We start from the raw sequence: 56,093 nt of genomic DNA, 5'->3' as shown, positions 1-56,093 counted from the left end.
GGACTTGGCCTGGTAGATGTCGCCGGAATAGCCGATCGCCACGCAGATGTTGCCGTTGGCCAGGTCGCCGATGTACTTCGAGGAATGGAAGTAGGTCACGCTCGGGCGGATCTTCAGGAACAGCGCTTCGGCCTTGTTCAGCTCATCGCTCTTGTCGCTGTCGCTCTTGAAGCCCAGGTAGTGCAGGCCGGCGGGGATGATCTCGGTGGGCGAGTCGAGGAAGGCCACGCCGCAGGACTTCAGCTTCTCGATGTTTTCCGGCTTGAACACCAGGTCCCAGGAGTCCACCGGGGCGTCGGCGCCAAGGGCGGCCTTGACCTTCTCCGGGTTGTAGCCGATGCCGATGGTGCCCCACATGTAGGGGAAGGCGTACTGGTTGCCCGGGTCGCTGACCTCCAGGGTCTTCAGCAGGTCCTTGTTCAGGTTGCTCCAGTTCGGCAGCTTGGACTTGTCCAGCGGCTGATAGACGCCGGCCTTGATCTGCTTGGCGAGGAAGGAGTTGGAAGGCACCACCACGTCGTACCCGGACTTGCCGGCGAGCAGCTTGGCCTCGAGCACTTCGTTGCTGTCGTAGACGTCGTAGACCACCTTGATGCCGGTCTCTTTCTGGAATTTCTCCAGGGTGTCCGGGGCGATGTAATCGGACCAGTTGTAGACGTGCAGCACGTTGTCGTCGGCCTGGGCCAGGCCGACGAGGGTACTCGCCAGTGTCGCGGCGAGCAGGGTCTTGCCGAAGGTCTTGATCATGCGGGTAGCTCCGTTGTTGTCGATGTATCCGGGGTGGCGTCGTGCCGGGGAAGGCCGCGGGCGGACCCGCGGACATTCCGGGCGGCCGGCACGGACGAGCCGTTCCGGTTCCCGCCGAAGGGCGGACTCCCATCCGTCCCTCGCGAGCGGCGCGCTCCCGCGCCGCGGGCCTTTCGATTCCCTCGCGTCACCGCCGGGTGAGCCTGGCCAACGCACTGGCGCAGTCTGGCAAGGACCGGGGCGTATTTACAACCGTCCGGCGGTGCCGGACGGGTCGCGCCGTCCCGGCCGAGGGCCCTAGCCCAGGATATCGCGGGCGGTGAGGTCGAGGCAGAGACGCGCCTTGGTCACCAACTCGTCGATCTCTTCCTTGCTGATCACCAGCGCCGGCGAAATGATCATGGTGTCGCCCACGGCGCGCATGATCAGGCCGTTCTCGAAGCAGTGCCCGCGGCAGACCATGCCCGCCGACACCTCGCCGGGGAAACGCGCGCGAGTGGCCTTGTCCTTCACCAATTCGATGGCACCGAGCATGCCCACGCCACGCACTTCGCCCACCAGCGGGTGGTCGGCCAGCTCGCGCAGACGCTTTTGCAAATAGGGTGCCGTTTCCTCCCGGACCTTCTCGAGGATCTTCTCCTCGCGCAGGATGCGGATGTTCTCCAAGCCCACCGCCGCCGCCACCGGGTGCCCGGAGTAGGTGAAGCCGTGGTTGAAGTCGCCGCCGGCGTTGACCGTCTCGAAGACTTCGTCGCTGACGATCAGGCCCCCCATGGGGATGTAGCCGGAAGTGAGCCCCTTGGCGATGGTCATCAAGTCGGGCTTGTTGCCGTAGTAGTCGCTGCCGAACCATTCGCCGGTGCGCCCGAAGCCGCAGATCACCTCGTCGGCGACGAACAGGATCTCGTACTTGGCGAGGATTTCGCGAACCTTCGGCCAGTAGCTGTCCGGCGGCACGATCACCCCGCCAGCACCCTGGATCGGTTCGGCGATGAAGGCCGCGACCTTGTCCTGGCCGACCTCGAGGATTTTCTTCTCCAGCTCCTCGGCGGCCCAGATGCCGAAGGCTTCCGGGGTCATGTCGCCGCCCTCGCCGAACCAGTAGGGCTGGGCAATGTGCACGATGCCCGGGATCGGCAGGTCGCCCTGCTCATGCATGGCCTTCATGCCGCCGAGGCTGGCGCCGGCCACGGTGGAGCCGTGGTAGCCATTGAGGCGACCGATGATGACCTTCTTCTCCGGCTTGCCCTTGAGTGCCCAGTAATGGCGCACCAGGCGCAGCATGGTGTCGTTGCCCTCGGAGCCGGAACCGGTGAAGAACACGTGGTTCATGCCCTCCGGGGCCAGCTCGGAAATCGCCTGGGCCAGTTCCAGCACCGGCGGGTGGGCGGTCTGGAAGAAGGTGTTGTAGAAGGGCAGCTCGCGCATCTGCTTGCTGGCCGCCTGGACCAGTTCCTCGCGACCGTAGCCGACCGCGACGCACCAGAGGCCGGCCATGCCGTCGAGGATCTTGTGGCCCTCGCTGTCCCACAGGTAGACGCCTTCGGCCTTGGTGATGATCCGCGGGCCGTTCTCCCCCAACTGCTTGTAGTCGCTGAAGGGCGCCAGGTGATGGTCGCGGCTGAGGGCCTGCCATTTCAGGGTCTGCGCGCTTTTCGATGGGGCATTCATATCCATATCTCCTGCAAACGGGCTCGGCGGAGCGAGCCGGAACTGTAGGTGGGGCGGGTCCCGCCGGGCCGTGCAGGCCGGCGGCGGGTCCCGCTGTCCGGGGTTCGGGTCAGACAGAGAACAACAGGAACTCGCGCTCCCAGGAACTGATGACCCGGTTGTAGTTTTCATGCTCGGCGCGCTTCACCGCGACATAGCCGCTGATGAACTTGGCGCCGAGGTATTTCTCCAGCGGCTTGCAGTTCTCCAGCCGCTCCAGGGCGTCCTCGATGGTAAGAGGCAGGCGCAGGTTGCGTCGTTCATAACCGCGACCTTTTACCGGGGCGCTGGGCTTGATGCCTTCGGTCATGCCGATGTAGCCGCAGAGCAGGCTGGCGGCGATCGCCAGGTAAGGGTTGGCGTCGGCGCCGGCGAGGCGGTTCTCCACGCGCCGGTTCTGCGGCGTCGCGTCCGGCACCCGCAGGCCGACGGTACGGTTCTCCTCGCCCCACTCGACGTTGACCGGGGCCGAGGTGTCCGGCAGGAAGCGGCGGAACGAGTTGACGTTGGGCGCGAACAGCGGCAGCAACTCGGGGATGAATTTCTGCAGGCCGCCGATGTGGTGCAGGAACAGCTCGCTCATGGAGCCATCTTCGTTGGAGAAGATGTTCTTGCCGCTCTTGATGTCGATCACGCTCTGGTGCAGGTGCATGGCGCTGCCCGGCTCGTCGGTGATCGGCTTGGCCATGAAGGTGGCCGCCACGTTGTGCTTGAGCGCCGCCTCGCGCATGGTGCGCTTGAACACGGTGATCTGGTCGGCCAGGTGCAGGGCGTCGCCGTGACGGAAGTTGATCTCCATCTGCGCCGGGCCTTCCTCGTGGATCAGCGTATCCAGGTCCAGCTCCTGGGCCTCGCACCAGTCGTACATGTCCTCGAACAGCGGGTCGAATTCGTTGGCCGCGTCGATGGAGAAGGACTGGCGCCCGGTTTCCGGACGTCCCGAGCGGCCCAGCGGCACCTGCAAGGGCAGGTCGGGATCTTCGCAGCGTTTGGTCAGGTAGAACTCCATCTCCGGCGCGACGATGGGCTGCCAGCCGCGCTCGGCGTACAGCTTCAGCACCTTCTTGAGGATGTTGCGCGGGGACAGTTCGATGGGGTTGCCCATCTTGTCGAAGGTGTCATGGATGACCAGGGCGGTGGGCTCGATGGCCCAGGGCACCAGGTACACGGCGCTCTCGTCCGGGCGGCAGAACATGTCGATGTCCGCCGGGTCCAGCAGCTCGTAATAGATGTCGTCCTCGACGTAGTCGCCGGTGACCGTCTGCAACAGCACGCTCTCGGGAAGGCGCATGCCCTTCTCGTCGAGGAACTTGTTGGTCGGCGAGATCTTGCCGCGGGCGATACCGGTAAGATCGGTGATCAAGCATTCAACTTCGGTGATTTTGCGTTCTTTCAGCCAGCTGGTCAGCCGGTCGAGCTTGGTAGTCATAAAGACCTCGGGATTGAGAACCGGCCGGGCCGGTTCAACGTTGCCCCGCCCTCTTCCTGCAAGCCTCACCAAAGGCCTGGAAGAGCGCGAGATAATTCGGGTTGGCGCTCACTTGCCACTCGGGGTGCCACTGCACGCCCACGGCGAAGCTCTGTGCCCCTTCGACGGAGAAGGCCTCGATCAGCCCGTCGGGCGCCAGGGCCTCCACCCGCAGGCCCGGGGCCAGCCGCTCGATGCCCTGGCCATGGATGGAGTTGACTTCGAAGGTTTCCGGCAGGCCGAGGCGGGCGAACACTCCGCCGGGCTGCACCCGCAGCCGATGGCGCGGCCCGTATTGTACGTCCAGGGGCTGCTCGGCCGGCTCGCGATGATCCATCAGCCCCGCGACCTCATGCACCTTCTGATGCAGGCTGCCGCCGAGGGCCACGTTCATTTCCTGGAAACCGCGGCAGATGCCCAACAGCGGCACGCCCGCCGCCAGCGCCGCCCGCAGCAGCGGCAGGCTGGTGGCGTCGCGGGCGGGATCGTGGAGCGTGTCCGGTGCGCTGGCCGGCCCTTGGTAATGATGGGGTTCCACGTTGGAGGGCGAGCCGGGGAAGAGCAGGCCGTCGAAGACCTCGAGAAGCGCGGCGGGGTCGATGTCCGCACCCAGTGCCGGTACGATCAGGGGCAGCCCGCCAGCGGCTTCGGCCACCGCGCGGACATACTTGTCGCCGGCGATATGGTAAGGATGCAGACCGATCCGCTTGGTGCAGGCGATCACGCCGATCAACGGCAGGCGAGACATGGGACACCCGTATTATTGCTGTTATGGGTGAAGCGGCAGCAAAGCGACTGCGCTCGGCCGACGGTATCGAATGACCGGTCCGCCTGGCGCGCTCGTGACGTTTCGCAACTGCCCACAAGGTGCGACCGAGCTTAGCCTTGTTCATTTTTTTACACAATAGGGCTGTAAAAAATCGAACACACCCCACTGAGCACCCCGTCGCCAGCGGTTTGGCGAGGGATACAAAGGCTCGAAAACGCCCCAAAAACGGCCTCCAGGCCTCTTTTTAGGGCAAAAGGGAGCGCTATTGACATCCATAAACGATTAAGATTGACTCATACCTCAATCAGCGCGTGATTGATATTTTTAACAAAATAGGTGTTGCATCATGTCGGTACCCCTGCGTGCCGTTCAGCTCAATGAAGCTAACGAGTTCCTCAAGAAACATCCTGAGGTCCAGTTCATAGACCTCCTGATCGCGGATATGAACGGAGTCGTGAGGGGCAAGCGCATCGAACGCGCCAGCCTCCACAAAGTGTACGAACGAGGCATCAACCTCCCCGCCTCCTTATTCGCCCTCGACATCAACGGTTCCACGGTAGAAAGCACCGGCCTCGGCCTGGACATCGGCGACGCCGATCGCATCTGCTACCCCATTCCCAATACCCTCTGCGACGAGCCCTGGCAGAAGCGCCCCACCGCGCAACTGCTGATGACCATGCACGAGCTGGAAGGCGAGCCGTTCTTCGCCGATCCCCGGGAAGTGCTGCGGCAAGTGGTGAGCAAGTTCGACGAGCTGGGCCTGACCATCTGCGCCGCCTTCGAGCTGGAGTTCTACCTGATCGACCAGGAGAACGTGAATGGCCGCCCGCAACCGCCGCGGTCGCCGATCTCCGGCAAGCGCCCGCAGTCGACCCAGGTCTACCTGATCGACGACCTCGACGAGTACTCCGATTGCCTGCAGGACATCCTCGAAGGGGCCAAGGTCCAGGGCATCCCAGCCGACGCCATCGTCAAGGAAAGCGCCCCGGCACAGTTCGAGGTGAACCTGCACCACGTCGCCGACCCGCTCAAGGCCTGCGACTACGCGGTGCTGCTCAAGCGTCTGGTGAAGAACATCGCCTACGACCACGAGATGGACACCACCTTCATGGCCAAGCCCTACCCGGGCCAGGCCGGCAATGGCTTGCACGTGCACATCTCGCTGCTCGACAAGCACGGCAAGAACATCTTCGCTTGCGAGGACCCCGAGCAGAACGCCGCATTGCGTCACGCGATCGGCGGTGTGCTGGAGACCCTTCCCGCGTCGATGGCCTTCCTCTGCCCCAACGTCAACTCGTACCGACGTTTCGGCGCCCAGTTCTACGTGCCGAACTCGCCCTGCTGGGGCCTGGATAACCGCACCGTGGCGCTGCGCGTGCCGACCGGCTCGTCCGACGCGGTGCGCATCGAGCACCGCGTCGCCGGGGCCGACGCCAATCCCTACCTGCTGCTCGCGGCGGTGCTGGCGGGTGTGCACCACGGCCTGACCAACCAGGTCGAGCCGAACGAGCCGGTGGAAGGCAACTCCTACGAGCAGAACGAGCAGAGCCTGCCGAACAACCTGCGCGATGCCCTGCGCGAGCTGGACGACAGCGAGATCCTCGCCCGCTACATCGACCCCAAGTACATCGACATCTTCGTCGCCTGCAAGGAAAGCGAGCTGGAGGAGTTCGAGCACTCGATCTCCGACCTCGAGTACAACTGGTACTTGCACACCGTCTGACGCTTTCGCCACCGGCCTTCGCGGGCCGGTGGCGGCCGCATCGCGACCCCGGCCCTGCGCCCGCCATTCGCCTCGACGCCTGCGCGAAACGCCTTCTTCGCTGAATCGCCACGCCCTCCGCCACGACGGCCTGCGGACAACGTGCCCGTGGTCTCCTTGGGTGCCCGGCGCGCCTGTCGGCCCATGCACGCGCACCCCGAGTCCGTGTTCCACCTCACAAGCCCTGCGACCGAAGGCTTGCAGCGGGCGAGCCGGCTGGCGTCCAATAGCGTGCGATGCCCAGGAGATCTACATGTCGCGTGCCGCCACCGTTCGCAAACCCCGCCCGAGCAGCCAGACACGGATCGCCGCGATCCTCGATGCGGCCCGCCTGCTGCTCGCCCGGCACGGCATGTCCGGCCTGTCGATCTACGCCATGGCCGATCTCGCCGGCATGCCGCCGTCGTCGGTCTATCACTTCTTCGCCAACGTCGGCGCGGTACTCCAGGCGCTCACCGCCGAGGTGCACGCGGCCTTCCGCGGCTGCCTCGAGGAGCCTGTGGAACACGACGCCCTCGAGGACTGGCGCGACCTGGCGCGGATCGTCGAGGAACGCATGCTGGCGGTCTACGCCGCCGACAGCGCCGCGCGGCAACTGATCCTCGCCCAGCACGGGCTCGCCGAGGTGACCCAGGCCGACCGCCAGCACGACCTCGAACTGGGTCGCCTGATGCGCGACCTGTTCGCCCGCCACTTCCCGCTGCCGCCGCTGCCCGACGACCTCGACGTGTTCGCCCTGGCCATGGAGCTGGGCGACCGGGTCTACGCCCGTTCGGTGCAGCAGTACGGCGACATCGTCCCGCGCTTCGCCGAGGAGGGTATGCGGGTGTTCGATGCCTACCTCGCGCTGTACCTGCCGCCCTACCTGCCCAAGCGCGAGCGGCCGGAGGACTAGACCTCTGGCGGGATCGCTGCAAGGCGCTTACAGACGGATATTTATCCGTATTTCAATCAGAATTCATCCCGCGATAGAAAATGTCCGCTGTCTAACCGGATTTATATCGACTATAAAGACCGGCAATGCACGGCGTCCCGATCGTGCTTCATGCCTGGCCCCGCGCGCTTCGCCCCCGCCTTCGCTCATTCGTCGGAGTCTTGGCGAGCGCCGCGCCCGTTTCGGGGTCGGATGCTTGGTCGCTTTCCATCACGAGGTATGCCCATGTCCCGTATCGTTTCCGTCGCCGTCACCCAGATGGCCTGTTCCTGGGATCGCGAGGCGAACATCGCCACCGCCGAGAAACTGGTCCGCCAGGCGGCCGCCCAGGGCGCGCAGATCATCCTGATCCAGGAACTCTTCGAAACCCCCTACTTCTGCCAGAAGCCCAACCCGGACTACCTGCAACTGGCCACCGCGGTGCAGGACAACCCGGCCATCCGCCATTTCCAGGCGCTGGCCAAGGAACTGCAGGTGGTGCTGCCGATCAGCTTCTTCGAACTGGCCGGGCGCGCGCGCTTCAACAGCATCGCGATCATCGACGCCGACGGCAGCAACCTGGGCGTCTACCGCAAGAGCCACATCCCGGATGGCCCCGGCTACCACGAGAAGTACTACTTCAACCCGGGCGACACCGGCTTCAAGGTGTGGAACACCCGCTACGCGAAGATCGGCGTGGGCATCTGCTGGGACCAGTGGTTCCCCGAATGCGCCCGCAGCATGGCGCTGCTCGGCGCGGAAATCCTCTTCTATCCGACCGCCATCGGCAGCGAGCCGCACGATTCGAGCATCAGCTCCCGAGACCACTGGCAGCGCGTGCAGCAGGGCCATGCCGGCGCCAACCTGATGCCCCTGGTGGCCTCCAACCGCATCGGCAAGGAAGAGCAGGACGGCTACGACATCACCTTCTACGGCTCGTCGTTCATCGCCAACCAGTTCGGCGAGAAGGTCGAGGAGCTCAACGAGACCGAGGAAGGCGTGCGGGTGCATGCTTTCGACCTGGACCAGCTGGAGCACATCCGCAGCGCCTGGGGCAGCTTCCGCGATCGCCGGCCGAACCTCTACGGCCCGCTGAAGACCCTCGACGGCCAGCTCGAGTCCTGAGCCCGCCGAAAACTCCGATCCCCGCCGGTACGCGCTCGCGCCCGGCGGCCCGGGGCGCAGCGCGCCCCCGACGACACAGGCGATAGGACATGAAGACCCTGAACAGCACCCCGCGCGCCGACGGCTTCCGCATGCCGGCGGAATGGGAACCCCATGCGCAGACCTGGATGGTCTGGCCCGAGCGGCCGGACAACTGGCGCAACGGCGGCAAGCCGGCCCAGGCCGCCTTCACCGCGGTGGCCGAAGCCATCGCGCGTTTCGAGCCGGTGACCCTTTGCGTATCCGCGGCGCAGTACGAGAACGCCTGCGCGCGGCTCGCCCACACCTCGATCCGGGTGGTGGAAATCAGCAACGACGACGCCTGGGTGCGCGACACCGGGCCGACCTTCGTCACCGATGCGCGCGGCGAAGTGCGTGGCGTCGACTGGGCCTTCAACGCCTGGGGCGGACTGCTCGGCGGCCTGTACTTCCCCTGGCTGCGCGACGACCAGGTGGCCGGCAAAATCCTCGGCCTGGAAGGCTGCGCCCGTTATCGCACCGAGGGCTTCGTCCTCGAGGGCGGCTCCATCCACGTGGATGGCGAAGGCACCCTGATCACCACCGAGGAATGCCTGCTCAACCCCAACCGCAACCCGCACCTGGGCCGCGAGGCCATAGAAGCGCTGCTGGGCGACCATCTCGCGGTGGACAAGGTGATCTGGCTGCCGGAAGGCCTGTACAACGACGAAACCGACGGCCACGTGGATAACTTCTGCTGCTTCGTGCGCCCCGGCGAAGTGCTGCTGGCCTGGACCGACGACCCGCAGGACCCTAACCATCCACGCTGCCAGGCGGCGCTGAGGGTGCTGGAGCAGGCCCGCGACGCCCGCGGACGCCCGCTGAAGGTGCACAAGATGCCGATCCCCGGGCCGCTGTACGCCACCGAGGAGGAATGCGCCGGCGTCGATGCCTTGAGCGGCAGCCAGGCCCGCGAGGCGACCTCGCGCCTGGCCGGCTCCTACGTCAACTTTCTTATCGTCAACGGCGGCATCGTCGCGCCGAGCTTCGACGACCCCCACGACGAGGACGCCAGGGCCCTGCTCCAGCGTCTCTTCCCCGACCGCGAAGTGGTGCTGGTGCCCGGCCGCGAGATCCTGCTCGGCGGCGGCAACATCCACTGTATCACCCAGCAGCAGCCCGCCGCGCAACGCGGCTGAGGCGCGCGCCCGCCCTCGCGGCGGGCGTGTTCCACCACCATATCAACGCGTTTTCCACCCTCGGCGAACCTCGCCACCACCTTATACAAATGTTGTACAAGATAATAAAATCGTATAGATTTTATTCAGCTTAACTATTCGCCGGGCGGTCCGTGCCCATGGCGCCTAACGCGCAGCGACGAGCATCGAGCGCTGAACGGACAAATCGGAGTCGATCCTGCGGATCACTCATTCCGCCGTAGATCCTTGTCCCGAGGTCGAGATGTTCAATGCCCGTTTGAAGCACCAGTTGGCCGACTGCCAGGCCGCCCTGCAGACATTGCGCGCCGAACAGGACGCCATCGGCCGCTCGCTGGCGTTCATCGAATTCGCACCGGACGGCACCATCCTCACTGCCAACCCGAAGTTCCTCGCGATCCTGGGCTACCGCCTGGAAGACATCCAGGGTCAGCACCACCGGATGCTTTGCCCGCCGGATCAGCATGCCAGTGCCGACGAGCAGCGCCTCTGGAGCCGCCTGAACGGCGGGGAGACGGTCTCCGGCAAGTTCCTCCGCCTGGCCAAGGGCGGCCGGCCGGTCTGGCTGGAAGCCAGCTACAACCCGGTACGCGGCACGGACGGTCGCATCCTGAAGGTGATCGAGCAGGCGGCCGACGTCACTGCCACGGTCGCGCAGGGCCAGGAGCACGCCAGCATCATCGACGCGCTGAACCGCTCCACCGCGGTCATCGAATTCAACCTCGCCGGCGAGGTCCTCACCGCCAACGGCAATTTCCTGCACACCCTCGGCTACTCCCTGGACGCCATCAAGGGCAAGCATCACAGCCTGTTCTGCGAACGCGGCGAAACCGAGTCCGCCGAGTACCAGCAGTTCTGGCAACGCCTCAACCGCGGCGAATTCATCGCCGGCCGCTTCAAGCGCATCGACCGCAACGGCCGGGTGATCTGGCTCAACGCCACCTACAACCCGGTGCTGGGGGAGGACAAGCGGCCCTACAAGGTGATCAAGTTCGCCCACGACATTACCGACCAGGTCAACCGCCACGACGCGGAGTCCCAGGCCGCGCACATTGCCTATACCACCTCGCTACAGACCGACACCATCGCCCACCGGGGCGGCACGGTGGTGCAGGAAGCCGTGGAGGTGATGCGCAAGGTGGCCGACGAGGTGCAGCAGGCCTCGGAGGGCATCGAGGCGCTGAGCCAGCAGTCGCAGATGATCAGCACCATCGTCGGCACCATCAGCGGGATCGCCGAACAAACCAACCTGCTGGCGCTGAATGCCGCGATCGAGGCGGCCCGCGCCGGCGAGCAGGGCCGCGGCTTCGCAGTGGTGGCCGACGAGGTCCGCCACCTCGCCGCCCGCACCAGTCAGGCCACGGTGGAAATCGTCGAGGTGGTGCGCAAGAACCACGACCTCGCCGAAGCGGCCGTGGCGCGCATGGTGGTCAGCCGTAACCAGGCGGAACAAGGGGTGAGTCTGGCGAACCAGGCGGGAAAGGTGATCCAGGAAATCCAGGACGGCGCGCAGCATGTGGTGGAAGCCATCAGCCAGTTCGCCTCCACCCTGAAACAGGCCGACTGAGCGCCGCTCGCCCGCCGGGCTCAGAGCTTGGCGATGGACACCTCGGTGGATTTGACGAAGGCGATCACCTCGGAGCCGACGCCCAGCTCCAGCTCCTTCACCGAGCGCGTGGTGATCACCGAAGTGACGATGCCGGCGGCAGTCTGCACGTCGATTTCCGAAAGCACGTCGCCCTCGACGATTTCCTTGATGGTGCCGCGGAACTGGTTGCGGACGTTGATGGCTTTGATGGTCATGGTGTCTCTCCTCGGTTTTCGGTTTGAAGCCACCGGCGCGTTCGCCGGCGGCCCTTGCTTGCTACAGGGCCCAGCGCAATTGCGTGGGCAGGGGTGAGAGGGGTTCCGGCTCGGGCGGCGAGCCGGGCTGCGCCAGTACCCGGTCGAGCACCTGCGCCTCCAGCGCGGCCAAGGCCGCCGAGCCGCGCCGGCGGGGACGCGGCAGGCCGACGCGCAAGTCCAGGCCGATTTCGCCTTCCTCGATCAGGATCACCCGATCGGCGATGGCCACCGCTTCGTTCACGTCGTGGGTCACCAGTAGCACGGTGAAACCGTGACGCTGCCATAGACCCTCGATCAGTTGCTGCATCTCGATGCGGGTCAGTGCGTCGAGGGCACCCAGGGGTTCGTCGAGCAGCAGCAGGCGCGGCTCGTGGATCAACGCCCGCGCCAGGGCGACCCGCTGCTTCTGCCCGCCAGACAACGCCGCCGGCCATTCCCGGGCGCGGTCCGCCAGGCCCACGGCTTCCAGCGCCTGCAGGGCACGCGGGCGCCAGTCGCCGCTCAGCCCCAGGCCGACGTTGTCGATGACCCGTTTCCACGGCAGCAGGCGCGCGTCCTGGAACATCAGCCGGGTGTCCTCGCGGGAATCCGCCAAGGGCGCCTTGCCGGCGAGCAATTGCCCGCTGCTGGGACGGTCGAGCCCCGCCAGCAAACGCAGCAGCGTGCTCTTGCCGCAGCCGCTGCGCCCGACCACCGCGACGAATTCGCCGGCCGGCACGTTCAGGTCGATGTCGCGAAGCACTTGCCGTTCGCCGAACGCCTTGCCCAGGCCGCGCGCTTCCAGGGGAATGCCGCGGCGCAAATCCACCGGGGACAGGCTGCTCATAGCCCACCCGCCTTGGCCTGGTAGGCCGGGTGCCAGCGCAGCCAGATGCGTTCCAGGCCGCGCGCGGCGAGGTCGGCCAGCTTGCCGAGCACCGCGTAGAGCAGGATCGCCAGGACCACCACGTCGGTCTGCAGGAATTCCCGGGCGTTCATCGCCAGGTAGCCGATGCCGGAGCTGGCGGAAATGGTCTCGGCGACGATCAGCGTCAGCCACATGAAGCCGAGGGCGAAGCGCACGCCCACCAGGATCGACGGCAGCGCGCCCGGCAGGATCACCTGGCGGAACAGGCCGAAGCCGGACAGGCCGTAGCTGCGCGCCATTTCCACCAGGGCCGGGTCGACGTTGCGGATGCCGTGGTAGGTATTCAGGTAGATCGGGAACAGGGTGCCGAGGGCGACCAGGAAAATCTTCGCCGACTCGTCGATGCCGAACCAGAGGATGACCAGCGGGATCAGCGCCAGGTGGGGCACGTTGCGCACCATCTGGATGGAGCTGTCCAGCAGGCGCTCGCCCCAGGTCGACAGCCCGGTGATGAAACCCAGCAGCAGGCCGAGGCCGCCGCCGATGGCGAAGCCGATGCCGGCGCGCCAGCCGCTGATCGCCAGGTGCTGCCAGATTTCGCCGGTTTTCAGCAGGCTCCAGCCGGCCGTGAGCACCGCGCTCGGCGCCGGCAGGATGCGCGTCGACAGCAGCCCGGAGACCACCGCCAATTGCCAGGCCGCCAGCAGCCCCAGGGGCAATGCCCAGGGCGCCAGGCGCCGGGCCAAGGTATCGAAAGGTGTCGCCATGATGGTTATCCGAATTGAGCTATGACGTCGGTCCCGTGAGGGGTAGTCGGCCATGCCGGTCGCCGGCGCCCCGTGGGGCGCGCGCGGTCCGGCGTACCGCCGGGTTCAACTGGCCGCTGCCGCCTTCGGCAGGATGTCGTTGGCCACCATTTCGCCGAACGGGCTGACGTAGCCGCGCGCCTCGGGCTGGCGCGGCCGCGCCACGTCCAGGTGCGGGAACAGCAGCTCGGCGACCCGGTAGGACTCTTCCAGGTGCGGGTAGCCGGAGAAGACGAAGGTGTCGATCCCCAGGTCGGCGTATTCCCTGACCCGCGCGGCCACGGTCGGGCCATCGCCGACCAGCGCGGTGCCGGCGCCGCCGCGCACCAGGCCGACCCCGGCCCAGAGCTTCGGGCTGACTTCCAGGCGGTCGCGACGGCCGCCGTGCAGCGCGGACATGCGTTGCTGACCCACCGAATCGAAACGCGCCAGGGACGCCTGGGCACGGGCGATGGTGTCGTCGTCCAGGTGGGCGATCAGCCGGTCGGCGGCGCGCCAAGCTTCCTCGTTGGTCTCGCGGACGATCACGTGCAGGCGGATGCCGAAGCGCACGCTGCGCCCTTGCGCCGCGGCCTTCGCGCGTACTTGGGCGATTTTCTCGGCCACCGCCGCCGGCGGTTCGCCCCAGGTCAGGTACAGCTCGACCTGCTCGGCGGCCAGGTCCTGGGCGGCCTCGGAAGAACCGCCGAAGTACAGCGGCGGACGCGGTTGCTGAATCGGCGGATAGAGCAGCTTGGCGCCACGCACCTGGTAATGCTTGCCTTCGAAATCCACCGACTCGCCTTCCAGCACGCGGCGCCAGATGCGGGTGAATTCCACCGAGGCCTCGTAGCGCTCGGCGTGGCTCAGGTGCAGGCCGTCGCCGGCCAGTTCGTCGGGATCGCCGCCGGTGACCAGGTTGAACAGCGCGCGGCCGTTGGACAGCCGGTCCAGGGTCGCCGCCTGGCGCGCGGCCACGGTGGGGGAAATGATCCCCGGGCGCAGGGCGACGAGGAACTTCAGGCGTTGGGTCACCGGGATCAGCGACGCCGCCACCAGCCAGGAATCCTCGCAGGACCGCCCGGTGGGGATGAGCACGCCGCCGAAGCCCAGGCGGTCGGCGGCCTGGGCGATCTGTTGCAGGTAGCCGTGGTCCACCGCGCGGGCGCCCTCGGCAGTGCCCAGGTAGCGGCCGTCGCCGTGGGTCGGCAAGAACCAGAAGATGTTCAGGCTCATGGAAAATCAGTCCTCGTGGGCTGGGGCCGGCGCCGTGGCGCGGCCCTCGGTCAGGGGGCGGTGGCTACGGGCGCCGGCGGCGTCCAGATCACGTCGCGAATGTTCAGGGGTTTCGGAATCAGCTTCAGGGCCGTGAAAGCGTCGGCGATGCGCTGCTGCGCGGCGGTGACCTCAGGCGTGATGAACTGGGCGCCGAAGCCCTGGCGCTGCACCGAAAGCCGGGTGATCGCCGGCGACAGGCCGAGCAGCGGCCCCACTTGTTCGGTGACCTTGTCGGGGTCGGCCTTGGCTTCTTCGCCGGCGGCGCGGATCTCCTCCACCAGGCTGGTCAGCACCTGCGGGTGCTTCTCGGCGAAGCTGCGCGCCGCCAGGTAGAACTGCAGGTTGTCCACCAGACCGGTGCCGTCACGCAGCGTGCGCGCCTGCAATTGCTGTTCGGCGGCCGCCTCGAAGGGGTCCCAGATCGCCCAGGCGTCGACGCTGCCGCGCTCGAAGGCGGCGCGGGCATCGGCCGGCGGCAGGTAGACCGGCTGGATGTCGCTGTATTTCAGGCCGGCGTCTTCCAGCGCGCGCACCAGCAGGTAATGGACGTTGGAGCCTTTGTTCAGCGCGACTTTCTTGCCCTTCAGCTCGGCGACCGAGCGGATCGGCGAGTCCTTGCTCACCAGGATCGCCTCGCCAGTGGGCGCGGGCGGTTCGTTGGCCACGTAGAGCAGTTCGGCACCGGCCGCCTGGGCGAACACCGGCGGCGTCTCGCCGGTCACGCCGAAATCGATGGAGCCGACGTTGAGGCCTTCGAGCAATTGGGGACCGCCGGGAAACTCGGTCCACTTCACGTCGATGCCCTGCTCCGCCAGGCGTTTCTCCAGCGTGCCCTTGGCCTTGAGCAGGATCAGGGTGCCGTACTTCTGATAGCCGATCCGCAAGGTATCGGCCTGGGCCGGGCTCAACAGGCCGAGCGTCAGGGCCCCGGTGAACAGGGCAGCCAGGCTCAGGCGCAGGCTGTGATGGCGCATTCGCGCGCTCCTTCGATAAGTGTGGCGGTTCGCCGCCGCATGGGCGGCGAAGGCCGGATCAGTGTTGGACGGGCTCCAGCGGAGCCCGTCGGGGTGGAAGGCGACCGGTGCCGGTTACCGGCGCGGCCGGGCGATCAGCGATTGGGTTGCGGGGTCAGCCGCAGGTACGGCCTGACCGCCTTGTAGCCGCGCGGGAAGCGTCGCTTGATCTCTTCCTCGTCCTTCAGCGAAGGCACGATCACCACGTCGTCACCGTCCTCCCAGTTGGCCGGGGTGGCCACCTTGTGGGTGTCGGTGAGCTGCAGGGAATCGATCACCCGCAGGATCTCGTTGAAGTTGCGCCCGGTGCTCGCCGGGTAGGTGATGATCAGGCGCACTTTCTTGTTCGGATCGATGATGAACAGCGAACGCACCGTGAGGGTGTCGCTGGCGTTGGGGTGGATCAGGTCGTAGAGGTCGGATACGCGGCGGTCGGCGTCGGCGAGGATCGGGAAATTCACCAGGGTGTTCTGGGTCTCGTTGATGTCCTCGATCCACTTCACGTGGGAGTCCACCGGGTCCACCGAGAGGGCGATGGCCTTCACCCCGCGCGCGGCGAAGGCATCCTTCAGCTTGGCGGTGAAACCCAGCTCGGTGGTGCACACCGGGGTGAAATCGGCCGGATGGGAGAACAGCACGCCCCAGTTGTTGCCAAGCCACTCGTGGAAGCGGATACGGCCTTCGCTGGAGTCTTGTTCGAAATCGGGGGCGATGTCGCCGAGGCGGATGGTCATGACGATGCTCCTGAAAGGGTTCCTTGGGCTGGGGACCACTATGCTCAGGCGCGGATCAAATTAAAAAGAATAAATATAAATTTATTTATAACTTATAAGGATAAGCAGAGGACACGGCGTCATCGGTTCGATACCGAGCTTCATCACGGAGGGCTCCGGGCGCGCGCCCGCGGAAACTCCAAGCGAACGCCACGACACGGCGCTCCGGAATACGCGTCCAGGCGCTGAATCGATCGACGCTCGGAAAAGGCAGCGGACCCGCCCTCGAGCACGATGGGCGGGTCGGCCGATCACCCCACGCGCGGCAGCGGCGAAGGCTGCCCGCGCGGGTGCGAGGGACCTCAGAGCAGAGGCAGGGTGTAGCTGAGGATCAGGCGGTTCTCGTCCTGGTCGCGCTGGCTGGCGACTTCGCTGCGCAGCGAGGCGTTGCGCCAGGACAGGCCGACGCCCTTGAAGGTGCCTTCCGGTACCACGTAGTTGACGACCAGGTCGCGCTCCCATTCCTGCGCGTCGCCGGTGGCGGTGTCGATGTTGTCGCCCTTCAGGTAGACCACCGAGGCGTTCAGGCCGGCCACGCCGAGGGTGGCGAAGTCATAGCCGTACTGGGCCAGCCAGGTACGCTCGCCGGCGCGCTGGAACTTGCCGATCTGGCGGTCGGTGATCAGGTAGGCGGTGGAACCGTCGCCCTGGTTGAGGAAGGGGAAATCGCTGTCGCCGGAAACCTGCTGGTAGCCGCCGCTCAACGCATGGCCACCCAGGGTGTAGGTGAACAGCGCGCTCCAGGTGCGGTTGTCGACTTCGCCACGATCGCTGTCGCCGGCCTTCCAATAACCGGCGCTGCGGTAGCCGTCGGCGCGGCCCGAGGTGCTGCCGTTCTTGCCGTCGGAGCTGCTGAGGAAGTACCGCAGGTCGCTCTTCAGGGCGCCCACCGGCAGAGCCAGGTTGTGGGTCAGGCCGAGGAAATGCTGTTTGTAGAAGTCGTCCAGGTTGCCGTAGTAGTACTGCGCCAACAGGTCCTTGTTGATCTTGTAGTCGCCGCCGGCGAAGTAGAAGGCATTGCTGCGCTGGCCGCTCGCGCCGCCCGCGCCGGCGATCGCCAGTGCCTCGTCGTCGCTGGAGTTACGGCCCTTGGCATGCTCCAGCTTGCCGCCGGTGAGGGTCAGCCCGTCGATCTCGTTGGAGGTGATCTGCCCGCCTTCGAAGGTCTGCGGCAGCAGGCGGCCGTCGTTGTAGGTCACCACCGGCAGCTTCGGTTGCAGGGTGCCCAGGCGCGCCTCGGTCTTGGAGATCTTCACCTTGCCGGTCAGGCCCAGGCTGCTGAACTCGTCCACCGCCTCGCCATGGCTGTCGGTGGGGAACACCAGGCCGCCGCGGTTGGCGCTGGTGGGGTTGTAGTGGGTGCCTTTACCCGAATCCAGGCGCAGGCCGACCAGGCCGAGAGCATCGACGCCCACGCCGACGGTGCCGGCGGTATAGCCGGAGGTGAAGTTGAAAATGAACCCCTGGCCCCACTCTTCCTGCTTGGAGGGCGCCGCCGCGCCGTCGCGGTTGTCCTGGTTGATGTAGAAGTTGCGCAGGGTCAGACCCGCCTTGCTGTCCTCGATGAAGCCCGCCGCGAGGGCCGACTGCGCGAGGATGCCGGAACTGGCGGCGACCGCCATGGCCAGAAAGGATCTTTTCATTTGTGACTTTCTCTTGTGGAAGGTGATTTGGCGATTCACCGCGCGCGGAACCGGCAGGCCCGTGGGAATCACACGAAAATCGCGCTCGACAGGCATCGATGCAACTGATGACCCCCCTGTCGAGCACGACGGGTAGTTCAAGGACGCTCGGGACAGCCTGGCGGATACACGGCGATCCGGCCGGAAGGCCTGGACCGCGGGATCGACGAAATGCGGCATCTGAATTCCCCGAGCACTCTTGTTATAGACCGGAATCGCGACAGCTGGCCCGGTCGTCACGCTAAGGCAGAGAACATGCCAAGCGCCGCTGCCGCCTCGAATTGCCGGAAGGAATGCCCCGTGCCACCGGGCGGCGATTCGCGCAACCTAATAAAACGGGCGCAAAACCGCCATAATTCTTTCGTCCATGAGCGGGTTTCCGCCTAGGCGCCGAATTTAAAAGGTATTTTTAATAATTAAAAAGAATTTTTGAACTTAATTTAATGATTGGAACGCATAACGAAGCGCCTGGATCGACGCTTCGCGACGTCTTCCGGATTGCCCGGAGGATGCGGATCAGATGCGCTGGCCGGCGTTGCGCAGCGAAACCTGGCTATTCAGGGTCCAGAAATCGTAGAGCACGCCGACGCCCAGCAGGCCGAAGGTCACCAGATAGAGCAGCCCGGTGATCCACTTGCCCTGATACATGCGATGCACCCCGAAGGCGCCGAGAAAGGTCAGTAGGATCCAGGCGACGTTGTAATCCAGCCCACCCGCGTTGAAACGCAGGTCCGCCTCGCGATCCATCGCCGGGATCAGGAACAGGTCGATGAACCAGCCGACGAACAGCAGGCCGAAGGTGAAGAACCACAAGGTGCCGGTGATCGGCTTGCCGTAGTAGAAGCGGTGGGCGCCGAGAAAACCGAATATCCACAGTAGATAGCCGATGACCTTGCTGTGGGTGTCCTGATTCGCCTGCATGGAAAACTCCTGGGGTTTGGATTCTGCTGGATATCGACCGCCCGCGCGCGCGACGGTTGCCGGAGAAAACCGCCGAACGGCGTCCGCCGCCCTTGCCGATCCTAAACGACCGCTCGATACTGTATGCACATACAGCCAAGCGATCTCCCCATGCAGCTCATCGACAAGCTTACCGTTCTCGCCGACGCGGCCAAGTACGACGTGTCCTGCGCCAGCAGCGGCGCGCCCAAGCGCGGCTCGCGGGGCAAATCCGGGCTGGGCGCCACCGACGGCATGGGCATCTGCCACAGCTTCACCCCGGACGGTCGTTGCGTCGCCCTGTTGAAGATCCTGCTGACCAACTTCTGCCTGTACGACTGCCAGTATTGCGTCAACCGTCGCTCCAGCGACGTGCCCCGCGCCCGGTTCACCCCGGAGGAAGTGGTCAGCCTGACCCTGGACTTCTACCGGCGCAACTGCATCAGCGGCCTGTTCCTCAGCTCCGGGATCATCCGCTCGGCGGACTACACCATGGAACAACTGGTGCGGGTCGCCCGGCTGCTGCGCGAGGAGCACGAGTTCCGCGGCTACATCCACCTGAAGACCATTCCCGACGCCTCCGCCGAACTGATCGCCGCCGCCGGGCGCTACGCCGACCGGCTCTCGGTCAACATCGAGCTGCCCAGCGAAAGCAGCCTGATCCGCCTGGCGCCGGAAAAGAAAGTCGCCACCATCAAGCAGGCCATGGGCACCATCCGCCTCGGCGAGGAGGAGGCCCGCGGCGAACCCAAGGCCCCGCGCTTCGCCCCCGCCGGGCAGAGCACCCAGATGATCGTCGGCGCCGACGCGACCGACGACCGCACCATCCTGCAGACCGCCCAGACCCTGTATGGCGCCTACCGCCTGAAACGGGTCTATTACTCGGCCTTCAGCCCGATTCCCCAGAGCCCCGCCAGCGTGCCCTTCGAGGCCCCGCCGCTGTTGCGCGAGCATCGCCTGTACCAGGCCGACTTCCTCCTGCGCGGCTACGGCTACCGCGTCGAGGAACTGCTCGGCGAGCCGGGCAACCTGCCCCTGGACATCGACCCCAAGCTGGCCTGGGCGCTGGCCAACCGCGCGCACTTCCCGGTGGACCTCAACCGTGCCGAGCCGACCCTGATCGCCCGGGTGCCGGGCATCGGCGTGCTCACCGCCAAGCGCCTGGTGGAATTGCGTCGCCAGCGGCGCATCCGCTACGCCGACCTGACACGCATGCGCTGCGCCATGGAAAAGGCCAAGCCGTTCATCGTCACCCAGGACTACCGTCCGTTGCAGGCGGGACACGAGTCCTGGGTGTTGCGCCAGCGCCTGAGCGAAGCCCCGGCGCAGATGGCCCTGTGGTGATGCGTCCGGTGCGCTTTTCCGGCGAGTTCGGCGATTGGCGGCGGCTCAGCCGGCGCCTGCTGGCCGCCGGCGTGGCGCCGGAGAGCCTGACCTGGCAGGTGGAGGGCGCGGGCGAGGACCTGTTCGCGGACAGCCCCGCCGGAGCCGACGAGGTGCCGGAGAAGAATCCGCTGCGGGTGCCGCGGGAGCTGCCGGCACTGCTGGAACAGGCCGCGCGCTTTCGCGCCGACGACCGTTGGGCGCTGCTCTACCGGATTCTCTGGCGCGTCTGCAACGGCGACCGCAGCGCCATGCTCGCTGGCGATGTGGATGGCGGCACGCTGCACCGGCGGATCAAGGCGGTGCGCCGCGAGGCCCACCACATGCACGCATTCCTGCGTTTCCGCGAACGGGACGCCGCCCTGGGCGCACCGCAATTCGTCGCCTGGCACGAGACCGCCCACGATGTGCTGGACCTGGGCGCCGAGCATTTCGCCGAGCGCATGGGCCGGCATACCTGGTTGGTGGCGACGCCCGAGGGCGCCGCGCACTTCGACGGCCAGCGGCTGCGCTACCAGCGGCCCTGCCCGACGGACATCCGCGCCTTCGCCGAAGGCTTGCACGACGGCGGCGAACGCCTCTGGCAGGCGTACTACACCAGCACCTTCAACCCGGCGCGGCTCAACCCCAGGGTCATGCTCAACCACATGCCCGCACGCTTCTGGAAACACCTGCCGGAAGGCCCGTTGATTCCCGACCTGATGAGCCGCGCCCGCGCCGGCCAGCAACGGCTGGCCCAGACCGCCGCGGTGGGCGAGCAGCCCGGCCGCCAGGTACTCATCGCCCAGGAGCGCGCCCAGCCTCGGCGCCCCCTGCCCTCCTCGCTGGACGCCTGCCGCAACTGCGAGATCTGGCGCGATGCGACCCAGGCCGTACCCGGCCAAGGGCCGGCCCAGGCGGCCATCATGCTGGTGGGCGAACAGCCCGGCGACCACGAAGACCTGGCCGGGCGCCCCTTCATCGGCCCCGCCGGCGAGGTCCTCGCCCGGGCCCTGGCGGCGGCCGGCCTGCGCCGCGAGGCGCTGTACCTGACCAATGCGGTGAAGCACTTCAAATGGGAGCCCCGCGGCGGCCCTACCGGGCGCGCCGCCACGCGCAAGCACGCGACGCCCAAGCCAGGGGAAATCCGCGCCTGCCACAGCTGGCTGGACAAGGAAATTCGCGAGGTCGGCCCGCGGGTGATCGTCGCCCTGGGCCGCACCGCCCTGGCGTCGCTGCTGGAGGTGCAGAATCCGCAACGCTTGCGCCTCGCCGATTTCGCCGGCAAGCCGTTCCGACACCTGGATCGCTGGATCCTGGTGGCGCCACACCCGGCCGCCGTCCTGCGCGCCCAGGATGGCGGCGAAGCGCTGTATGCCGCGCTGGTGGAAGCACTGGCCGAAGCCGGACGCCTCCAGCACGAGCAACCGGGCCCGACCGGTTCGGCAGACGCCTAGCGCGGGGCCAGGCCGCAGTCGTCGCTGTTCGGCTGAAAACCCGAGGGGGATGCGCGCAGCCATGGCCGTCATCGCTCGGCCGCCATCCTGCATCGCGAAAGGCTACGCCGGGGTGGTGGACCCGCCGGCACAAGCCGGGCACCTTCGCCACGGGCAGCCTCGCCCCGCCGGTTCGGTAGAGGTCCACCGCGAGGCCAGCCGGAGATGCCACTGTCCGGCTGGAGACCTGAAGGGGACTGCGAGACGGTGGGGGATCGTCATCGCGGAATCGCAGGCGATAGTGAAGGTTCGGCATGAGTCAGGACCTTCTTGCCGAAGGTCCCGACTGGAGCAACTGGAGCGATGAGGATCGCGCGAAAGGCGCCGCCAGGGCGACGCCTCGCCTGGCTCAGCGGAAGCGCCGGCCCTGGTCTTCGTCGCTGACTTCCAGGGAAAGCCCCTGGGCGACGCTGGTCAGGTGCTCACCATCGGTTTCCGAGCCGAGCTTGATCATCAGGCGCAGGTCGTTCGCCGAATCGGCGTGGGCCAGCGCGTCTTCGTAGGTGATCTCGCCCTGGATGTAGAGCTGGTAGAGCGCCTGGTCGAAGGTCTGCATGCCCTGCTCGGTGGAGCGTTTCATCAACGCCTTCAACTCATGCACCTCGCCCTTGCGGATCAGGTCGGCGGCCAAGGGGGTGTTCAGCAGCACCTCGATCACCGCGCGACGCCCCTTGCCGTCCGGGGTCGGCACCAGTTGCTGGGCGACGATGGCACGCAGGTTCAGCGACAGGTCCATCCACACTTGCTGCTGCCGGTCGGCGGGGAAGAAGTGGATGATCCGGTCCAGCGCCTGGTTGGCGTTGTTGGCGTGCAGGGTGGCCAGGCACAGGTGCCCGGTCTCGGCGAAGGCCACGGCGTAGTCCATGGTCTCGCGGGTCCGCACCTCGCCGATCATGATCACGTCCGGCGCCTGGCGCAGGGTGTTCTTCAGCGCCACCTCGAAGGTCTCGGTGTCGATGCCCACCTCGCGCTGGGTGACGATGCAGCTCTGGTGCTGGTGGATGTATTCGATCGGGTCTTCGATGGAAATGATGTGGCCGCTGGTGTTGCGGTTGCGGTAGCCGATCATCGCCGCCAGGGAGGTGGATTTACCGGTGCCGGTGGCGCCGACGAAGATCACCAGGCCGCGCTTGGTCAGCGCCAGCTTCTTGAGGATTTCCGGCAGCTTGAGGTCGTCCAGGGTCGGGATGTTGGTCTCGATCCGGCGCAACACCATGCCCACCAGGTTGCGCTGGTAGAAGGCGCTGACCCGGAAGCGGCCGATGCCGCGGGCGCTGATGGCGAAGTTGCACTCATGGTTCTCGGCGAAATCGCGGCGCTGCTGCTCGTTCATCACGCCGAGCACCGTCTCGCGGGTCTGCTCGGGGGACATGGGGGTCTTGGTCACCGGCATGATCTTGCCGTTCACCTTCATCGAGGGTGGGACCCCGGCGGTGATGAACAGGTCGGAGCCGCCTTTCTCCACCATCAGGCGCAACAGTTTTTCGAATTCCATGGGCTCTCACCTAGCCACGCCTATCCTTTTGCCGCCATTCGGCGACACGCCGACGCGGGCGTGTGGGCGCCGTCGGCCTGCGTCGGGCGCCCCGGGGGACGCCGCCGCGTGTTAGAAATTTTCCGGGGTCTTGGACTTCTCGCGGGCGTTTTCCCGGCTGATCAGGCCCTTGGCGACCAGGTTCTTCAGGCAGGCGTCGAGGGTCTGCATGCCCAGCGCGCCGCCGGTCTGGATCGCCGAATACATCTGCGCCACCTTGTCCTCGCGGATCAGGTTACGGATCGCCGGGGTGCCGATCATGATCTCGTGGGCCGCCACCCGGCCGCCGCCGATCTTCTTGATCAGGGTCTGCGAGATCACCGACTGCAGGGATTCGGAGAGCATCGAGCGGACCATGGACTTTTCTTCGGCGGGGAACACGTCGACCACCCGGTCGATGGTCTTCGCCGCCGAGGTGGTGTGCAGGGTGCCGAACACCAGGTGGCCGGTCTCCGCGGCGGTCAGCGCCAGGCGGATGGTCTCCAGGTCGCGCATCTCGCCCACCAGGATGATGTCCGGGTCCTCCCGCAGTGCCGAGCGCAGCGCCTCATTGAAGCCGAGGGTGTCGCGGTGCACCTCGCGCTGGTTGATCAGGCACTTCTTCGATTCGTGGACGAATTCGATGGGGTCCTCGACGGTGAGGATGTGGTGGTACTTGGTGGCGTTGAGGTAATCGAGCATCGCCGCCAGGGTGGTGGACTTGCCCGAACCGGTGGGGCCGGTGACCAGCACCAGGCCGCGCGGCACGTCGGAGACCTTCTTGAAGATCTCGCCCATGCCCAGGTCTTCCATGCTCAGGACCTTGGACGGAATGGTCCGGAACACCGCGCCGGCGCCCCGGTTCTGATTGAAGGCGTTGACCCGGAAGCGCGCCACGCCGGGCACTTCGAAGGAGAAGTCGGTCTCGAGGAACTCTTCGTAGTCCTTGCGCTGCTTGTCGTTCATGATGTCGTAGATCAGCGCGTGGACCTGCTTGTGGTCCATGGCCGGCAGGTTGATCCGGCGCACGTCGCCGTCGACCCGGATCATCGGGGGCAGGCCGGCGGAGAGGTGCAGGTCCGACGCGCCCTGCTTGGCGCTGAAGGCGAGCAGCTCGGTAATATCCATGGGGACTCCCCAAAATTCCAGGCAAGCGGTGATCGACCGTCGAGGCGGATGGGCAGATGGCGGGCGCCCCGAAGGGGTCGGCGGCCTTCGCTCGCAACGTTTTTCAACGGCCTGTTAGAATGCCGCGGACTCAAGAAGGCCGGGCCACAGAGCGCAGGTAATGTCCACGATAGCAAAGAATATTGCAAAGGTTCGCGCGCGGATCCGTGAGGCGGCGCAAGCCTCGGGGCGAGATTTCGCCGACATCGGCCTGCTGGCGGTGAGCAAGACCCAGCCGGCCGAGGCGATTCGCGACGCCTTCGCCTGCGGCCTCGTCGATTTCGGCGAGAACTACCTGCAGGAAGCGCTGGCCAAGCAGGAGGTCCTCGGCGACCTGCCGCTGCGCTGGCATTTCATCGGCCCGATCCAGTCGAACAAGGCCCGCGCCATCGCCGAGCGCTTCGACTGGGTGCACTCGGTGGAGCGCCTGAAGATCGCCGAGCGCTTGTCCGCGCAGCGCCCGCCCCACCTGCCGCCGCTGAACGTCTGCCTGCAGGTGAACGTCAGCGGCGAGGCCAGCAAGTCCGGTTGCGACGCGGCGGAGCTGCCCGCGCTGGCCCGCGCGGTGGCGGCCCTGCCGAACCTGCGCCTGCGCGGCCTGATGGCGATTCCCGAGCCCAGCGAAGACCCGGCCGTGCAGCATGCCGCCTTCGCCCGCCTGCGCGCCTTGCGCGACGACCTCGGCCTGGACCTCGACACCCTCTCCATGGGCATGAGCCACGACCTCGAGGCCGCCATCGCCGAGGGCGCCACCTGGGTGCGCATCGGCACCGCCCTGTTCGGCGCGCGCGACTACGGCGCGCCGGCCCCCGCCCACTGACCTCGACCCCGCACGGATATAGGAAGCCTTTCCATGAGCACACCCCGTATCGCCTTCATCGGCGCCGGCAACATGGCCGCCAGCCTGATCGGAGGCCTGCGCGCCCAAGGCCTGGCCGCCGACCGCATCCACGCCAGCGATCCCGGCGCCGAGCAACGGGCGAAGATCGCCGCCGAGCACGGCATCCGGGTCAGCGAGAGCAACGCCGAGACCGTCGCCGGCGCCGACGTGGTGGTCCTCGCGGTCAAGCCACAGGTGATGAAGAGCGTGTGCGAAGGCCTGGCCGAACACGTGCCGGCGCACGCCCTGATCGTCTCCATCGCCGCCGGCATCACCTGTGCCAGCCTCTCCGCCTGGCTCGGCACGGCGGCCGGCGCGCCGCGGCCGATCGTGCGCTGCATGCCGAACACCCCGGCGCTGCTGCGCCAGGGCGCCAGCGGCCTGTACGCCACCGACGCGGTCTCCGCCGAACAACGCGAGCAGGCCGAACGATTGCTCGGCGCGGTGGGCCTGGCGCTGTGGCTGGAGGAGGAACGCCAGCTCGACGCGGTCACCGCCCTGTCCGGCAGCGGCCCGGCGTATTTCTTCCTGCTGATCGAGGCAATGACCGCCACCGGCGAGCGCCTCGGCCTGCCGCGCGAGGTCGCCGAACGCCTGACCCTGCAAACCGCCCTCGGCGCCGCCCACATGGCGCTGGACAGCGAGGCCGACGCCGCCGAGCTGCGCCGCCGGGTAACCTCGCCGAACGGCACCACCGAAGCCGCGGTCAAGGCCTTCCAAGCCGGCGGCTTCGAAGCCCTGGTGCAGCGCGCCCTCGACGCCGCCGCACAGCGCTCCGCCGAACTGGCCGAGCAACTGGGCAACTGACCCGACAAACCACGGAGCCAACATGACCGGATTGAACACCGCAGCCATCTACGTGCTGCAAACCCTCGGCAGCCTCTACCTGCTGATCGTGCTGCTGCGCTTCATCCTGCAACTGGTGCGCGCGGACTTCTACAACCCGCTCAGCCAGTTCGTGGTGAAGGCCACCCAGCCGCTGCTGCGCCCGCTGCGGCGGATCGTGCCGGGCTTCGCCGGCCTCGACCTGGCCTCGCTGGTCCTGGCGATCCTGGTGCAGATGCTGCTGATGATCGCCACCCTGGCGCTGATGGGCTTCGGCATCGGCGGCGTCCTGCTGAACATCCTGGTGTGGTCGCTGATCGGCGTCACCTCGCTGTTCCTCAAGGTGTTCTTCTTCGCCCTGATCGTCAGCGTGATCCTCTCCTGGGTCGCCCCGGGCAGCTACAACCCCGGCGCGCAACTGGTCAACCAGCTCTGCGAACCGCTGCTCAGCCCGATCCGGCGCATCCTGCCCAACCTCGGCGGGCTCGACCTGTCGCCGATCTTCGCCTTCCTCGCGCTCAACCTGCTGGACATGCTGGTGATCGGCAACTTGGCGGTGATGACCGGGATGCCGAAAATCCTCAGCCCGTTCATGTGACGGCGATGGGCGCGAACCGACGCGCGAGCGCGCCATGAGCTTCTATCGCTGGGACGGCGAGGACCTGATCCTCGACTGCCACCTGCAGCCCAAGGCCAGCCGCGACGAGTTCGCCGGGCTGCACGGCGAACGCCTGAAAATCCGCCTCACCGCGCCGCCGGTGGAGGGCAAGGCCAATGCCCACCTGCTGGCGTTCCTCGCCGAGGCCTTCGGCGTGGCGAAGAGCCTGGTGGTGCTGGAAAGCGGCGAGCTGAACCGCCAGAAGCGCGTGCGCATCCGCGGCCCGCGCCGCTTGCCGGACCTGCCCGGACTGACCGCTCGGCCCGCCTGAGCGACCTTAAGGCGGCCCCGCGCGCCGCCCGGATTGACGCGACCCCGGCACCCCGCATAATGCGCCGATGCCCGAGCGCGCGAGCCATCCGCCGCCGCCCCCGCCTTGAGAGGAAAGCCAGGATGAGCATGGAACGTCTCAGCCAGCAGGTCGATGCCTACGTCGGCTGGAAGCGCGAGCTGATCCGCGAGATCACCCGCTACCGCAGTTGGCTGGAGCACAACCGGCTGAACTCCGACCCGGTGCAGGCCAAGCTGGAGCGCGCCCTGCGCCTGCTGCGCACCGACCACATCACCCTGGCCTTCGTCGGCGAGTTCTCCCGCGGCAAGACCGAACTGATCAACAGCCTGTTCTTCTCCCAGTACGGCCAGCGCATGCTGCCGTCGCAGGCCGGGCGCACCACCATGTGCCCCACCGAGCTGTACTTCGACCCGCGCTCGGAACGCTCCTACATCCGCCTGCTGCCCATCGAGACCCGCGCCGCCCATGCCAGCGTGGCCCAGTTCAAGCGGATTCCGCGGCACTGGGTGAACATTCCCCTGGACCTGGAAGACCCGGCCAACATGGTTCGCGCCTTCGCCCAGGTGGCGAAGAGCAAGCCCATGCCGGTGGAACAGGCGATCCAGCTCGGCTTCCACCCCGACGCCCTGGAAAGCGCCGACAAGGCCGGCCACGTGCTGGTCCCGGCCTGGCGCCACGCCATGGTCAACTTCGACCACCCGCTGTTGCGCCAGGGCCTGCGCATCCTCGACACCCCCGGGCTCAACGCCCTCGGCAGCGAGCCGGAGCTGACCCTGTCGATGCTCCCGGCGGCCCAGGCGGTGATCTTCCTGCTGGCCGCCGATGCCGGCGTCACCGCCAGCGACATGGCGATCTGGCAGCAGCACATCCGCCAGCTCGACGAGGACACCCAGACCAGCCTGTTCGCCGTGTTGAACAAGATCGACGTGCTCTGGGACGACCTCGCCGGCGAAAGCTTCGTGCAGAACGCGATCCGCCAGATCCAGGAAAGCACCGCCCGGCAACTCGGCCTGCGCCGCGAGGACGTGCTGCCGCTGTCGGCGAAGCAGGCGCTGCTGGCCAAGGTGCGCGGCGACCACGCCCTGCTCGAGCGCAGCCAGATGGAACGCCTGGAAACGCTGTTGTGCGAGCGCATCGTCGCGCAGAAGGAACGGCTGATCGAGGACCGGGTGGTGAACCAGGTCCTCGCCCTGTTGCAGAACAGCCAGCACGTGCTCGGCCTGCGCCTGGATAAGGTGCGCGAGCAGCGCGACCTGCTCGGCGGCCACCAGCAGGACAACGGCCAGTTGCTCTTCGAGCTCACCGCCCGCACCAAGGACGACCATGCCCAGCACCATCGCCGGCTGCTCGGCCTGAAGACCAACCAGCGCCTGCTCAAGCGCCAGGGCGACCTGCTGCGCATGGCCGCGCGCCCGGACCGCCTCGAACTGCACCTGAACCGGGTGCGCCACGACCTCACCGACAGCTGGACCACCCTCGGCATCAACCAGGCGATCCTGCATTTCTTCCGTTCGGTGGAAGCCGACCTGCACGCCTTCGAGCACGAGGCGGACATGGCCAACCGCATGGTCGCGGCCATCTACCGGCGGCACAACGAAGAGAATCCGCTGCACGGGGTGGACGCGCCGCGCTTCGACATCAAGCGCTATCAGCGCGACCTGGCCCAACTGCGCGGCAAGGCCCACCAGTTCCGCCTCGGCCTGGGCACCCTGCTCACCGAGCAGCGCCTGCTGACCCGGCGCTTCTTCGCCACCCTGGTGCAGGAAGTCATCGGCCTGCACCAGCGCCTGCGCCAGGAAGCCGCGCAATGGGCCAACGACGCGCTGATGCCGCTGATGCAGCACACCCTGGAACACAAGCAATTGCTGGAAAGCCACATGCTGCGGCTCAAGTCGCTGGCCCAGGAAACCCAGAACGCCAGCCAGCGGGTCCAGCACCTCGGCCAGTACGCCCGCGAGCTGGAGCACCAGCTCCTGCAAGCCAACGACATGCTCCGCGTGCTGCGCCGCCCGGCTCCGATCCAGCGCCAGGGCAAGGTGGTCACTCTGCCGGGCGCGCCACGGGCGCATGGCCTCGGCGAGGCCTGACCCCGGCGACGCCCGACGGCGCGGCGCCGGCGGCGTTCTTGCCGCAGGGGGCGGTGCTCTTTAGACTGGAGCCCTCCCCGGCTTTCAGAGCAGGCTCATGCCCTCCGTCTTTCCCGAAGATTCCGTTGGCCTGGTCACGCCCCGGACGATGCGTTTCAGCGAGCCGCTGGCGCTCGCCTGCGGGCGCAGCCTGGCCGACTACGAGCTGGTCTACGAAACCTACGGCGAATTGAACGCCGCACGCAGCAACGCCGTGCTGATCTGCCACGCCCTTTCCGGCCATCATCACGCCGCCGGCTACCACAGCCCCGACGACCGCAAGCCGGGCTGGTGGGACAGCTGCATCGGCCCCGGCAAGCCCATCGACACCCGCCGTTTCTTCGTCGTGTCGCTGAACAACCTCGGCGGTTGCAACGGTTCCACCGGCCCCGCGAGCCTCAACCCGCTGACCGGCCAGCGCTACGGCGCGGATTTCCCGGTGGTGACCGTGGAGGACTGGGTGCACAGCCAGGCGCGCCTGGCCGACGCCCTGGGCATTGAGCGCTGGGCGGCGGTGGTCGGCGGCAGCCTCGGCGGCATGCAGGCGCTGCAATGGAGCATCAGCTACCCCTCGCGTATCCGCCACTGCCTGGCCATCGCCTCGGCGCCCAAGCTGTCGGCGCAGAACATCGCCTTCAACGAGGTGGCGCGCCAGGCGATCCTCTCCGATCCGGAATTCCACGGCGGGCATTTCCAGGAGCAGGGGGTGATTCCCCGCCGCGGGCTGATGCTGGCGCGCATGGTCGGCCACATCACCTACCTGTCCGATGACGCCATGGGCGAGAAATTCGGCCGCGGCCTGAAAAGCGACAAACTCAACTACGACTTCCACAGCGTGGAGTTCCAGGTGGAAAGCTACCTGCGCTACCAGGGCGAGGAGTTTTCCGGGCGCTTCGACGCCAACACCTACCTGCTGATGACAAAGGCGCTGGATTACTTCGACCCCGCCGAGCCCCTGGGCGGCGACCTGGCGAAGACCCTGGCGGGGGTCGAGGCGGACTTCTGCATCATGTCCTTCACCACCGACTGGCGCTTCTCCCCGGCCCGCTCGCGGGAAATCGTCGACGCCCTGACCGTCGCACGCAAGAACGTCTGTTACCTGGAGATCGATGCGCCCCAGGGCCACGATGCCTTCCTCATGCCGATCCCGCGCTACCTGCAGGCGTTCGGCGCCTACATGAAACGGATTCCGCTATGAGCATGCGCGCCGACCTGGACATCATCCAAGACTGGATCCCCGCCGGCAGCCGGGTGCTCGACCTGGGCTGCGGCGACGGCGAACTGCTCGCCTGGCTGCGCGACCACAAGCAGGTCAGCGGCTACGGCCTGGAAATCGATGCGCAGAACATCGCCCGCTGCGTCGAGCGGGGCGTCAACGTCATCGAGCAGGACCTCGACAAGGGCCTCGGCAACTTCGCCAGCGACAGCTTCGACGTGGTGGTGATGACCCAGGCGCTGCAAGCCGTGCACTACCCCGACCGGATACTCGAGGAAATGCTGCGGGTCGGACGCCAGTGCATCATCACCTTCCCCAACTTCGGCCACTGGCGCTGCCGCTGGTACCTGGCGAGCAAGGGCCGGATGCCGGTGTCCGAGTTCCTGCCCTATACCTGGTACAACACGCCGAACATCCACTTCTGCACCTTCGAGGACTTCGAGGCGCTGTGCCACCAGATGCAGGTGAAGGTGCTCGACCGCCTCGCGGTGGACCGCCAGCATCGCCATGGCTGGGCCAGCCGCGCCTGGCCGAACCTGCTGGGCGAGATCGGCATCTACCGGGTCAGCGGTCCGCGCGTGCAGGACCACCGCCTGGCCATCTGAACCGCACGGCCATCCGTCAACGCCGGCCCGCCGCCGGCTCCATAGAGGAACCCCCCATGCGCCGCTTCTTCCAGTTCCTGTTCGCCCTGTGCCTGGCGTTACCCGCCGCCGCCGAACGCCTGCAGCGCTTCGGCGACCTCGACGTGCACTACAACGTGTTCAACTCCGGCTTTCTCCAGCCCGACGTGGCCGCCGCATCCGGCCTGGTGCGCAGCAAGACCCTCGGGGTGGTGAACGTCGCCGTGCTCAAGGGCGGCAAACCGGTGCCGGCGCAGGTGAGCGGCGAGATCAAGGACCTGCTCGGCAAGCGTACGCCCTTGCAGTTCAAGGACGTCAGCGAGGGCGACGCCCTCTACCACCTGGCGCAATTCCCGCTGGAGAGCCGCGAAGTGCTGGGTTTCAGCCTGGAAGTGCGCCAGGGCGACGAAGCACCGCACCGTTTCGAGTTCAACCAGGAAATGTTCCCCGACGAATGAAGACCCTGACCCAACTGGTGCTGGCCAGTCACAACGCCGGCAAACTCAAGGAACTCCAGGCCATGCTCGGCGAGACCGTGCGCCTGCGCTCGGTCGGCGAATTCAGCCAGGTCGAGCCGGAGGAAACCGGCCTGTCCTTCGTCGAGAACGCCATCCTCAAGGCGCGCAACGCGGCGCGGCTGTCCGGCCTGCCGGCGCTGGCCGACGACTCCGGCCTGGCGGTGGACGCCCTGGGCGGCGCGCCGGGCATCTACTCCGCGCGCTACGCCGACGGCCAGGGCGACGCGGCGAACAACGCCAAGCTGCTGGCGGCCCTCGACGCGGTACCGGAAAACCAGCGCGGCGCCCAGTTCGTCTGCGTGCTGGCCCTGGTGCGCCACGCCGACGACCCACTGCCGATCCTCTGCGAAGGGCTCTGGCACGGGCGCATCCTGCGCGAAGCCCGCGGCGCCCAGGGCTTCGGCTACGACCCGCTGTTCTGGGTGCCCGAACGCGGCTGCTCCAGCGCCGAGCTGGCACCGGCGGAGAAGAACCTGCTCAGCCACCGCGCCCGCGCCATGGTCCTGCTCAAGCAGCGCCTGGGCCTCGCCGATGCGTGAAGCCCGCGGCCGGTCCCACCACGAGCACCCGCGCGATGGCCGCTGAGCCGAGCCCGGCCTTCGCGCTGCCGCCGCTGGCCGCGTACATCCATATCCCCTGGTGCGTGCGCAAGTGCCCGTACTGCGACTTCAATTCCCACGCGGCCAGCGCCGAGTTGCCGGAAGAGGCCTACGTCGACGCGCTGCTCGCCGACCTGGAGCAGGACCTGGCCCAGGTCCACGGCCGCGCCCTGGGCTCGATCTTCTTCGGCGGCGGCACCCCCAGCCTGTTCTCCGCCCGCGCCCTTGGCCGGCTGCTGGAAGGCGTCGAGCGGCGCGTCGGTTTCGCCGACGACATCGAGATCACCCTGGAGGCCAATCCCGGAACCTTCGAGCAGGCCAAGTTCACCGACTACCGCGCCCTGGGCATCAATCGCCTGTCCATCGGCGTGCAGAGTTTCCAGGGCGACAAACTCAAGGCCCTCGGCCGCATCCACGATGGCGACGAGGCCATCCGCGCGGCGGACATGGCGCGCCGGGCCGGCTTCGACAACTTCAACCTCGACCTGATGCACGGCCTGCCCGGCCAGAGCCTCGCCGAGGCCCTGGACGACCTGCGCATCGCCATCGACCAGGGGCCGACCCACCTGTCCTGGTACCAGCTCACCATGGAGCCGAACACGGTGTTCTGGAGCCAGCCGCCGCAGTTGCCGGAAGACGACCTGCTGTGGGACATCCAGGAGGCCGGGCAGGCCCTGCTGGCCGACGCGGGCTTCGCCCAGTACGAGGTCTCCGCCTACGCCCGCGCGGGCCGGCGCGCACGGCACAACCTGAACTACTGGACCTTCGGCGACTTCCTCGGCATCGGCGCCGGCGCCCACGGCAAGCTCAGCGATCCCCACGGGCGCATCCGCCGCACCTGGAAAACCCGCTTGCCGAAGGACTACCTGGACGCCGGCAAGGCGTTCCTCGCCGGCGAGCGCGAACTGGACGCCGGTGAACTGCCCTTCGAGTTCCTGATGAACGCCCTGCGCCTGAGCGAGGGCGTCGCGGCCGAGCTGTTCGTCGCGCGCACCCGCCTGCCCCTGACGGTGCTGGCGAAGGCCCGGCGCGACGCCGAGGCGCGCAAGCTGCTGCGCGCCGATCCCGGCCGCCTGGCGGCCACCGCCGAGGGCCAGCTGTTCCTCAACGACCTGCTGCAACTGTTCCTTCCCTGAGCCAAGGCTCGCGCCTCCGGGAACCCATGGACAACCCGTGGGCCGGGCTTTCCCGGGGTTTTTCGCCGAGCCGCTGACGCCGGAAAACCGGCGAATAGAAAGTCCTGCGCCGCCTTGCGCAAACGCCCAACCATTCCGGTAGGCTATGCCGCTTTCGCCGACAGACCACCCGAGGCCCGGCCATAGTGTTGGATCCGCGCAGCATCATTTTCATCCTCTCCGCCCTCAGCCTGCTGATGGCGGTGGTGCTGTTCGCCATGCCCAGCTCGGTGCGCGAGCGGGTCGGCGGGGCGCGCTACTGGAGCGCCTCGATGTTCACGGTGGCGATCGCCTCGGTGTGCTACGGGCTGCGCTCGGTGATTCCCGATCTGTTCTCCCTGGTGCTGGCGAACTTCGCCGCGCTCACCGCCATCGCGCTGATCTGCGCCGGCGGCCGCTGCTTCTTCGAACGCCCGCCGCGCACCGCCTGGCTGGCGGGCAGCGTGCTGCTGGCCAACCTCGCGATGTTCTACTTCTTCTACCTGAACGACCAACTGGCGGCGCGGGTGGTGATCTTCTCCGCGCTGTCGGGCGCGCTGATGGCCTACTTCGGGGTGAACGTGGTGCGCTACCGCCCGCGGGACGAGGACCGCGCGCAGTTCCCCTACCTGTTCACCGCCGGCAGCGTGTTCTTCGACGTACTGATCTCCTGCCTGCGGATCCTCAATACCCTCGTCGTGCCGGCCCAGAGCGGCGACTTCCTCGCGCCGACCCTGATCAACGTGCTGTATTTCTCCACCCACAGCCTGCTGGCCATCTGCATCTCGGTGGGCTTCATCCTGATGCTCAACGAACGGCTGCATGCGCTGCTGGTGCACCAGCTCAGCCACGACGCGCTGACCAACGCCTACACCCGCCACATCGTCATCGACATGGCCACCCACGAGCTGGCCGCCGGCCGCGAGCCGGCGTCGCTGCTGTTGCTGGACATCGATCACTTCAAGCGGGTCAACGACGAGCGCGGCCACCAGACCGGCGACGAGGTGCTCAAGCACATGGTGCGCGTGCTCGGCACCGGCCTGCGCGCCAACGAGGCGCTCGGCCGCTACGGCGGCGAGGAATTCGTCCTGCTGCTGCGCAACACCGACGCCGACCAGGCCGCGCGGGTGGGCGACCGCCTGCGCGAACGGGTCGCCGAAAGCCCCTACCGCGCAGCGGACGCCGAGCCGCTGCCGATCACCGTCAGCATCGGCGCCGCCACCGCGCAACCTGGGGAAAGCCTGGAGCAATGGCTCAAGCGCGCGGACACCGCGCTCTACCAAGCCAAGCGCGCCGGGCGCAACCGGGTCGTCTCGGCCTGACGCACGTTCACAAGGAACCTTCCCATGCATTACGCCCTCGACCTGATCGCCAGCCTGTCGCGCTGGAGCCGCGGCCACCTGTCCGAGATCGCCCTGGCGCTGATGGCCACCCTGCTGGTGCTGCTCGGCCCCGGCATCAACGCCCGGGTGCAGCAGCGCCTGGGCGGGCTCAACGTGGTCCTGCGCAGCCTGTTGTTCGTCGTCCTGTGCATGCTCGGCTACGGTCTGGCGATGATCTATTTCACGCCCTGGGTGGCCAAGGGCCTCGGCTACTTCAACAACTACACCCTGGCGCCGGTGCTGTTGCTGAGCCTGTGCCTGATCGGCCTGCTCGCCGAGCGCAGCTGAAGCGCCTTTCGCGCGGACGAAAAAAAGCCGCCCGAAGGCGGCGGATGGCCAGGCAGGCCGGAAAGCGAAAGTCGTTCAGATCCCTTCGCGACGCAAGGCTTGGGGGGTGAAATCCCGCGGCCCGAGGGGCGCGTGGAAGTCGTACATCGGCTCGTTGTTGTCCATGCCGTCGACGAAGTAGCGGCCGCCGGTCAGGTCGTACAGGGTTTCCAGGGTGCTGCCGAACATGGGTACGTCGTAGTAGCTGATCGGGTGGCTTTCCTGGAAGCCGCTCAGTTGTCCCGCTTTGTCGTACAGGTCCACCGCGAGGATCTGCCAGCTGTCCTCGTCGAGGTAGAAGCGCCGCTTGCCGAAGGGGTGGCCGAAGCCCTTGCGCAGTTCGGCATCCACGACCCAGACGCGGTGCAATTCATAGCGGAGCAGCTCGGGGTCGACGAACTTGGTCTTGAGGATGCGCTCGTAGGGAATGCCCTTCTGGTGCACCTGGTAGCTGTTGTAGGGAACCAGCATCTCCTGCTTGCCGCGCAACGTCCACTCGTAGCGATCCGGCGCCCCGTTGTAGGCGTCCACCATGTCCGCCGTGGCCATGCCGTTGGTATCCGGTTGCAGCGCGTCGTAGGCCAGCATCGGCAGGCGCCGCACGCGCCGCTCGCTGCGGTTGAAGCGCCAGGCCTTGCGGATCGACAGCACCTGGTCCAGGGTCTCCTGCACCACCAGCGCCGAGCCCGCCAGGCGCGACGGCGCGATCACCGTGTACTTGTAGTAGAACAGGGTGTTCTGCAGCTCCTGGGGCGTCATGCCGTCGCGGCCATAGACGAAATAGACGTCGCGATCCAGCTTGAGCAGGTTGTAGCCGCCGTTGGCCAGCACCGCGGCCTGGTTGGTGACGAAGTGAATCTGGTCGCCACGGTAACGCATGATGTGGTTCCAGATCGCCTCCTGGCCGGTCGCCGGCAGCGGGAAGGGAATCCCCGCCGCCGCGCCCTCGACGCCGTTGCCGCCGGAGATCAGCCGCGCATGGGTCGCGTTGTAGCGGGTGGCGTCGTAGATGCGCTGCGGCGCGGCCGCACTGCGATGGGTGGGGAACACCCGCACGTGGTAGTCCGGATAACGCACCAGCAGGTCCGCCAGCCCCGCCGGCAACTTCGCCCGGTGGCTCTCCAGGGTGTTGCCGTCGATGACGTACAGCGGCTTCTCGGCCGCGAAGGGGTCGGGATGGTGCATGCCCGGCCGGTAGTCGGCCGGCGGCGTGGCCAGACCGCCGTTCCAGGCGGGAATGGTGCCGGCGGCGTTGCCGGCCTGCTCCCCGCCCAGCGGCGTGAGTTCCTTGCCCAGGCGCACAGCCTGGGATTCCGCGATTTCCGCCTGGGCCTGCAGGGCGCAGGCGGCCAATAACAATGCCCCTAAGGATTTCAACACAGCGCTCTCCTTGCGGCGCTGACCGAAAGGCCGCGCACGCTTTTTTGTTATGCCGGCGGCCCGTGGGCCGAGGCAGCTCAGTTGCTTTCGAGGTGAGGTACCGTCTTGTACGCCGGGTGGGCCCGGTCTATGGGTAGTGCGGTATTACCGGCGGACGCCCGGGCGCCCGCCGTTGCAACGGTTCATGCCATACGTTCGAACTTCAGGTCCCAGACGCCATGCCCGAGGCGCTCGCCGCGCCGCTCGAACTTGGTCACCGGGCGCTCGGCCGGGCGCTCCACCCAGCGGCCGTCGGGCGCCAGGTTGCGATAGCCGGGGGCCACGTTCATCACCTCCAGCATGTGCTCGGCGTAGGGCTCCCAATCGGTGGCCATGTGCAGCACGCCGCCGGGCTTGAGCTTCTGCCGCACCAGCTCGGCGAACGCCGGCTGGACGATGCGCCGCTTGTGGTGGCGGGACTTGTGCCAGGGGTCGGGAAAGAACAGCAGCAGGCGGTCCAGGCTGGCGTCGGCGACGCAGTCGCGCAGCACCTCCAGGGCGTCGCAGCTATACACCCGCACGTTGTTCAAGCCCTGGCCGAGCAGGCCGTTGAGCAAGGCACCGACGCCCGGCTTGTGCACCTCGACGCCGATGAAGTCCTGCTCCGGCGCCGCGGCGGCCATTTCCAGCAGGGAATGGCCCATGCCGAAGCCGATCTCGAAGGTCAGCGGCGCGCGGCGGCCGAAGACCTCGGCGAAATCGCGGCGACCGCCGGCCAGCTCCAGGCCGAAACGCGGCCAGCCCTGATCCAGCCCGCGTTGCTGGCCTTCGGTCATGCGCCCGGCGCGCATCACGAAACTCTTGATGGTGCGCTGGGGCCGTTCGGCCTCGGGCCGCGCCTGTGGTTCGCTCATGAAAAACCTGTGTGTTCGAAGGGTGCGCCTGGGCACCGGTCAACCCTGGGAGCGGGCACGCCGCCCGCCCGAGGAATCAGCGGATCAAGCCGTCCAGCGGCGAGGAAGCGCTGGCGTAGAGTTTCTTCGGCATGCGCCCGGCCAGGTAGGCCATGCGCCCGGCGAGAATCGCGTGCTTCATCGCCTCGCCCATCAGCAGCGGGTCCTGCGCATGGGCGATGGCGCTGTTCATCAGTACGCCGTCGCACCCCAGCTCCATGGCGATGGCGGCGTCCGACGCGGTGCCCACGCCGGCATCCACCAGCACCGGCACCTTCGCTTCCTCGAGGATGATGCGTAGGTTGTAGGGGTTGCAGATGCCCAGGCCGGTGCCGATCAGGCCGGCCAGCGGCATCACCGCGATGCAGCCGAGCTCGGCGAGCTGGCGGGCGATGATCGGGTCGTCGCTGGTGTAGACCATCACGTCGAAACCGTCCTTGACCAGCACTTCGGCGGCCTTGAGGGTTTCGATCACGTTGGGGAACAGGGTCTTCTGGTCGGCCAGGACTTCCAGCTTGACCAGCGTGTGGCCGTCCAGCAGCTCGCGCGCCAGGCGGCAGGTGCGCACCGCCTCGTCGGCGTCGAAGCAGCCGGCGGTATTCGGCAGCAGGGTGTAGCGGTCCGGCGGCAGCACGTCGAGCAGGTTGGGTTCGCCGGGGTTCTGGCCGAGGTTGGTGCGCCGCACCGCCATGGTGACGATCTCCGCGCCGCTGGCCTCGATGGCGCGGCGGGTTTCGTCGAGGTCCTTGTACTTGCCGGTCCCCACCAGCAGGCGCGACCCGTAGGTACGGCCGGCCAGGGTGAAGGGCTTGTCGCGCAGAACGTGGCTCATCGTGGGATTCCTCTAATGCGGGCGCGGAAGGGTTGACCGGCGAAGCCCTAGCCGCCGCCGATGGCGTGCACCACTTCGACGCGGTCGCCTTCGCGTAGCGCGGTGGCGGCGTGCTGGCTGCGCGGCACGATATCCAGGTTGAGCTCGACCGCGACGCGTCGGCCGGTCAGGTTCAATCGCTCGAGCAGGCCGGCGACGTGTTCGCCATCGGGCAGCTCGAAGGATTCACCGTTCAACTGAATGCGCATGACGGACGGTCGCAACTGTGAGGGGGTCGGCATTCTAGCTCCAACCGCGACGACGACCAAGGCTAAAGGACACCATTCATCCCGCCGCCGCGGCGCTCAGGCCAGGCGCCAGGCGCTCAGGCCGAGGCACAGCCAGCCGGCCAGGAATGCCACCCCGCCGATCGGCGTGATCATCCCCAGCTTGCCGACGCCGCTGAGGGTCAGGGCATACAGGCTGCCGGAAAACAGCAGGATGCCCAAGGCGAAGGCGCCGCCGGCATAGCCCAGGCCGCGGCTCGGCGCCTGCAGCGCCAGCAGGCCGACGCCCAGCAGCGCCAGGGCGTGGACCAACTGGTACTGCACGCCGGTATGGAACACCGCCAGGTATTCCGCGCTGAGGCGGCTGCGCAGGCCGTGGGCGGCGAAGGCGCCGAGGGCGACACCGCTGAATCCGGCGAACGCCGCCAGCAACAGGAACAGTCGAGCCATGGAAATCTCCGTGAAGGACGAACGCGCCCGCGACGCAGGTCCCGGCACCGGCAGGCGGCGGGTTCGGGCGCGGCCTGTATAATGGCCCGCTCCGACTCCCAGGCCAAGCCGCGCATGATCCGCACCCTGTTCCGCCGCCTGTTCGTCTGCATCGCCTGGTTCGCCGCGGGCTCGGCCCTGGTGGTCCTGGCGCTGCGCTGGATTCCGCCGCCGGGCAGCGCGCTGATGCTCGAACGCAAGGTGGAATCCTGGATCGACGGCACGCCCATCGAACTGCGCCGCGACTGGCGGCCCTGGCGGGAGCTGCCGGACGACCTGAAAATCGCGGTGATCGCCGCCGAGGACCAGAAATTCGCCGAGCACTGGGGCTTCGACGTCGGCGCCATCCAGGCCGCCATCGCCCACAACGAGCGCGGCGGCACCCTGCGCGGCGCCAGCACCCTCAGCCAGCAGGTGGCGAAGAACCTGTTCCTCTGGTCCGACCGCAGTTGGCTGCGCAAGGGCTTGGAAGCCTGGTTCACCGCGCTGATCGAGCTGTGCTGGTCGAAGCAGCGCATCCTCGAGGTCTACCTGAACAGCGTGGAATGGGGCGACGGCGTGTTCGGCGCGGAAGCGGCGGCCCGCCAGCATTTCGGCGTCGACGCGCCCTACCTGTCGGCCCAGCAGGCCAGCCTGCTGGCGGCGGTGCTGCCCAACCCGCGGGAGTGGAGCCCGAGCCGGCCTGGCGCCTATGTCGCGCGCCGCGCGGGCTGGATTCGCCGACAGAGCTACCAGCTGGGCGGCAGCCACTACCTGGAACGGCTCGCCCCTCGCTACCCCGACTGGTGGCCGCGGACACCCCGCTAGCCGAGGGCCATCGGTATCCTTCGTCGGAGGAGCCGCGCCGCCAGGCTGGCCGAACACGCACGCATCCCTGCCTGCGCACCGCCGCGGATCGAGAAATACCGGTCACGGGTATCCGCCACCTTCACGGCGGGATCGGGGCGGGCAGCGCTCCTCGGTTGCTTCGGGTTGCCGAACCCCAGACAGCAAAAAGCCGCACCGAGGTGCGGCTTTCGCGGGCCTTGCGGATTACGCCTGGATGAAGCCCTTGAGCTTGTTCATGGCGTTCTTTTCCAACTGGCGAATACGCTCGGCGGACACGTTGTACTTGGCCGCCAGGTCGTGCAGGGTCGCTTTCTCCTCCGCCAGCCAGCGCTGGTAGAGAATGTCGCGGCTGCGTGCGTCCAGGCCTTCCAGCGCTTCGTGGAGGTTGGCGTTGGAGCTGTCGCTCCAGTCCGACTCTTCCAGCTGGCGCGCAGGATCGTAGCGGTGATCCTCGAGGTAGTGGGCCGGCGATTGGTAGGCCGCATCGTCCTCGGCGTCGGACGCCGGGTCGAAGGCCATGTCCTGGCCGGTCAGGCGGCTTTCCATCTCGCGCACTTCGTGGGGCTCGACGCCCAGGCTCTCGGCCACCGCGTGCACTTCGTCGTTGTTCAACCAGGCCAGGCGTTTCTTCTGGCTGCGCAGGTTGAAGAACAGCTTGCGCTGCGCCTTGGTGGTCGCGACCTTGACGATGCGCCAGTTGCGCAGAATGAACTCATGGATTTCGGCCTTGATCCAGTGCACCGCGAAGGACACCAGACGCACGCCCATTTCCGGGTTGAAGCGTTTCACGGCCTTCATCAGGCCGACGTTACCTTCCTGGATCAGGTCGCCCTGGGCCAGGCCGTAACCGGAATAGCTCCGGGCGATATGGACGACGAAGCGCAGGTGCGCCAACACCATTTGCCGGGCCGCTTCCAGATCTTGCTGGTAGAACAGGCTCTCGGCCAGTTCGCGCTCCTGTTCGGCGCTCAGCAGCGGGATGCTGTTGACCGCGTGCACGTAGGCTTCGAGATTCGCTCCCGGCGCCAGGGCATAGACAGGTTGCAATGAAGTGGTCATGCGAATCCTCCGATTCACGAAACGTCCGCAGTGTAGCACTGGCCCTTGAGAGGCAACACCACTGGAAAAGTTCCTTTACAGATAGTGCTCATCGACCGCATCGATAGCCCGCTCAGCGCGGCGCCAGTTCGCTCAGATGACGCGCCACGGCCAGCCAGGCGCCTATGTACCCCAACAGCACCGCACCGAGCAACAGGGAGAAGCCGTCGCCGACCGGCACGCCAGTGAGGGCGAAATCGCTGCCGTAGAGGCCGGCCAGGCGGGTCACCGCGTCGTTCAGCCAATGCAGCCCGTAGGCCAGTACCAGCCAGGACAGCAGGCCGGCGCCGACGCCGTACAACGCGCCCATATAAAGGAAGGGACGCCGCACGTAGCCATCGGTTCCGCCCACCAGCTTGATCACCTCGATCTCGTTGCGACGATTCTCGATGTGCAGGCGGATGGTGTTGCCGATCACCAGCAGCAGGGCCAGCACCAGCAGCAGGGTCAGGCCGAAGATGAAACGCTCGCCCAGCTTGAGGATCGCCCCCAAGCGCTCCACCCAGACCAGGTCGAGTTGCGCCTGCTGGACGCCCGGCAACTCCGCCAGGCGGGTGCGCAGGGCCTCCAGCTTGGCGCGATCGATTTCCGCGGGGGTCACCAGGATCACCCCGGGCAGCGGATTGTCCGGCAGTTCCTTGAGGGCCTGGCCGAGGCCGGAGTCCTGTTGGAATTCCGCCAGGGCGCGTTCGCGATTGATCCACTCGGCCTCGGCGACGTCGAGCATGCCGGCGATTTCGTCGCGCAGGCGCTGGCCCTCGGTCTCGCCGGTCTCCATGTGCAGGTACAGGGAGATCTGCGCCGCGCGCTGCCAGGAACCGGCGAGCCGCTCGACATTGTTCAGCAGCAACGACAGGCCCATCGGCAACGACAGCGCGATGGCCATCACCAAGCAGGTGAAGAAGCTGCCGATCGGTTGCCGCGCCAGCCGGCGCAGGCTGTCCACCAGGCTCGCGCGGTGACTTTCCAGCCAGGCGTGGAACAGTTGCTGGAAGCCGGGGCCCTCGTCGCCTTTCTGCGGCGGCCCCTTGGGCGCGGCGCCGACGCGTTCCGCCGGTTGCGGCTGGGAGTTGCGCGTGGCGCTCATCAGTTGGCCTCCCCGTCGCCGATCAGGCGGCCACGTTGCAGGGTGAGCATGCGATGGCGCATGCGCGCGATCAGCGCCAGGTCGTGGCTGGCGATCAGCACCGTGGTGCCGAGCCGGTTGATGTCTTCGAACACGCCCATGATCTCCGCCGCCAGACGCGGGTCGAGGTTACCCGTGGGTTCGTCGGCCAGCAGCAACGCCGGCCGGTGCACCACCGCCCGGGCGATGCCGACCCGCTGCTGCTGGCCGGTGGACAGGTCCGCCGGCAGTTGCTCGGCCTTATCCGCCAGGCTGACCCGCTCCAGGGCGACACCGACCCGCTTGGCGATCTCCGGCTTGGACAGGCCGAGTATCTGCAACGGCAGCGCGACGTTGTTGAACACCGTGCGATCGAACAGCAACTGGTGGTTCTGGAACACCACGCCGATCTGCCGACGCAGGAAGGGAATCTGCGCGTTGGTGATCTGCGCCAGGTCCTGGCCGGCCAGCAGCAGCTTGCCGGTGGTGGGCCGCTCCATCGCCAGCAACAGGCGCAGCAGGGTGCTCTTGCCGGCGCCGGAATGCCCGGTGACGAAGAGGAACTCGCCGCGGCGCACGCGAAAACTCAGTTCGTGCAAACCCACATGGCCGTTGGCGTAACGCTTGCCGACCTGTTCGAAACGGATCATGAAGGGACTCGACCTCGGCTGTGCGCATGCCCGTCCGCGCAAGCGGCCGGGCGCAGCATCCTGGTGGGGGCGATGGGGGCTCTTTTCCGGCGCGAGGCCGCGCCGCCGGCGCGCGCAGCGGCCAAGGTCAGGCGTCCCGCTCGGCGAACAGGGCCCGGACGAAGGCCTCGGCCTCGAAGGTGCGCAGGTCGTCGATGCCTTCGCCGACGCCGATGTAGCGGATCGGCAGGCCGAACTGCTTGGCCAGGGCGAAAATCACCCCGCCCTTGGCGGTGCCGTCCAGCTTGGTCAGGGCGAGGCCGGTGAGGCTGACCGCCTGGTTGAACTGCCGGGCCTGATTGATCGCGTTCTGCCCGGTACCGGCGTCGAGCACCAGCAGCACCTCGTGGGGCGCGCTGTGGTCGAGCTTGCCGATCACCCGGCGGACCTTCTTCAGCTCTTCCATCAGGTTGTCTTTGGTGTGCAGGCGCCCGGCGGTGTCGGCGATCAACACGTCGGCGCCGCGGGCCTTGGCGGCCTGCACCGCGTCGAAGATCACCGAGGCGGAGTCGGCGCCGGTGTGCTGGGCGATCACCGGGATGGCGTTGCGTTCGCCCCACACCTGCAACTGCTCGACGGCGGCGGCGCGGAAGGTGTCGCCGGCGGCGAGCATGACCTTCTTGCCGTCCTGCTGCAGCTTCTTCGCCAGCTTGCCGATGGTGGTGGTCTTGCCGGCGCCGTTCACGCCGACCACCAGGATCACGTAGGGCGCGCGGCCGGCCTCGATGCGCAGCGGCTGTTCCACCGGGCGCAGCAGGGCGGCCAGCTCCTCTTGCAGCGCTTTGTACAGGGCGCCGCTGTCGTTGAGTTCCTTGCGCGCCACGCGGCGGGTCAGGCTCTGCACGATGACCCCGGTGGCCTCGACGCCGACGTCGGCGGTGAGCAGGCGGGTCTCGATCTCCTCGAGCAGGTCGTCGTCGATGGCCTTGCGCCCGAGGAACAGGCTGGCCATGCCCTCGCCCAGGCTGGCGCTGGTCTTCGACAAACCCTGCTTGAGGCGGGCGAAGAATCCGCCCCTGGCTTCTTCGCTGGGGGCCGGGCGGGGTTCGGCCGGGGCGACCGCGGTCGGCGCCTCGGGCTCCGCCGGGACAGGCGCGGGCTCGCCGCCGATCAGCCGAGCGAACAAGCCGCCACGGGCCGGCGGGGGCGTTTCCGCCGGCGCCGGACTGGCCGGCAGCTCGGGGTCGGCGGTGATCGCCGTGTGCGTGGCGGGCATCGCCGGCGGCGCCTCCACGGGCGGCGCGGCCAGCGGCGAGGACGCGCGCGCCTCGAGCGGCTCGGGCGCTAGCGGGGCCCGTTCCGCATCCGATTCGCGCGAGGCCGGCTCGACGGCCGGGGTCGGAAGCTCGGCATCCTCGGTGGGCGCGGCAACGGGCGCGAGGGACGGCTCAGCGGGGATCGCCTCGGCGGCCGGTATCGGCAGCTCGGCGTCTTCGGTGGGCGCGGGTTGGGACGGCGCGACGGGGGCAGAGGCCGCAGCGGGGCTCGGCGCGCCGGCCGGCGCCGGCAGCTCGGCGTCCTCGGTGGGGACGGGCTGCGCCAGCGGTGCGGCCTGGACCGGCTCGGACGCCTCGGCAGCGGGTTTTTCCGGTTCCGCGGCCGGCTCGGCGGGCGTGTCCTGGGGTTTGCGCCGCAACCAGCCGAACAGGGATTTCTTCTCGCCGGCCTCGGCCGGGGTTTTCTTGTCGTCGTTGGAACCAAACATGGGTGCTTTGCATCTCAAGGGGGCGCTCGCGCCGGGCCTTGCCCGGCCTGCATCGCCGCCCCGTAAAAGGATGGGGTATCCTAGCACCTCTTCGCCCGCAGGCGCCAAAAGCGCCCGGGCCGCTCAGAAGGTCCGAAATACCAATGAATGTCATCGCCCGCCGTACGGCCGGCCTGCTGCTCGGCATCCTCTGCGTGCCGGCACTGGCCGACGCCGCCGACTCGCAAGCCACACACGAATTCAGCCTCGACAACGGCCTCAAGGTGGTCGTCCGAGAAGACCACCGCGCCCCGGTGGTAGTTTCACAGCTCTGGTACAAAGTCGGCTCCAGCTACGAGACGCCCGGCCAGACCGGCCTGTCCCACGCGGTGGAGCACATGATGTTCAAGGGCAGCAGCAAGATGGGCCCCGGCGAGGCCTCGCGGGTGCTGCGCGACCTCGGCGCCGAGGAGAATGCCTTCACCAGCGACGACTACACCGCCTTCTACCAGGTGCTGGCCCGCGACCGCCTGCCGGTGGCCCTGGAGCTGGAGGCGGATCGCCTGGGAAGCCTCGCCCTGCCCGCCGACGAGTTCGAGCGGGAAATCGAAGTGATCAAGGAAGAACGCCGGCTGCGCACCGACGACAAGCCCGGCGCCCTGGCCTTCGAGCGCTTCAGCGCCATGGCCTACCCCGCCAGCGGCTACCACACGCCGACCATCGGCTGGATGGAAGACCTCAAGCGGATGAAGATCGAGGAACTGCGTACCTGGCACCAGGCCTGGTACGCGCCGAACAACGCCACCCTGGTGGTGGTCGGCGATGTCACCGAGGGCGAAGTGAAAGCCCTGGCGCAGCGGTACTTCGGCGCCATCCCGAGCCGCCCGGTGCCGCCGGCCAAGCGCCCGCTGGAGCTGGCCGAGCCCGGCGAGCGGCGCATCCAGCTGCACCTCAAGACCCAGTTGCCGAGCCTGATACTCGGCTTCAACGTCCCCAGCCTGGCCACCGCCGGCAAGCCCCACGAAGCCCAGGCCCTGCGCCTGATCGCCGCGCTGCTCGACGGCGGCTACAGCGCCCGCCTGTCTTCGCGCCTGGAGCGCGGCGAGGAGCTGGTCAGCGGCGCCTCGGCCAGCTACGACGCCTTCACCCGCGGCGACAGCCTGTTCATCCTCACCGCCACGCCGAACACCCAGAAGGGCAAGACCCTCGAGCAAGTGGAAGCCGGCCTCTGGGGCCAGCTGGACGAGCTGAAGAAGAACCCGCCGAGCCCCGCGGAACTGGAGCGCGTGCGCGCCCAGGTGATCGCCGGGCTGGTCTACGAGCGGGACTCCATCGCCAGCCAGGCCAACACCATCGGCCTGTTGGAGACGGTCGGCCTGTCCTGGAAGCTGATGGACGAAGAGCTCTCCGCCCTGGAAGCGGTGACCCCGGCCGACGTGCAGGCCGCCGCCGCCACCTATTTCACCCGCTCGCGCCTGAGCGTGGCCCAAGTTCTGCCCGAGGAAGCCCCCCATGACTGAGCGTAACGGCCTGCGTTCCGGCCTGCTCGGCCTGGCCCCGATCCTGTTCGGCGGCCTGTTCGCCGTCACCGCCCACACGGCCCTGGCCGCGGACCCCGCGCCGCGTCCGGCGCTGGAATCCCTCGCCGCCCTCGACGGCCAGGCGCCCAGCCGGCGCAAGCTGGACATCCAGAGCTGGCGTACCGCCGAAGGCGCCAAGGTGCTGTTCGTCGCCGCCTCCGAGCTGCCGATGTTCGACCTGCGCCTGACCTTCGCCGCCGGCAGCAGCCAGGACGGCGACGCGCCGGGGCTGGCCATGCTGACCAACGCCATGCTCAACGAAGGCGTCGCCGGCAAGGACGCCACCGCCATCGCCCAGGGCTTCGAAGGCCTGGGCGCGCAGTTCGGCAACGGCGCCTACCGCGACATGGCGGTCGCCTCCCTGCGCAGCCTGAGCGCGCCGGACACGCGCAAGGCGGCCCTCGACCTGTTCGCCGAGGTGGTCGGCCAGCCGAGCTTCCCCGAGGACTCCCTGGCGCGGATCAAGAACCAGGTGCTCGCCGGCTTCGAGTTCCAGAAGCAGAACCCCGGCAAGCTGGCCGCCAACGAACTGTTCAAGCGGCTCTACGGCGATCACCCCTACGCCCACCCGAGCGACGGCGACGAGCGCTCCCTGCCGGGCCTGAACGCCGAGCGCATGCGCGCCTTCCACGCCAAGGCCTACAGCGCCGGCAACACGGTGATCGCGCTGGTCGGCGACCTCAGCCGCGCGGAGGCCGAAGCCGTCGCCGCGCAGGTGTCCAAGGCCCTGCCGAAGGGACCGGCGCTGCCCAAGGTGGCCGCCCCGGTGGCGCCCAAGCCCGGCCCCAGCCACATCGAGTTCCCCTCCAGCCAGACCCACCTGATGCTCGCCGAGCTCGGCATCGAGCGTAACGACCCGGACTGGCCGGCGCTCTACCTGGGCAACCAGATCCTCGGCGGCGGCGGCTTCGGCACCCGGCTGATGGAGGAAGTGCGGGAGAAACGCGGGCTGACCTATGGCGTCTATTCGGCCTTCACCGGCATGCAGGCGCGCGGCCCCTTCATGATCAACCTGCAGACCCGCGCCGAGCTCAGCGAGAACACCCTCAAGCTGGTGCGCCAGATCCTCGCCGAGTACCTGGCCAAGGGACCGACCCAGAAAGAGCTGGACGACGCCAAGCGCGAGACCGCCGGCAGCTTCCCGCTGTCCACCGCGAGCAACGCCGACATCGTCGGGCAACTCGGCGCCATCGGCTTCTACGACCTGCCGCTGACCTACCTGGAGGACTTCATGGCCAAGGTGCAGAGCCTCGACGTCGAGCAGGTGAAGGCCGCGATGGCCAAGCACCTCGACCCCGACGCCCTGGTGATCGTCAGCGCCGGGCCGAGCGTGGCGCAGCAGGAATTGCCGTCGCCCACCGCCACGCCGCGCCAGCAGCCGCTGTCGGTGCCGGAGCACTGATGCGCGGCCAGAGCGTGAAACCGGCCCGCGGTTCCTCCGCCAGACCCCATGGCGGCCAGGGCTCGCTGCGCATCATCGGCGGCGAATGGCGCAGCCGGCGTTTCGCCTTCCCCAACGGGCCGGGCCTGCGCCCGACCCCGGACCGGGTCCGCGAGACCCTGTTCAACTGGCTGGCGCCGCACCTGGAGGGCGCCCGCGTGCTGGACGCCTACACCGGCAGCGGCGCGTTATTCCTCGAGGCGCTGTCCCGCGGCGCCGCCCAGGCCCTGGCCCTGGACACCAACGGCGAGGCCCTGGCAGCCTTGCGCAGCCACCTCGACACCCTCGGCTGCAACCGCGGCCAGGTGGTCCAGGGCGACGTGCTGCGCTACCTGGAAAACCAGCCCGCGCAGCCCTTCGACCTGGTGTTCCTCGACCCGCCCTTCCACCAGAACCTGCTGCTGGCCAGTTGCGAGCGCCTGGAAGCGCGCGGCTGGCTGGCCGAGCACGCCTGGATCTACAGCGAAAGCGAAACCCCGCCCTCCGGCCTGGGCCTGCCGGGCAACTGGCGCCTGCACCGCGAGAAGAAGGCCGGCCACGTGCATTACGCACTCTGGCAGCGCGGCTGACCCCCGGCGCGCCGGCGGTGCTGCCCGGCACCGCGCCGGCGCGTTAGCATGGCCGACCGTGCCGCGCTGAACTCGCCATGACCGCACCCGACGCCCCCTTCCGCCCCGCCTGGTGGCTACCCGGCCCGCACTTGCAGACCCTCTGGTCGCCGTTCTGCCGGCGCCCGCCGGCCCTGCAACGGCGGCGCGAGCGGCTGTGGCTGGCGGACGGCGACTTCCTCGACCTGGACTGGCACGGCCCCCACGACGCCGAGGCCCCCCTGGTGCTGGCGTTGCACGGGCTGACCGGCTCCTCGTCCTCGCTGTACGTCCTCGGCCTCCAGCAGCGCCTGGCGGCCCGGGGCTGGGCCAGCGTGGCGCTCAACTGGCGCGGCTGTTCCGGCGAACCCAACCGGCTGCCGCGGGCCTACCACTCCGGCGCCAGCGACGACCTCGCCGAGACCGTCGCGCACCTGCAGGCGCAGCGGCCGTTGGCGCCGCTGTACGCGGTGGGGTATTCGCTGGGCGGCAACGTGTTGCTCAAGTACCTGGGCGAGCACGGCGGCGAATGCCCGCTGCGGGCGGCGGTGGCGGTGTCGGTGCCGTTCCGCCTGGACCACTGCGCCGATCGCATCGGCCTGGGCTTCTCGCGGCTCTACCAGGCGCATTTCATGCGCGAGATGCTCGCCTACGTGAAGGACAAGCAGCGCCTGTTCGTCCGCCAGGGCCAGGTCGAGCACCTGTCGGCCCTGGAGCGCCTGGGCTCCCTGGAGGGCCTGCGCACCTTCTGGGATTTCGACGGCCGCTTCACCGCGCCGCTGCACGGCTACCGCGACGCCGAGGATTACTACCGGCGCGCCTCCAGCCGCTACTACCTGGGCGCGATCCGCACGCCGACCCTGCTGATCCAGGCGGCCGACGACCCCTTCGTGTTCCGCCACAGCCTGCCGGAGCCGGCCGAGCTGTCCGCCTGCACCCGGTTCGAGCTGTGGCCCCATGGCGGTCACGTCGGCTTCGTCGAGGGGTCGCCCGGGGCGCCGGGGTATTACCTGGAACGGCGGATTCCCGCCTGGCTGGCCGCCGCGGCGGATTGAAGGGCACGGCGCGAGGCCGCGCCGAGCGGGAAGCGGTTCGACGCGGGATTACCTAGCGTGAAGGCCCGACCGGGCGGGAACCCGAGCGGACAGACAGGGCAGCGGGCGTCGAGCGGCCCGGCTCAGTCGGCGTCGTCCGCTTCGCCCGGCTCGACCGGGCGCGCCTGCTGCACGCGCTCGGAGAGCGGCGTCTCGTCGGGGTTTTCCTGCCGGGCCACCTTGGAGAAGGCGAAGATCACCTCGCGGACGATCTTGCGCTGACTCGCCGGCAGGCAGAGGAAGGCGTCGATGGTTTCCCGCTCGAGGTAGTTGAGGTCTTTCCAGCGCTGTTCGTATTCGTTGATGCGGTTATCGACGTCGGTGCCGAAGCGCAGGTACTGCGGCGGCACCTTCAGCCATTCGGCGAGCACCAGCACCTTGTCCTCCGAGGGATAGGTCTCGCCGCGCAACCAGCGGCGCACCCCGTGCAGGGTGACCGTGCGGCCCCAGCTACGCAGGTTGAACTCACGCTCCAGCACGGCCGGGCGGGGTTCGTAGCCGGCACGGCGCATGGCGTCCTGCAGGCGTTCGGCGAATTTCATCTTGGCGTTATTCATCGGGCGGGCACTGGGGTAAAAGCGCGAACGTTACGGGAAATTGCAAACCAATTACGTAATCGTATGGATTAATCGGTTAAGTTTTGGATAGACTTTCGGTCACGAATCCGCCGGTGCGTGATCCATGTCCAAAAGTCTGCTGGAGCAACTCCCCGAGATCGTCGCCCGAGGGCGACAACAGGCCGAACGCATCCTCGAAAGTCTGGAGGGTCGCCATCGGGTGGCCTTGCAGACCCGCGAGTGGGTGCTGCCGGCCCGCGACGCGGCGATGCCCGACTGGGTCGACGGGCTGCGTCCCCAGGCGCCGGACGCCGACGCCTGGAGCAACCGCCTGATCTACGGCGACAACCTGCTGGCGATGGCCGCGCTGCTGGCCGGCGACGAGCACACCGCGAGCCTGCGCAACCGCATCGACCTGATCTACATCGACCCGCCGTTCGACTCCAAGGCCGACTACCGCACCAAGGTGGTCCTCCCCGGCGTCGAGCTGGAACAGCGGCCGACGGTGATCGAGCAGTTCGCCTACTCCGACACCTGGTCCGAGGGCACCGCCTCCTACCTGGCGATGATCACCCCGCGCTTGCTGCTGATGCGCGAGCTGCTGGCCGCCAACGGCTCGATCTACGTGCACCTGGACTGGCACGTCGGGCACTACGTCAAGCTGGTGATGGACGAGGTGTTCGGCAAGGAGAACTTCGTCAACGAGCTGATCTGGCAGGGCGCGGTGGGCGACACCTCGGCGAAGAACAAGAAATTCATCAAGTCCCACGACACCCTGTTCTTCTACCGCAAGGGCGGCGTGGAGCCGGTGTGGAACGACGTCTTCCAGGCCTTCAGCGGCGCCAGCGACAAGCTCTACAACCGCCAGGACGCCGGCGGCCGCTACCGCCTGGCGCCGGTGGACAACCCCGGCGGCGGCGGGTACGTCTACGACCTCGGCCTGGGCGAGAAGCTGCCGCGCAACGGCTACCGCATGCCCCTGGCCACCGCCCTCGACTGGTTGCAGAAGGGCCTGCTGCTGGTGGAGCCGGGCAAGGTCCCCGGCAAGAAGCTCTACAAGAACCCCGAGGGCGTGCGCTGCCGCGACGTCTGGACCGACGTGCGCTCGCTGCAGAGCAACGAGAGCATCGGCTACGCCACGCAGAAACCCAGCGGTCTGCTGGAACGGGTGATCGCCGCCTCGACCCGCGAGGACCAGTTGATCGCCGACTTCTTCGGCGGCTCCGGGACCACCGCCGCGGTGGCCGAGCGCCTCGGCCGGCGCTGGATCACCAGCGACCTCGGCAAGCCGGCCTGCATGATCATGCGCAAGCGCCTGATCGACCAGGGCGCGCGGCCGTTCCTCTACCAGGCCATCGGCGACTACCAACTGGAGGCGGCGAAGAGCACCCTGGGCCGCAGCTTCCGCATCGGCGACCTCTCCGGCATCGTCCTCTCGCTGTTCGGCGCGCGCCCGCTGCCGGCGGAGGACAACCCGCTGCGCAACCTCGGCGCCCTCGACGAGGGCCGCCGCACCCTGGTGCTGGTGGACTCGCCGAACAAGCTCACCGGCGGCGCCACCCTGCGCCGCGCGGTGGCCCTGCGCGACAGCCTGCTCGGCGGCTGGGACAAGGTGGTGGTGCTCGGCTGGAACTTCGACCCGGCCATCGGCCAGAGCATCGATGCCCTCGCCGACCCGCGCCTGGAGGTGCTGGTGATCCCGCCGGACCTGCTCGACCGGCTCAAGCGCGGCGGCCTGGAGCGCCTGCGCCTGCAGGTGCGCTTCTCCAGCCTGCAATACCTCAGCCTGCACCCGGTGGAGCGCCGTCCGCACGGCGACCGGGAACACCTGCGGGTGCGCCTGGCCAACTACGTGCTGCTGTCGCCGGAGGCGATCAACCTCGACGAAGCCAACCGCGCCAAGCTGCACCGGGTGATGAACGCCGAGCCGCTGGCGCTGATCGAGTACTGGGCAGTGGACCCGGACTACGACGGCGAGGTGTTCCGCTCGGTCTGGCAGGACTATCGCGGCAACGCCGCCCGTGGCGATGCCGACCCGCTGCGGGTGACCGCCGAGGCCTGCTTCGCGGTGCCCTACCGGGCCGGGCCGCGACGCCTCTGCGTGCGGGCGGTGGACGTGTTCGGCTTCGAGGCGGAAGTCAGCCTGGACGTCGCGGAGGTCGCCCCATGAGCGCCGCCCTCCAGCCGCTGCGCCTCGCCGGCGCCCTCGAACGCCTCGCCGCGCGGCTCTGCGCCGGGCTGGACGAGGAGCGCGCGGAGATCCTCCAGCGCCTCACCCCGACCAGCGCCGGGCTGCTGCGCTGGTGGTTCGGTGCCGAGGCCTGCGCCGCGCGGCCGGTGAACTTCCACGCCGGCCAGCGCGAGGCGATCCTGCACACGCTGATCGCCCACGAGGTGCTCGGCGCCGCCGACCTCGCCGACCTCCACGCGCGCCTCGGCCTGCTGGAAGACGCCGACCCGACGCTGCGCGCCGAACTCGCCCGGCCGCGCCACGCCCATCCCAAGTACTGCCTGAAGATGGCCACCGGCACCGGCAAGACCTGGGTGCTCCAGGCGCTGCTGGTCTGGCAGTGGGCCAACCACCGCGCGGCCCTGGCCGAGGGCCGCGAGGACCCGCGCTTCGGCCGGCGCTTCCTGGTGGTGGCGCCGGGGCTGGTGGTCTACGAACGCCTGCTCGACGCCTTCCTCGGCAAGCGCCGCGCCGACGGCGGGCGCGACGCCGACAGCGCCGACCTGAACCGCCACGCCGAGCTGTTCGTCCCGCCCGAGCTGCGCGAGCCGCTGCGCCAGTTCGTCCTCGGCAACCTCTGCGAGAAGCACGAGATCGGCCGCAAGTGCACCGGCAACGGCCTGCTGGCGCTGACCAACTGGCACCTGCTGGCCGACGCCGGCGGCGACCCCGAGGCCGCCGACGACGAGGCCTCGCCCCTGGCCGCCGAATACCGCGGCGCCTACCGAGTGCTGCCGCTGAGCCCCGGGCGCAGCGCCGGCAACGACCTGGACCGCCTCGACCGGCGCCACGCCCGCGGCGATCCGCTGCTCGCCCTGGCCGCGCTGCCGGACCTACTGGTGTTCAACGACGAGGCGCACCACGTGCACGGGGTGGGCGAGGACGACAGCGAGGTGGAATGGCAGAAGAGCCTGCTGCGCCTGGCCGCCGGCAAGGGCCGGCGCTTCGTCCAGGTGGACTTCTCCGCCACCCCGTACAACGACCTCGGCGGCGGCCGCAAGGCTTATTTCCCGCACATCCTGGTGGACTTCGACCTCAAGCGCGCGCTGCGCGCCGGGCTGGTGAAGTCGCTGGTGCTCGACCGCCGCAAGGAGATCGCCGCGCTGCCCCTGGACTACCTCGCCGAGCGCGACGCGGACGGCCGCCTGCGCCTGTCCGAGGGCCAGCGGCTGATGATCCGCGCCGGGCTGAACAAGCGCGCGCGGCTGGAGCGGGATTTCGCCGCCCTCGACCCGCAGCGCCCGCCGAAGCTGCTGATCGTCTGCGAGGACACCGCCGTCTCCGCGCGGGTGGCGGAGTTCCTCGCCGAGGAAGGGCTGGCGGCGGACGACGTGCTGCGGGTCGACTCCGGGCGCCGCGCCGAACTCGGCGAGCGCGAGTGGGCGCCGCTGCGCCAGCGCCTCTCCGACCTCGACCGGCAAGCGCGGCCACGGGTGATCGTCAGCGTGCTGATGCTCCGCGAGGGCTTCGACGTCAGCACCATCTGCGTGATCGTGCCGCTGCGCGCCAGCCGCGCCTCGATCCTCGTCGAACAGACCGTGGGCCGCGGCCTGCGCCTGATGTGGCGCGGCGAGGCCTACGCCGAGCTGCGCCGGGAGAACCGCGAGCGCATCGACCGCGGCGAGGAGCCGGCGAGCCTGATCGACATCCTCTCGATCATCGAGCACCCGGCCTTCGAGCGCTTCTACGACGACCTGCGCGCCGACGGCCTGCTCGGCCACAGCGGCGACGCGGAGATCCCCGGCACCGGCGACCTGGCCACGGTGGGGCTGCGCGCCGACTTCGCGCGCTTCGACTTCCTCGTGCCGACCCTGCTGGAGGAGGCCGAGGAGCACACCGATTACGCCGACCTCGACGACGCCGCGCTGCCGCCGTTCACCGCCCTCGACCGGCGCGCCCTGGCCGCGCTGCTCGGCCAGGGCGACACCTTCACCTCCCTCGACCTGCAGAGCAGCACCCTGTTCGGCGACTACCGGGTGGACGGCGCGGTGATGCGGGTCGGCGGCTACAACGAGCTGCTGTCGCGGCTGACCCGGCGCATCGCCCAGGCCCTGAGCCAGCCGCTGCCCGCCAGCGGCCGGGTGGCGCCGCGCCAACCGCATCCCTACTTGCAGACCCGCACCGCCTGGCTGGCCGCGCGCCTCGACCGCTACATCCGCGAGCGGCTGTTCGACGGGCCCTTCGATCCCTTCGTCGACGAAGGCTGGCGACTGCTGCTGGTGCGCCCGGTGAGCGAGCACCTGGTGCGGGTGTTCGCCCTGGCCCTGGTGCGCGCCGAACGCCGCGCGCCGACGCAGGCCGCGCGGGTGTGCCTGAGCCGCCTGTCGGAGGTGCCGCAGCTGACCCTGCGCACCGGCCTCGCCCTCGGCGTGCGCAAGTGCATCTACACCCACCTGCCGCTGCCTTCGCACCACGGTGGCCTGGAGCGCGCCTTCATCGAATGGGCCGACGCCGACGCCGGCATCCGCGCGTTCTGCCGCATCAGCGAGCAGCGCCACGGCCTCCTGCACCTGCACTACCTGCGCGAGGACGGCCGCCAGGCACGCTACTCGCCGGACTTCCTGGTGCGCGGCGAACGCGCGATCTACCTGGTGGAAACCAAGGCCGAGGCACAGCTGCGGCACCCCGACGTACGCCGCAAGGCCGCCGCGGCGGCGGCCTGGTGCGCGCGCCTCGACACCTGGCCGGATGCCCGGCCGGACGGCCTGCCCTGGCGCTATGCGCTGGTCGGCGAGGCGCTGTTCCAGGAATGGCGCGCCCGCGGTGCGCGCCTGGAAGACCTGCTCGCCCTCGCCTGCCTGAATCGACCGGCGGTAGCCGGCGACCAGGGCCGGCTACCGCTGGAGGGCGACGCGGGCATGTCATAGGCGCCGGCCATGGGGGGCCGGACGCCGCTCGATCAACACAGGCAATTCATAGGGAATGAGCGATGAAGGAAAACCATCCGAACAAGGTTGTCGACCTGAAGGCGCGACTCGCCAAGCAGAAGGCCAGCGCCAACGAGCAGTTGTACTACAAGCCGCCCCTCGACCCGGACGGGGTCCGGGAGATGGGCGACAAGGAAAAGGTCTGGTGGCGCAACACCCTGTTCTTCGCCGAGCGGCTGGTGCACAACCCGGCGTATGGCGCGGCCCGCTACGACCTGGCGCGCCTGGAGAACGGCCAACGCCTGCTGCATTTCGTCTGCGAGCTCTACGAGGCCTTCTACCCCCTCGACGACAGCCTGATGATCGACTTCAGCCAATCGGCGCTGCTGGTGCGCTGGGACGGCGACAACGACCCGGGCTATCCGCTGGTGCCGCCCCCGCCGGTGCTCCGCGAGGAGTGACGGCGGGCTCCGGGCGGCGGCGTCGCCCGGAGCCGCGGTTCAGACGGACAGGGTCGGCGACTCGGCGATTACCTGGTCCAGCGGCACGTGCAGCCGGCGGTACAGCGCGTCGATCGCCGCGCGGGCGCCCTCGGCGATGTATCCGTCCTCCAGGGCCAGTACCTGGTAGATGCCGCGGCGCAGCAGTTCCTCGCTGAGGTCGCCGGGGTCGCCACGGGTGGTGCAGAGAAAGCGCACCCAGGAGGTCATCAGGATCCAGCCGTTCAGCGCCAGGGCCTCGATCTGCACCGGGGTCATGCGCAGGATGCCGGCCTCGACGAAGCCCAGGTAGATGTCCTGGGCCCGGTTGAGGCAGCGCCGGGCGAACCAGCGGTAGCGCCAGGCCAGTTCCGGGTCGGCTTCCAGCAGGTGCTCCAGGTCGCGGTGGAGAAAGCGGTAGTGCCACATCGAGGCCAGCAGCGACTCCAGGTAGAAGGTCTTGTCGTCCACCGTCATGGCCCGGCCCGGTGGCCGTTGCAGCACGCTGTCGACCTTGTCCTCGTACTGCAGGAACAGCTCGGCGATGATCATTTGCTTGTTGCGGAAGTGGTAATACAGGTTGCCGGGCGACATGCCCAGGTGGGCGGAGATGTGATTGGTGGTCACGTTGCGTTCGCCCTGGGCGTTGAACAGCTCCAGGCTCGCCTGGACGATGCGGTCGCGGGTTTTCGTTGCTGCCATCTGTACTCGTTCTCGTGACGGTGGGGCGCGGGGATGGGCGAGCGGCAAAGGTACACGTAAACATCGACCGATACCGGAACCCCATCGACACTTCCGGAATGTCCCGGAGCAGGCGCCGAACGGCGTTGAGCCTAGTCCCAAGTGCGACGATTGACAGGTTAGAGCAATTACTCTAAAAACTCCGCATCCCCCTGTCGTCGGGACGGCCGGCGCCTTCGCGCCCGACCGCCGAGGAGTTGCCCGCC

The 56,093-nt window shown here is 68.1% G+C and carries 52 protein-coding genes (1 of these 52 running past the window's edge); 27 read left to right on the top strand and 25 right to left on the bottom strand.

All coding sequences use genetic code 11. The features are described 5' to 3' along the window. The 4 genes from OGL92_RS09400 to OGL92_RS09385 form a co-directional block, all read right to left on the bottom strand. Positions 1-747 carry the 5' portion of a polyamine ABC transporter substrate-binding protein gene (locus OGL92_RS09400; protein WP_263143122.1) on the bottom strand. It extends 354 nt beyond the left edge of the window, so only the first 747 of its 1,101 coding nucleotides appear in the window; it begins with the start codon at positions 745-747; its stop codon lies beyond the left edge, outside the window. Positions 748-1,044: 297 nt separating this feature from the next. Then, on the bottom strand, positions 1,045-2,418 hold the full coding sequence (locus OGL92_RS09395; protein ID WP_263143120.1) for an aspartate aminotransferase family protein: 1,374 nt from the start codon (positions 2,416-2,418) through the stop codon (positions 1,045-1,047). A 109-nt stretch (positions 2,419-2,527) separates the two neighbouring features. Then, positions 2,528-3,886, bottom strand: coding sequence for a glutamine synthetase family protein (locus OGL92_RS09390; RefSeq protein ID WP_263143118.1), 1,359 nt, complete (start codon positions 3,884-3,886; stop codon positions 2,528-2,530). 34 nt (positions 3,887-3,920) lie between these two features. After that, positions 3,921-4,673 carry a gamma-glutamyl-gamma-aminobutyrate hydrolase family protein gene (locus OGL92_RS09385; RefSeq protein ID WP_263143116.1) on the bottom strand — a complete coding sequence of 251 codons (753 nt, stop codon included), beginning with the start codon at positions 4,671-4,673 and terminating at the stop codon, positions 3,921-3,923. Positions 4,674-5,040: 367 nt separating this feature from the next. Between OGL92_RS09385 and OGL92_RS09380 the strand changes: the two genes are divergently transcribed. The 5 genes from OGL92_RS09380 (at position 5,041) to OGL92_RS22135 (ending at position 11,275) form a co-directional block, all read left to right on the top strand. Next, on the top strand, positions 5,041-6,417 hold the full coding sequence (locus OGL92_RS09380) for a glutamine synthetase family protein (RefSeq protein WP_263143114.1): 1,377 nt from the start codon (positions 5,041-5,043) through the stop codon (positions 6,415-6,417). Positions 6,418-6,709: 292 nt separating this feature from the next. Continuing rightward, positions 6,710-7,351: a TetR/AcrR family transcriptional regulator gene (locus OGL92_RS09375; RefSeq protein ID WP_263143112.1), complete on the top strand. Its 642-nt coding sequence runs from the start codon at positions 6,710-6,712 to the stop codon at positions 7,349-7,351. 264 nt (positions 7,352-7,615) lie between these two features. Beyond that, a complete protein-coding gene (gene aguB, locus OGL92_RS09370; protein WP_263143108.1) occupies positions 7,616-8,494 on the top strand; it encodes an N-carbamoylputrescine amidase in 879 nt (292 codons plus the stop codon). 89 nt (positions 8,495-8,583) lie between these two features. Next, positions 8,584-9,690 carry an agmatine deiminase gene (gene aguA, locus OGL92_RS09365; RefSeq protein ID WP_263143103.1) on the top strand — a complete coding sequence of 369 codons (1,107 nt, stop codon included), beginning with the start codon at positions 8,584-8,586 and terminating at the stop codon, positions 9,688-9,690. A gap of 262 nt (positions 9,691-9,952) precedes the next feature. Beyond that, positions 9,953-11,275 (top strand): PAS domain-containing methyl-accepting chemotaxis protein, encoded by a 1,323-nt coding sequence (locus OGL92_RS22135; RefSeq protein WP_276583865.1) that lies wholly within the window; start codon positions 9,953-9,955, stop codon positions 11,273-11,275. Between the two features lie 20 nt (positions 11,276-11,295). Here the strand turns inward: OGL92_RS22135 and OGL92_RS09350 are convergent, their stop codons facing one another. The 8 genes from OGL92_RS09350 to OGL92_RS09315 form a co-directional block, all read right to left on the bottom strand. Beyond that, positions 11,296-11,511 (bottom strand): TOBE domain-containing protein, encoded by a 216-nt coding sequence (locus tag OGL92_RS09350; RefSeq protein ID WP_263143101.1) that lies wholly within the window; start codon positions 11,509-11,511, stop codon positions 11,296-11,298. 61 nt (positions 11,512-11,572) lie between these two features. Beyond that, entirely contained in the window at positions 11,573-12,379 is an 807-nt protein-coding gene (ssuB, locus tag OGL92_RS09345) for an aliphatic sulfonates ABC transporter ATP-binding protein (RefSeq protein WP_263143099.1), read from the bottom strand. Beyond that, a complete protein-coding gene (ssuC, locus tag OGL92_RS09340) occupies positions 12,376-13,167 on the bottom strand; it encodes an aliphatic sulfonate ABC transporter permease SsuC (RefSeq protein ID WP_263143097.1) in 792 nt (263 codons plus the stop codon). The genes ssuB and ssuC overlap by 4 nt, the downstream gene beginning before the upstream one ends. Before the next feature lie 105 nt (positions 13,168-13,272). After that, positions 13,273-14,421, bottom strand: a complete 1,149-nt coding sequence (gene ssuD, locus OGL92_RS09335; protein ID WP_263143096.1) for an FMNH2-dependent alkanesulfonate monooxygenase — start codon at positions 14,419-14,421, stop codon at positions 13,273-13,275. 50 nt (positions 14,422-14,471) lie between these two features. Continuing rightward, positions 14,472-15,437, bottom strand: coding sequence for a sulfonate ABC transporter substrate-binding protein (locus tag OGL92_RS09330; RefSeq protein WP_263143093.1), 966 nt, complete (start codon positions 15,435-15,437; stop codon positions 14,472-14,474). 134 nt (positions 15,438-15,571) lie between these two features. Then, entirely contained in the window at positions 15,572-16,210 is a 639-nt protein-coding gene (locus OGL92_RS09325; RefSeq protein ID WP_263143091.1) for a peroxiredoxin, read from the bottom strand. Positions 16,211-16,551: 341 nt separating this feature from the next. Further along, positions 16,552-17,892 (bottom strand): OprD family porin, encoded by a 1,341-nt coding sequence (locus OGL92_RS09320; RefSeq protein ID WP_263143089.1) that lies wholly within the window; start codon positions 17,890-17,892, stop codon positions 16,552-16,554. Between the two features lie 555 nt (positions 17,893-18,447). Continuing rightward, positions 18,448-18,852 carry a TM2 domain-containing protein gene (locus OGL92_RS09315; RefSeq protein WP_263143088.1) on the bottom strand — a complete coding sequence of 135 codons (405 nt, stop codon included), beginning with the start codon at positions 18,850-18,852 and terminating at the stop codon, positions 18,448-18,450. A 150-nt stretch (positions 18,853-19,002) separates the two neighbouring features. Between OGL92_RS09315 and OGL92_RS09310 the strand changes: the two genes are divergently transcribed. Together OGL92_RS09310 and OGL92_RS09305 are read left to right on the top strand one after the other, a co-directional pair. After that, on the top strand, positions 19,003-20,214 hold the full coding sequence (locus tag OGL92_RS09310; RefSeq protein WP_263143084.1) for a putative DNA modification/repair radical SAM protein: 1,212 nt from the start codon (positions 19,003-19,005) through the stop codon (positions 20,212-20,214). Further along, complete coding sequence (locus tag OGL92_RS09305) at positions 20,214-21,689, top strand: UdgX family uracil-DNA binding protein (RefSeq protein WP_263143358.1); 1,476 nt, start codon at positions 20,214-20,216, stop codon at positions 21,687-21,689. Before OGL92_RS09310 ends, OGL92_RS09305 begins: the two co-directional genes overlap by 1 nt. Positions 21,690-22,077: 388 nt before the next feature. On the opposite strand, the gene OGL92_RS09300 is transcribed toward OGL92_RS09305, so the two are convergent. Continuing rightward, on the bottom strand, positions 22,078-23,223 hold the full coding sequence (locus OGL92_RS09300) for a PilT/PilU family type 4a pilus ATPase (RefSeq protein ID WP_263143078.1): 1,146 nt from the start codon (positions 23,221-23,223) through the stop codon (positions 22,078-22,080). A gap of 111 nt (positions 23,224-23,334) precedes the next feature. Then, positions 23,335-24,369, bottom strand: a complete 1,035-nt coding sequence (gene pilT, locus OGL92_RS09295) for a type IV pilus twitching motility protein PilT (protein WP_263143076.1) — start codon at positions 24,367-24,369, stop codon at positions 23,335-23,337. Between the two features lie 160 nt (positions 24,370-24,529). Between pilT and OGL92_RS09290 the strand changes: the two genes are divergently transcribed. The 12 genes from OGL92_RS09290 (at position 24,530) to OGL92_RS09235 (ending at position 34,969) form a co-directional block, all read left to right on the top strand. After that, complete coding sequence (locus OGL92_RS09290) at positions 24,530-25,228, top strand: YggS family pyridoxal phosphate-dependent enzyme (RefSeq protein ID WP_263143066.1); 699 nt, start codon at positions 24,530-24,532, stop codon at positions 25,226-25,228. Between the two features lie 33 nt (positions 25,229-25,261). Next, entirely contained in the window at positions 25,262-26,095 is an 834-nt protein-coding gene (proC, locus tag OGL92_RS09285) for a pyrroline-5-carboxylate reductase (protein ID WP_263143062.1), read from the top strand. A gap of 22 nt (positions 26,096-26,117) precedes the next feature. Beyond that, positions 26,118-26,711 carry a YggT family protein gene (locus OGL92_RS09280; RefSeq protein ID WP_263143057.1) on the top strand — a complete coding sequence of 198 codons (594 nt, stop codon included), beginning with the start codon at positions 26,118-26,120 and terminating at the stop codon, positions 26,709-26,711. 34 nt (positions 26,712-26,745) lie between these two features. Beyond that, the gene (locus OGL92_RS09275) at positions 26,746-27,042 is read left to right on the top strand and encodes a DUF167 domain-containing protein (protein WP_263143056.1); all 297 of its coding nucleotides are present in this window, start codon (positions 26,746-26,748) and stop codon (positions 27,040-27,042) included. Between the two features lie 122 nt (positions 27,043-27,164). Then, positions 27,165-29,150 carry a dynamin-like GTPase family protein gene (locus tag OGL92_RS09270; protein WP_263143055.1) on the top strand — a complete coding sequence of 662 codons (1,986 nt, stop codon included), beginning with the start codon at positions 27,165-27,167 and terminating at the stop codon, positions 29,148-29,150. 97 nt (positions 29,151-29,247) lie between these two features. Next, positions 29,248-30,387 (top strand): homoserine O-acetyltransferase, encoded by a 1,140-nt coding sequence (locus tag OGL92_RS09265; RefSeq protein WP_263143048.1) that lies wholly within the window; start codon positions 29,248-29,250, stop codon positions 30,385-30,387. Positions 30,388-30,389: 2 nt separating this feature from the next. Next, positions 30,390-31,010, top strand: coding sequence for a methionine biosynthesis protein MetW (metW, locus tag OGL92_RS09260; protein ID WP_263143355.1), 621 nt, complete (start codon positions 30,390-30,392; stop codon positions 31,008-31,010). 56 nt (positions 31,011-31,066) lie between these two features. Next, positions 31,067-31,486: a DUF4426 domain-containing protein gene (locus OGL92_RS09255; protein ID WP_263143047.1), complete on the top strand. Its 420-nt coding sequence runs from the start codon at positions 31,067-31,069 to the stop codon at positions 31,484-31,486. After that, positions 31,483-32,085 (top strand): RdgB/HAM1 family non-canonical purine NTP pyrophosphatase, encoded by a 603-nt coding sequence (gene rdgB / locus OGL92_RS09250; protein WP_263143045.1) that lies wholly within the window; start codon positions 31,483-31,485, stop codon positions 32,083-32,085. Before OGL92_RS09255 ends, rdgB begins: the two co-directional genes overlap by 4 nt. Before the next feature lie 35 nt (positions 32,086-32,120). Continuing rightward, on the top strand, positions 32,121-33,281 hold the full coding sequence (hemW, locus tag OGL92_RS09245; protein ID WP_263143043.1) for a radical SAM family heme chaperone HemW: 1,161 nt from the start codon (positions 32,121-32,123) through the stop codon (positions 33,279-33,281). Positions 33,282-33,466: 185 nt separating this feature from the next. Beyond that, entirely contained in the window at positions 33,467-34,621 is a 1,155-nt protein-coding gene (locus OGL92_RS09240; protein ID WP_263143041.1) for a GGDEF domain-containing protein, read from the top strand. A gap of 24 nt (positions 34,622-34,645) precedes the next feature. Beyond that, positions 34,646-34,969: a DUF3392 domain-containing protein gene (locus tag OGL92_RS09235; protein ID WP_263143040.1), complete on the top strand. Its 324-nt coding sequence runs from the start codon at positions 34,646-34,648 to the stop codon at positions 34,967-34,969. A gap of 75 nt (positions 34,970-35,044) precedes the next feature. Here the strand turns inward: OGL92_RS09235 and OGL92_RS09230 are convergent, their stop codons facing one another. From OGL92_RS09230 to OGL92_RS09210, 5 genes are all read right to left on the bottom strand, one after another. After that, the gene (locus OGL92_RS09230; RefSeq protein WP_263143038.1) at positions 35,045-36,388 is read right to left on the bottom strand and encodes a DUF1329 domain-containing protein; all 1,344 of its coding nucleotides are present in this window, start codon (positions 36,386-36,388) and stop codon (positions 35,045-35,047) included. Between the two features lie 182 nt (positions 36,389-36,570). After that, a complete protein-coding gene (trmB, locus tag OGL92_RS09225) occupies positions 36,571-37,281 on the bottom strand; it encodes a tRNA (guanosine(46)-N7)-methyltransferase TrmB (protein WP_263143037.1) in 711 nt (236 codons plus the stop codon). A gap of 76 nt (positions 37,282-37,357) precedes the next feature. Further along, complete coding sequence (locus tag OGL92_RS09220) at positions 37,358-38,152, bottom strand: thiazole synthase (protein WP_263143035.1); 795 nt, start codon at positions 38,150-38,152, stop codon at positions 37,358-37,360. Positions 38,153-38,199: 47 nt separating this feature from the next. Then, complete coding sequence (thiS, locus tag OGL92_RS09215) at positions 38,200-38,400, bottom strand: sulfur carrier protein ThiS (RefSeq protein WP_263143352.1); 201 nt, start codon at positions 38,398-38,400, stop codon at positions 38,200-38,202. Between the two features lie 96 nt (positions 38,401-38,496). Further along, on the bottom strand, positions 38,497-38,868 hold the full coding sequence (locus OGL92_RS09210) for a DUF423 domain-containing protein (protein WP_263143033.1): 372 nt from the start codon (positions 38,866-38,868) through the stop codon (positions 38,497-38,499). 114 nt (positions 38,869-38,982) lie between these two features. Here OGL92_RS09210 and mtgA point away from each other — a divergent pair, with 114 nt between their 5' ends. Then, positions 38,983-39,714 carry a monofunctional biosynthetic peptidoglycan transglycosylase gene (mtgA, locus tag OGL92_RS09205; protein ID WP_263143349.1) on the top strand — a complete coding sequence of 244 codons (732 nt, stop codon included), beginning with the start codon at positions 38,983-38,985 and terminating at the stop codon, positions 39,712-39,714. A gap of 225 nt (positions 39,715-39,939) precedes the next feature. Here mtgA and rpoH read toward each other — a convergent pair whose 3' ends face one another. From rpoH to ftsY, 4 genes are all read right to left on the bottom strand, one after another. Then, positions 39,940-40,794, bottom strand: a complete 855-nt coding sequence (gene rpoH, locus OGL92_RS09200; protein ID WP_263143028.1) for an RNA polymerase sigma factor RpoH — start codon at positions 40,792-40,794, stop codon at positions 39,940-39,942. A gap of 112 nt (positions 40,795-40,906) precedes the next feature. Further along, positions 40,907-41,920: a permease-like cell division protein FtsX gene (gene ftsX, locus OGL92_RS09195; RefSeq protein ID WP_263143026.1), complete on the bottom strand. Its 1,014-nt coding sequence runs from the start codon at positions 41,918-41,920 to the stop codon at positions 40,907-40,909. Beyond that, a complete protein-coding gene (gene ftsE / locus OGL92_RS09190; protein ID WP_263143021.1) occupies positions 41,920-42,588 on the bottom strand; it encodes a cell division ATP-binding protein FtsE in 669 nt (222 codons plus the stop codon). Before ftsE ends, ftsX begins: the two co-directional genes overlap by 1 nt. A 127-nt stretch (positions 42,589-42,715) precedes the next feature. Continuing rightward, positions 42,716-44,332: a signal recognition particle-docking protein FtsY gene (gene ftsY, locus OGL92_RS09185; RefSeq protein WP_263143019.1), complete on the bottom strand. Its 1,617-nt coding sequence runs from the start codon at positions 44,330-44,332 to the stop codon at positions 42,716-42,718. Positions 44,333-44,475: 143 nt separating this feature from the next. Between ftsY and OGL92_RS09180 the strand changes: the two genes are divergently transcribed. The 4 genes from OGL92_RS09180 (at position 44,476) to OGL92_RS09165 (ending at position 48,974) form a co-directional block, all read left to right on the top strand. After that, a complete protein-coding gene (locus OGL92_RS09180; protein ID WP_263143017.1) occupies positions 44,476-45,831 on the top strand; it encodes a pitrilysin family protein in 1,356 nt (451 codons plus the stop codon). Then, on the top strand, positions 45,824-47,293 hold the full coding sequence (locus OGL92_RS09175) for a pitrilysin family protein (RefSeq protein WP_263143015.1): 1,470 nt from the start codon (positions 45,824-45,826) through the stop codon (positions 47,291-47,293). The genes OGL92_RS09180 and OGL92_RS09175 overlap by 8 nt, the downstream gene beginning before the upstream one ends. Further along, complete coding sequence (gene rsmD, locus OGL92_RS09170) at positions 47,293-47,901, top strand: 16S rRNA (guanine(966)-N(2))-methyltransferase RsmD (protein WP_263143014.1); 609 nt, start codon at positions 47,293-47,295, stop codon at positions 47,899-47,901. The genes OGL92_RS09175 and rsmD overlap by 1 nt, the downstream gene beginning before the upstream one ends. A 77-nt stretch (positions 47,902-47,978) precedes the next feature. Continuing rightward, on the top strand, positions 47,979-48,974 hold the full coding sequence (locus OGL92_RS09165; RefSeq protein WP_263143012.1) for a hydrolase: 996 nt from the start codon (positions 47,979-47,981) through the stop codon (positions 48,972-48,974). Positions 48,975-49,096: 122 nt separating this feature from the next. Here OGL92_RS09165 and OGL92_RS09160 read toward each other — a convergent pair whose 3' ends face one another. After that, a complete protein-coding gene (locus OGL92_RS09160; protein WP_263143010.1) occupies positions 49,097-49,570 on the bottom strand; it encodes a transcriptional regulator in 474 nt (157 codons plus the stop codon). 124 nt (positions 49,571-49,694) lie between these two features. On the opposite strand from OGL92_RS09160, the gene OGL92_RS09155 reads away from it, so the two are divergent. The 3 genes from OGL92_RS09155 to OGL92_RS09145 all read left to right on the top strand — a co-directional run bounded on the left by OGL92_RS09155 (position 49,695) and on the right by OGL92_RS09145 (position 55,128). Then, complete coding sequence (locus OGL92_RS09155) at positions 49,695-51,740, top strand: site-specific DNA-methyltransferase (protein ID WP_263143008.1); 2,046 nt, start codon at positions 49,695-49,697, stop codon at positions 51,738-51,740. Continuing rightward, a complete protein-coding gene (locus OGL92_RS09150) occupies positions 51,737-54,667 on the top strand; it encodes a DEAD/DEAH box helicase family protein (protein ID WP_263143007.1) in 2,931 nt (976 codons plus the stop codon). The genes OGL92_RS09155 and OGL92_RS09150 overlap by 4 nt, the downstream gene beginning before the upstream one ends. A gap of 62 nt (positions 54,668-54,729) precedes the next feature. Continuing rightward, entirely contained in the window at positions 54,730-55,128 is a 399-nt protein-coding gene (locus tag OGL92_RS09145) for a hypothetical protein (protein ID WP_263143006.1), read from the top strand. A gap of 39 nt (positions 55,129-55,167) precedes the next feature. Here the strand turns inward: OGL92_RS09145 and OGL92_RS09140 are convergent, their stop codons facing one another. Continuing rightward, a complete protein-coding gene (locus OGL92_RS09140) occupies positions 55,168-55,848 on the bottom strand; it encodes a TetR/AcrR family transcriptional regulator (RefSeq protein ID WP_263143004.1) in 681 nt (226 codons plus the stop codon). Positions 55,849-56,093: the final 245 nt, after the last annotated feature.

The sequence above is a fragment of the Pseudomonas sp. RIT-PI-AD genome, assembly GCF_025642785.1.
Classification (GTDB): domain Bacteria; phylum Pseudomonadota; class Gammaproteobacteria; order Pseudomonadales; family Pseudomonadaceae; genus Pseudomonas_T.
Note: the sequence above shows the minus strand (reverse complement) of the source record. Positions and strands in the feature narration are given on the sequence as shown.

Bases quoted from the DNA above. Each gene is read 5' to 3' on its own strand.
- OGL92_RS09275 (WP_263143056.1), top strand. From the start codon at position 26,746: ATGAGCTTCTATCGCTGGGACGGCGAGGACCTGATCCTCGACTGCCAC.
- rpoH (WP_263143028.1), bottom strand. From the start codon at position 40,794: ATGACCACTTCATTGCAACCTGTCTATGCCCTGGCGCCGGGAGCGAAT.
- OGL92_RS09300 (WP_263143078.1), bottom strand. From the start codon at position 23,223: ATGGAATTCGAAAAACTGTTGCGCCTGATGGTGGAGAAAGGCGGCTCC.
- OGL92_RS09290 (WP_263143066.1), top strand. From the start codon at position 24,530: ATGTCCACGATAGCAAAGAATATTGCAAAGGTTCGCGCGCGGATCCGT.
- OGL92_RS09380 (WP_263143114.1), top strand. From the start codon at position 5,041: ATGTCGGTACCCCTGCGTGCCGTTCAGCTCAATGAAGCTAACGAGTTC.
- OGL92_RS09210 (WP_263143033.1), bottom strand. From the start codon at position 38,868: ATGGCTCGACTGTTCCTGTTGCTGGCGGCGTTCGCCGGATTCAGCGGT.
- OGL92_RS09385 (WP_263143116.1), bottom strand. From the start codon at position 4,673: ATGTCTCGCCTGCCGTTGATCGGCGTGATCGCCTGCACCAAGCGGATC.
- ssuD (WP_263143096.1), bottom strand. From the start codon at position 14,421: ATGAGCCTGAACATCTTCTGGTTCTTGCCGACCCACGGCGACGGCCGC.
- OGL92_RS09255 (WP_263143047.1), top strand. From the start codon at position 31,067: ATGCGCCGCTTCTTCCAGTTCCTGTTCGCCCTGTGCCTGGCGTTACCC.
- OGL92_RS09155 (WP_263143008.1), top strand. From the start codon at position 49,695: ATGTCCAAAAGTCTGCTGGAGCAACTCCCCGAGATCGTCGCCCGAGGG.
- rsmD (WP_263143014.1), top strand. From the start codon at position 47,293: ATGCGCGGCCAGAGCGTGAAACCGGCCCGCGGTTCCTCCGCCAGACCC.
- mtgA (WP_263143349.1), top strand. From the start codon at position 38,983: ATGATCCGCACCCTGTTCCGCCGCCTGTTCGTCTGCATCGCCTGGTTC.
- OGL92_RS09315 (WP_263143088.1), bottom strand. From the start codon at position 18,852: ATGCAGGCGAATCAGGACACCCACAGCAAGGTCATCGGCTATCTACTG.
- OGL92_RS09235 (WP_263143040.1), top strand. From the start codon at position 34,646: ATGCATTACGCCCTCGACCTGATCGCCAGCCTGTCGCGCTGGAGCCGC.
- rdgB (WP_263143045.1), top strand. From the start codon at position 31,483: ATGAAGACCCTGACCCAACTGGTGCTGGCCAGTCACAACGCCGGCAAA.
- aguA (WP_263143103.1), top strand. From the start codon at position 8,584: ATGAAGACCCTGAACAGCACCCCGCGCGCCGACGGCTTCCGCATGCCG.
- OGL92_RS09330 (WP_263143093.1), bottom strand. From the start codon at position 15,437: ATGCGCCATCACAGCCTGCGCCTGAGCCTGGCTGCCCTGTTCACCGGG.
- OGL92_RS09280 (WP_263143057.1), top strand. From the start codon at position 26,118: ATGACCGGATTGAACACCGCAGCCATCTACGTGCTGCAAACCCTCGGC.
- OGL92_RS09320 (WP_263143089.1), bottom strand. From the start codon at position 17,892: ATGAAAAGATCCTTTCTGGCCATGGCGGTCGCCGCCAGTTCCGGCATC.
- OGL92_RS09175 (WP_263143015.1), top strand. From the start codon at position 45,824: ATGACTGAGCGTAACGGCCTGCGTTCCGGCCTGCTCGGCCTGGCCCCG.
- proC (WP_263143062.1), top strand. From the start codon at position 25,262: ATGAGCACACCCCGTATCGCCTTCATCGGCGCCGGCAACATGGCCGCC.
- OGL92_RS09375 (WP_263143112.1), top strand. From the start codon at position 6,710: ATGTCGCGTGCCGCCACCGTTCGCAAACCCCGCCCGAGCAGCCAGACA.
- OGL92_RS09305 (WP_263143358.1), top strand. From the start codon at position 20,214: ATGCGTCCGGTGCGCTTTTCCGGCGAGTTCGGCGATTGGCGGCGGCTC.
- OGL92_RS09350 (WP_263143101.1), bottom strand. From the start codon at position 11,511: ATGACCATCAAAGCCATCAACGTCCGCAACCAGTTCCGCGGCACCATC.
- OGL92_RS09395 (WP_263143120.1), bottom strand. From the start codon at position 2,418: ATGAATGCCCCATCGAAAAGCGCGCAGACCCTGAAATGGCAGGCCCTC.
- OGL92_RS09145 (WP_263143006.1), top strand. From the start codon at position 54,730: ATGAAGGAAAACCATCCGAACAAGGTTGTCGACCTGAAGGCGCGACTC.
- ssuC (WP_263143097.1), bottom strand. From the start codon at position 13,167: ATGGCGACACCTTTCGATACCTTGGCCCGGCGCCTGGCGCCCTGGGCA.
- hemW (WP_263143043.1), top strand. From the start codon at position 32,121: ATGGCCGCTGAGCCGAGCCCGGCCTTCGCGCTGCCGCCGCTGGCCGCG.
- aguB (WP_263143108.1), top strand. From the start codon at position 7,616: ATGTCCCGTATCGTTTCCGTCGCCGTCACCCAGATGGCCTGTTCCTGG.
- OGL92_RS09310 (WP_263143084.1), top strand. From the start codon at position 19,003: ATGCAGCTCATCGACAAGCTTACCGTTCTCGCCGACGCGGCCAAGTAC.
- OGL92_RS09150 (WP_263143007.1), top strand. From the start codon at position 51,737: ATGAGCGCCGCCCTCCAGCCGCTGCGCCTCGCCGGCGCCCTCGAACGC.
- OGL92_RS09180 (WP_263143017.1), top strand. From the start codon at position 44,476: ATGAATGTCATCGCCCGCCGTACGGCCGGCCTGCTGCTCGGCATCCTC.
- OGL92_RS09220 (WP_263143035.1), bottom strand. From the start codon at position 38,152: ATGAGCCACGTTCTGCGCGACAAGCCCTTCACCCTGGCCGGCCGTACC.
- ftsY (WP_263143019.1), bottom strand. From the start codon at position 44,332: ATGTTTGGTTCCAACGACGACAAGAAAACCCCGGCCGAGGCCGGCGAG.
- thiS (WP_263143352.1), bottom strand. From the start codon at position 38,400: ATGCGCATTCAGTTGAACGGTGAATCCTTCGAGCTGCCCGATGGCGAA.
- OGL92_RS09160 (WP_263143010.1), bottom strand. From the start codon at position 49,570: ATGAATAACGCCAAGATGAAATTCGCCGAACGCCTGCAGGACGCCATG.
- OGL92_RS22135 (WP_276583865.1), top strand. From the start codon at position 9,953: ATGTTCAATGCCCGTTTGAAGCACCAGTTGGCCGACTGCCAGGCCGCC.
- ssuB (WP_263143099.1), bottom strand. From the start codon at position 12,379: ATGAGCAGCCTGTCCCCGGTGGATTTGCGCCGCGGCATTCCCCTGGAA.
- OGL92_RS09325 (WP_263143091.1), bottom strand. From the start codon at position 16,210: ATGACCATCCGCCTCGGCGACATCGCCCCCGATTTCGAACAAGACTCC.
- ftsX (WP_263143026.1), bottom strand. From the start codon at position 41,920: ATGAGCGCCACGCGCAACTCCCAGCCGCAACCGGCGGAACGCGTCGGC.
- OGL92_RS09265 (WP_263143048.1), top strand. From the start codon at position 29,248: ATGCCCTCCGTCTTTCCCGAAGATTCCGTTGGCCTGGTCACGCCCCGG.
- trmB (WP_263143037.1), bottom strand. From the start codon at position 37,281: ATGAGCGAACCACAGGCGCGGCCCGAGGCCGAACGGCCCCAGCGCACC.
- pilT (WP_263143076.1), bottom strand. From the start codon at position 24,369: ATGGATATTACCGAGCTGCTCGCCTTCAGCGCCAAGCAGGGCGCGTCG.
- ftsE (WP_263143021.1), bottom strand. From the start codon at position 42,588: ATGATCCGTTTCGAACAGGTCGGCAAGCGTTACGCCAACGGCCATGTG.
- OGL92_RS09165 (WP_263143012.1), top strand. From the start codon at position 47,979: ATGACCGCACCCGACGCCCCCTTCCGCCCCGCCTGGTGGCTACCCGGC.
- OGL92_RS09390 (WP_263143118.1), bottom strand. From the start codon at position 3,886: ATGACTACCAAGCTCGACCGGCTGACCAGCTGGCTGAAAGAACGCAAA.
- OGL92_RS09270 (WP_263143055.1), top strand. From the start codon at position 27,165: ATGAGCATGGAACGTCTCAGCCAGCAGGTCGATGCCTACGTCGGCTGG.
- OGL92_RS09140 (WP_263143004.1), bottom strand. From the start codon at position 55,848: ATGGCAGCAACGAAAACCCGCGACCGCATCGTCCAGGCGAGCCTGGAG.
- metW (WP_263143355.1), top strand. From the start codon at position 30,390: ATGCGCGCCGACCTGGACATCATCCAAGACTGGATCCCCGCCGGCAGC.